General features: G+C 74.9%; 45 protein-coding genes, 2 tRNA genes, 1 other RNA gene and 4 pseudogenes (1 of these 52 cut by a window edge). 39 read left to right on the top strand and 13 right to left on the bottom strand.

Going from position 1 to position 57,268, the window contains the following annotated elements:
• The 3 genes in view from G446_RS0104815 to G446_RS16035 are tightly spaced (each overlapping or abutting the next) and all read left to right on the top strand, a layout consistent with a single transcriptional unit that may run on beyond the window.
• On the top strand, positions 1 to 840 hold the 3' portion of the coding sequence (locus tag G446_RS0104815; protein ID WP_026409290.1) for an AAA family ATPase. It extends 246 nt beyond the left edge of the window; only the last 840 of its 1,086 coding nucleotides appear in the window; its start codon lies beyond the left edge, outside the window; its stop codon occupies positions 838 to 840.
• On the top strand, positions 837 to 2,258 hold the full coding sequence (locus G446_RS16040; protein ID WP_051285661.1) for a vWA domain-containing protein: 1,422 nt from the start codon (positions 837 to 839) through the stop codon (positions 2,256 to 2,258). The genes G446_RS0104815 and G446_RS16040 overlap by 4 nt, the downstream gene beginning before the upstream one ends.
• On the top strand, positions 2,255 to 3,070 hold the full coding sequence (locus tag G446_RS16035; protein ID WP_051285660.1) for a hypothetical protein: 816 nt from the start codon (positions 2,255 to 2,257) through the stop codon (positions 3,068 to 3,070). Before G446_RS16040 ends, G446_RS16035 begins: the two co-directional genes overlap by 4 nt.
• On the opposite strand, the gene G446_RS16030 is transcribed toward G446_RS16035, so the two are convergent.
• Entirely contained in the window at positions 2,976 to 4,019 is a 1,044-nt protein-coding gene (locus G446_RS16030) for an alpha/beta fold hydrolase (RefSeq protein WP_051285659.1), read from the bottom strand. The genes G446_RS16035 and G446_RS16030 overlap by 95 nt on opposite strands.
• 55 nt (positions 4,020 to 4,074) lie before the next feature.
• Between G446_RS16030 and G446_RS18630 the strand changes: the two genes are divergently transcribed.
• Complete coding sequence (locus G446_RS18630; protein ID WP_051285658.1) at positions 4,075 to 4,548, top strand: MarR family winged helix-turn-helix transcriptional regulator; 474 nt, start codon at positions 4,075 to 4,077, stop codon at positions 4,546 to 4,548.
• Positions 4,549 to 4,725: 177 nt separating this feature from the next.
• Here the strand turns inward: G446_RS18630 and G446_RS0104790 are convergent.
• The 5 genes and pseudogenes from G446_RS0104790 to G446_RS21490 all read right to left on the bottom strand — a co-directional run.
• A tRNA-His gene (locus tag G446_RS0104790) sits at positions 4,726 to 4,801 on the bottom strand.
• A gap of 200 nt (positions 4,802 to 5,001) precedes the next feature.
• Positions 5,002 to 5,607 (bottom strand): annotated as a pseudogene (orn, locus tag G446_RS16020) (oligoribonuclease); the annotation flags it as partial.
• A 108-nt stretch (positions 5,608 to 5,715) separates the two neighbouring features.
• A pseudogene (locus tag G446_RS21500) lies at positions 5,716 to 6,543 on the bottom strand (ABC transporter permease); the annotation flags it as partial.
• A 474-nt stretch (positions 6,544 to 7,017) separates the two neighbouring features.
• Positions 7,018 to 7,437: pseudogene (locus tag G446_RS21495) on the bottom strand (ATP-binding cassette domain-containing protein); the annotation flags it as partial.
• A 153-nt stretch (positions 7,438 to 7,590) separates the two neighbouring features.
• Positions 7,591 to 8,355: pseudogene (locus tag G446_RS21490) on the bottom strand (FHA domain-containing protein); the annotation flags it as partial.
• 266 nt (positions 8,356 to 8,621) lie between these two features.
• On the opposite strand from G446_RS21490, the gene G446_RS0104775 reads away from it, so the two are divergent.
• From G446_RS0104775 to ssb, 4 genes are all read left to right on the top strand, one after another.
• A tRNA-Arg gene (locus G446_RS0104775) sits at positions 8,622 to 8,694 on the top strand.
• A gap of 77 nt (positions 8,695 to 8,771) precedes the next feature.
• Entirely contained in the window at positions 8,772 to 10,388 is a 1,617-nt protein-coding gene (locus tag G446_RS0104770) for a GTPase domain-containing protein (RefSeq protein ID WP_026409288.1), read from the top strand.
• On the top strand, positions 10,385 to 11,917 hold the full coding sequence (locus tag G446_RS0104765) for a GTPase (protein ID WP_084778999.1): 1,533 nt from the start codon (positions 10,385 to 10,387) through the stop codon (positions 11,915 to 11,917). Before G446_RS0104770 ends, G446_RS0104765 begins: the two co-directional genes overlap by 4 nt.
• Before the next feature lie 205 nt (positions 11,918 to 12,122).
• Complete coding sequence (gene ssb, locus G446_RS18625; RefSeq protein WP_051285657.1) at positions 12,123 to 12,737, top strand: single-stranded DNA-binding protein; 615 nt, start codon at positions 12,123 to 12,125, stop codon at positions 12,735 to 12,737.
• Positions 12,738 to 12,791: 54 nt separating this feature from the next.
• Here ssb and G446_RS0104755 read toward each other — a convergent pair whose 3' ends face one another.
• Positions 12,792 to 13,268, bottom strand: a complete 477-nt coding sequence (locus G446_RS0104755; protein ID WP_034469165.1) for a TY-Chap domain-containing protein — start codon at positions 13,266 to 13,268, stop codon at positions 12,792 to 12,794.
• A gap of 133 nt (positions 13,269 to 13,401) precedes the next feature.
• Here G446_RS0104755 and ftsE point away from each other — a divergent pair, with 133 nt between their 5' ends.
• From ftsE to smpB, 4 genes are all read left to right on the top strand, one after another.
• Positions 13,402 to 14,091 (top strand): cell division ATP-binding protein FtsE, encoded by a 690-nt coding sequence (ftsE, locus tag G446_RS0104750; protein WP_026409285.1) that lies wholly within the window; start codon positions 13,402 to 13,404, stop codon positions 14,089 to 14,091.
• Between the two features lie 12 nt (positions 14,092 to 14,103).
• Positions 14,104 to 15,024 carry a permease-like cell division protein FtsX gene (gene ftsX, locus G446_RS0104745; protein WP_026409284.1) on the top strand — a complete coding sequence of 307 codons (921 nt, stop codon included), beginning with the start codon at positions 14,104 to 14,106 and terminating at the stop codon, positions 15,022 to 15,024.
• Between the two features lie 5 nt (positions 15,025 to 15,029).
• On the top strand, positions 15,030 to 16,415 hold the full coding sequence (locus G446_RS0104740; RefSeq protein ID WP_084779000.1) for a M23 family metallopeptidase: 1,386 nt from the start codon (positions 15,030 to 15,032) through the stop codon (positions 16,413 to 16,415).
• A gap of 127 nt (positions 16,416 to 16,542) precedes the next feature.
• On the top strand, positions 16,543 to 17,073 hold the full coding sequence (smpB, locus tag G446_RS0104735; protein ID WP_026409282.1) for an SsrA-binding protein SmpB: 531 nt from the start codon (positions 16,543 to 16,545) through the stop codon (positions 17,071 to 17,073).
• 51 nt (positions 17,074 to 17,124) lie between these two features.
• On the opposite strand, the gene G446_RS0104730 is transcribed toward smpB, so the two are convergent.
• Entirely contained in the window at positions 17,125 to 18,099 is a 975-nt protein-coding gene (locus tag G446_RS0104730; protein WP_026409281.1) for an aldo/keto reductase, read from the bottom strand.
• A 208-nt stretch (positions 18,100 to 18,307) separates the two neighbouring features.
• Here G446_RS0104730 and ssrA point away from each other — a divergent pair.
• Positions 18,308 to 18,678, top strand: a transfer-messenger RNA (tmRNA) gene (ssrA, locus tag G446_RS19160).
• A gap of 731 nt (positions 18,679 to 19,409) precedes the next feature.
• On the opposite strand, the gene G446_RS0104725 is transcribed toward ssrA, so the two are convergent.
• Together G446_RS0104725 and G446_RS0104720 are read right to left on the bottom strand one after the other, a co-directional pair.
• Positions 19,410 to 21,392, bottom strand: a complete 1,983-nt coding sequence (locus G446_RS0104725) for a solute carrier family 23 protein (RefSeq protein ID WP_026409280.1) — start codon at positions 21,390 to 21,392, stop codon at positions 19,410 to 19,412.
• Between the two features lie 170 nt (positions 21,393 to 21,562).
• Complete coding sequence (locus G446_RS0104720; RefSeq protein WP_026409279.1) at positions 21,563 to 22,288, bottom strand: FadR/GntR family transcriptional regulator; 726 nt, start codon at positions 22,286 to 22,288, stop codon at positions 21,563 to 21,565.
• A gap of 188 nt (positions 22,289 to 22,476) precedes the next feature.
• Here G446_RS0104720 and G446_RS0104715 point away from each other — a divergent pair, with 188 nt between their 5' ends.
• The 13 genes from G446_RS0104715 (at position 22,477) to G446_RS0104655 (ending at position 37,488) form a co-directional block, all read left to right on the top strand.
• Positions 22,477 to 24,126: an ABC transporter substrate-binding protein gene (locus tag G446_RS0104715; protein ID WP_026409278.1), complete on the top strand. Its 1,650-nt coding sequence runs from the start codon at positions 22,477 to 22,479 to the stop codon at positions 24,124 to 24,126.
• 92 nt (positions 24,127 to 24,218) lie between these two features.
• Positions 24,219 to 25,184 carry an ABC transporter permease gene (locus G446_RS0104710; RefSeq protein ID WP_026409277.1) on the top strand — a complete coding sequence of 322 codons (966 nt, stop codon included), beginning with the start codon at positions 24,219 to 24,221 and terminating at the stop codon, positions 25,182 to 25,184.
• Positions 25,184 to 27,370 carry a dipeptide/oligopeptide/nickel ABC transporter permease/ATP-binding protein gene (locus G446_RS0104705; RefSeq protein ID WP_026409276.1) on the top strand — a complete coding sequence of 729 codons (2,187 nt, stop codon included), beginning with the start codon at positions 25,184 to 25,186 and terminating at the stop codon, positions 27,368 to 27,370. Before G446_RS0104710 ends, G446_RS0104705 begins: the two co-directional genes overlap by 1 nt.
• Positions 27,370 to 28,206, top strand: coding sequence for an ATP-binding cassette domain-containing protein (locus G446_RS0104700; RefSeq protein WP_026409275.1), 837 nt, complete (start codon positions 27,370 to 27,372; stop codon positions 28,204 to 28,206). Before G446_RS0104705 ends, G446_RS0104700 begins: the two co-directional genes overlap by 1 nt.
• A gap of 46 nt (positions 28,207 to 28,252) precedes the next feature.
• Positions 28,253 to 29,170, top strand: a complete 918-nt coding sequence (locus G446_RS0104695) for a dihydrodipicolinate synthase family protein (RefSeq protein WP_026409274.1) — start codon at positions 28,253 to 28,255, stop codon at positions 29,168 to 29,170.
• Positions 29,171 to 30,283, top strand: coding sequence for an ROK family protein (locus G446_RS16010; protein ID WP_084778998.1), 1,113 nt, complete (start codon positions 29,171 to 29,173; stop codon positions 30,281 to 30,283).
• Entirely contained in the window at positions 30,280 to 30,969 is a 690-nt protein-coding gene (locus tag G446_RS0104685) for an N-acetylmannosamine-6-phosphate 2-epimerase (RefSeq protein WP_026409273.1), read from the top strand. The genes G446_RS16010 and G446_RS0104685 overlap by 4 nt, the downstream gene beginning before the upstream one ends.
• 217 nt (positions 30,970 to 31,186) lie before the next feature.
• The gene (locus G446_RS0104680; RefSeq protein ID WP_026409272.1) at positions 31,187 to 31,468 is read left to right on the top strand and encodes an HU family DNA-binding protein; all 282 of its coding nucleotides are present in this window, start codon (positions 31,187 to 31,189) and stop codon (positions 31,466 to 31,468) included.
• Between the two features lie 191 nt (positions 31,469 to 31,659).
• Entirely contained in the window at positions 31,660 to 32,469 is an 810-nt protein-coding gene (locus G446_RS0104675; protein ID WP_026409271.1) for an ABC transporter ATP-binding protein, read from the top strand.
• On the top strand, positions 32,445 to 34,196 hold the full coding sequence (locus tag G446_RS0104670) for a hypothetical protein (protein ID WP_026409270.1): 1,752 nt from the start codon (positions 32,445 to 32,447) through the stop codon (positions 34,194 to 34,196). The genes G446_RS0104675 and G446_RS0104670 overlap by 25 nt, the downstream gene beginning before the upstream one ends.
• 73 nt (positions 34,197 to 34,269) lie before the next feature.
• Entirely contained in the window at positions 34,270 to 35,010 is a 741-nt protein-coding gene (gene nagB, locus G446_RS0104665) for a glucosamine-6-phosphate deaminase (RefSeq protein ID WP_026409269.1), read from the top strand.
• A 275-nt stretch (positions 35,011 to 35,285) separates the two neighbouring features.
• Entirely contained in the window at positions 35,286 to 35,666 is a 381-nt protein-coding gene (locus tag G446_RS0104660) for a DUF3039 domain-containing protein (protein WP_026409268.1), read from the top strand.
• A 4-nt stretch (positions 35,667 to 35,670) separates the two neighbouring features.
• Positions 35,671 to 37,488 carry a DEAD/DEAH box helicase gene (locus G446_RS0104655; protein ID WP_026409267.1) on the top strand — a complete coding sequence of 606 codons (1,818 nt, stop codon included), beginning with the start codon at positions 35,671 to 35,673 and terminating at the stop codon, positions 37,486 to 37,488.
• 225 nt (positions 37,489 to 37,713) lie between these two features.
• Here G446_RS0104655 and G446_RS0104650 read toward each other — a convergent pair whose 3' ends face one another.
• A complete protein-coding gene (locus G446_RS0104650) occupies positions 37,714 to 39,108 on the bottom strand; it encodes a nicotinate phosphoribosyltransferase (RefSeq protein ID WP_051285656.1) in 1,395 nt (464 codons plus the stop codon).
• Between the two features lie 72 nt (positions 39,109 to 39,180).
• On the opposite strand from G446_RS0104650, the gene clpS reads away from it, so the two are divergent.
• The 5 genes from clpS to G446_RS15995 all read left to right on the top strand — a co-directional run bounded on the left by clpS (position 39,181) and on the right by G446_RS15995 (position 42,781).
• Positions 39,181 to 39,519, top strand: coding sequence for an ATP-dependent Clp protease adapter ClpS (gene clpS, locus G446_RS0104645; protein WP_026409265.1), 339 nt, complete (start codon positions 39,181 to 39,183; stop codon positions 39,517 to 39,519).
• 237 nt (positions 39,520 to 39,756) lie between these two features.
• Positions 39,757 to 40,326: a DUF2017 family protein gene (locus G446_RS21605; protein ID WP_483756931.1), complete on the top strand. Its 570-nt coding sequence runs from the start codon at positions 39,757 to 39,759 to the stop codon at positions 40,324 to 40,326.
• A 31-nt stretch (positions 40,327 to 40,357) separates the two neighbouring features.
• A complete protein-coding gene (gene murI, locus G446_RS16000) occupies positions 40,358 to 41,296 on the top strand; it encodes a glutamate racemase (RefSeq protein WP_051285655.1) in 939 nt (312 codons plus the stop codon).
• Between the two features lie 36 nt (positions 41,297 to 41,332).
• Positions 41,333 to 42,148 (top strand): MBL fold metallo-hydrolase, encoded by an 816-nt coding sequence (locus G446_RS0104630; RefSeq protein ID WP_026409264.1) that lies wholly within the window; start codon positions 41,333 to 41,335, stop codon positions 42,146 to 42,148.
• Positions 42,149 to 42,157: 9 nt separating this feature from the next.
• Entirely contained in the window at positions 42,158 to 42,781 is a 624-nt protein-coding gene (locus tag G446_RS15995; RefSeq protein WP_051285654.1) for a hypothetical protein, read from the top strand.
• A 90-nt stretch (positions 42,782 to 42,871) separates the two neighbouring features.
• Here G446_RS15995 and G446_RS0104620 read toward each other — a convergent pair whose 3' ends face one another.
• Positions 42,872 to 43,327, bottom strand: a complete 456-nt coding sequence (locus G446_RS0104620) for a hypothetical protein (RefSeq protein WP_026409263.1) — start codon at positions 43,325 to 43,327, stop codon at positions 42,872 to 42,874.
• 194 nt (positions 43,328 to 43,521) lie between these two features.
• On the opposite strand from G446_RS0104620, the gene G446_RS15990 reads away from it, so the two are divergent.
• The 3 genes from G446_RS15990 to G446_RS0104605 all read left to right on the top strand — a co-directional run bounded on the left by G446_RS15990 (position 43,522) and on the right by G446_RS0104605 (position 49,160).
• Positions 43,522 to 45,402, top strand: a complete 1,881-nt coding sequence (locus tag G446_RS15990; RefSeq protein WP_051285653.1) for a proline--tRNA ligase — start codon at positions 43,522 to 43,524, stop codon at positions 45,400 to 45,402.
• A 473-nt stretch (positions 45,403 to 45,875) separates the two neighbouring features.
• The gene (locus G446_RS15985; RefSeq protein ID WP_211228244.1) at positions 45,876 to 46,142 is read left to right on the top strand and encodes a hypothetical protein; all 267 of its coding nucleotides are present in this window, start codon (positions 45,876 to 45,878) and stop codon (positions 46,140 to 46,142) included.
• Between the two features lie 18 nt (positions 46,143 to 46,160).
• On the top strand, positions 46,161 to 49,160 hold the full coding sequence (locus G446_RS0104605; protein WP_084778995.1) for a DEAD/DEAH box helicase: 3,000 nt from the start codon (positions 46,161 to 46,163) through the stop codon (positions 49,158 to 49,160).
• A gap of 97 nt (positions 49,161 to 49,257) precedes the next feature.
• Here G446_RS0104605 and G446_RS0104600 read toward each other — a convergent pair whose 3' ends face one another.
• Positions 49,258 to 50,205, bottom strand: a complete 948-nt coding sequence (locus G446_RS0104600) for a hypothetical protein (RefSeq protein ID WP_051285651.1) — start codon at positions 50,203 to 50,205, stop codon at positions 49,258 to 49,260.
• 98 nt (positions 50,206 to 50,303) lie between these two features.
• Between G446_RS0104600 and G446_RS0104595 the strand changes: the two genes are divergently transcribed.
• From G446_RS0104595 to G446_RS0104570, 5 genes are all read left to right on the top strand, one after another.
• Positions 50,304 to 50,756: a ribosome maturation factor RimP gene (locus tag G446_RS0104595; RefSeq protein ID WP_026409260.1), complete on the top strand. Its 453-nt coding sequence runs from the start codon at positions 50,304 to 50,306 to the stop codon at positions 50,754 to 50,756.
• A 69-nt stretch (positions 50,757 to 50,825) separates the two neighbouring features.
• Entirely contained in the window at positions 50,826 to 51,872 is a 1,047-nt protein-coding gene (gene nusA, locus G446_RS0104590; RefSeq protein WP_026409259.1) for a transcription termination factor NusA, read from the top strand.
• Positions 51,873 to 51,982: 110 nt separating this feature from the next.
• Positions 51,983 to 52,315, top strand: coding sequence for a YlxR family protein (locus G446_RS0104585; protein ID WP_026409258.1), 333 nt, complete (start codon positions 51,983 to 51,985; stop codon positions 52,313 to 52,315).
• Between the two features lie 92 nt (positions 52,316 to 52,407).
• Positions 52,408 to 55,473, top strand: coding sequence for a translation initiation factor IF-2 (infB, locus tag G446_RS15980; RefSeq protein ID WP_034469160.1), 3,066 nt, complete (start codon positions 52,408 to 52,410; stop codon positions 55,471 to 55,473).
• A 188-nt stretch (positions 55,474 to 55,661) separates the two neighbouring features.
• A complete protein-coding gene (locus G446_RS0104570; protein WP_026409255.1) occupies positions 55,662 to 57,251 on the top strand; it encodes an IS1634 family transposase in 1,590 nt (529 codons plus the stop codon).
• The last annotated feature ends 17 nt before the right edge of the window (positions 57,252 to 57,268 follow it).

Raw genomic sequence — 57,268 nt, 5'->3', positions numbered from 1 at the left:
GCGGCCGGGACGGGACTGCTCTTCCTGGACGAGCTGACCACGGCGCCGCCGGCGGTGCAGGCCGCCATGCTCCGGGTGGTGCTCGAGCGCGCCGTCGGCGACCTCGCCCTGCCCCGGGAGATCAGGATCGTCGCCGCCGCGAACCCGCCGGGCATCGCCGCCGACGGCTGGGAGCTGTCGGCGCCCCTGGCCAACCGGCTCGTGCACCTGGACTGGCGCATCGCCGCCGCCGACGTGGCCGAGGGCTTCACCCGCGGCTTCACCGCCGACGACGCCCCGGTGCGCGCCCCCGGGCCGGACCGCATCGCCGCGGCGACGGCCCGGATCGGGGCGTTCCTGCGCGTGCGCCCCGAGCTGGTGCTGGCCGTGCCCGACTCGCCCGAGCGGGCAGGCCGTGCCTGGCCCAGCCCGCGGACCTGGCAGATGGCGGCGCGCGCCCTCGCCGCCGCCGACGCCAACGACGCCGACGAGGCGGTCAGGGCCGCACTGATCATGGGCGCGGTCGGCGAGGCCGCGGGCCTGGAGGCCCTGTCCTGGCTGCGCACCCTCGACCTGCCCGACCCCCGCGAGCTGCTGGACGACCCCGCGGCGCCGCTGCCGCGCAGGCCCGACCACCTGCACGCGCTGCTGGGCGCGGTCGTCGCCCACGTCATCGCCGACGGGAGCGCCCCCGCGTGGGAGCGGGCCTGGACCCTCATCGCCCGGGTCGCCCGCACGACGCCGGACGTGGCCGCCGCCTCGGCGCGCGACCTCGCCGCCGCCAGGCCGCCGGGCGCGCGCCTGCCCGCGGCCATGACCGAGCTCGCCCCCGTCCTGCGCTCGGCGGGACTCATGCCATGACCGCCCCGACCCCCGCGGGCCCCGACCCCGACGCGGAGCGCGCCCCGGCGGCCGCCCCCGACCGCGCCGAGCAGGTGCTGGCCCGCTTCGGGTGGGCCCGGCTGTGGGCGGCCGCCCGGGCGCCCTACCTGGTCCGCGCGCTGTTCGCGCTCCAACCGGTCCTCGTCGAGGCGCACCTGGACGAGGACACCGGCGAACCCGTCGCAGACCCGGCCCTCCGGGCCTTCCCGACCGACACCCGGTGGCGCGTCCACCTCGACCCCGGCACGGCCCTGGCCACCCCGGTGGCCGAGATCGGCTGGTGGATGCTGCACCACATCGGCCACCTCGTCCGCCACCACGCGGAGCGCGCCCCGGCCCCGCCCGAAAGCCCGACGTCGCCCGCCGCAAGTCGGGCCGCCCGCCCGCGGGGAGCGGCGCCCGCCGCGGGCGGGCGGCAGGCGGCGCGCCCGTGGAACCGGGCCGCGGACGCCGAGGTCAACGACGACCTGGAGTCCATGGGGCTCACCACGCCCGCCGGAGTCGTCTCGCCCCGCGGCCTGGGGCTTCCCCCCGGACGGCTGGCCGAGGAGTACCTGTCCCTCATCGAGGTCCTCGACGCCGCGCACCGCAGGGGCGGGCGCCCGCTCGCCGACCCCATCGACTGCGGCGGCGCCGTCGACGGGATCGACGACGCGCCGCCCGGCGCGGGAGGGCCCGCCCCCGGACTCGACGACACCGAGCGCGACCTGCTCGAGCTCGCCGTCGCCCGCGAGATCGAGACCCGCTCGATCCGGCGCGCCACCGTCCCCGGCGGGTGGCGGCGCTGGGCGGACCGGCGGCTGCGCCCCGCCGTCGACTGGCGCGCCGAGCTCGGGGCCCTCCTGCGACGCGGGGTGCGGCGGGCGGCGGGCCGGGTGGACTTCACCTACGCCCGCCCCTCGCGCCGGACGGCCGGCGACGGGATCGTCATGCCCGCGATGGTCGGCCCGGACCCCGACGTCGCGCTCGTCGTCGACACCTCCGGCTCCATCACCCCGGCCATTCTCACCGGCTTCCTGACCGAGATCACGGAGATCCTCGCCCGCGCCGCCGGACCGCGGCGCCGCCTGCGCGTCATCTGCTGCGACCGGCGCGCCCACGGCATCCAGACCGTCCGCCGCGTCGAGGACATCGAACTGGTCGGCGGGGGCGGCACCGACCAGCGCGAGGGCATGAGCGCCGCGCTGGCCCTGCGCCCCCGCCCCGACCTCATCCTCGTCCTGACCGACGGGCAGACCCCCTGGCCCGATCGGCGCCCGCCCGTGCCCGTGGTCATCGGCCTGGTCGAACCCGGCCCGGGCCTGCGGGCCCAGGCCCCGCCGCCCGCGTGGGCGCGCACCATCCCCCTGCCGGCGGGCCCGCCGTCCGCCGGCGCCGTCACCAGGAGCAGGACATGACCGTCGTCCACGACGAGCCCGACCCGGGGCCCGAGCCCCTCCACGAGTGGACCGCCGCCGGATTCGACGTCGGGCGGGCGCGCCGCTGGATCGGCGCCGGCTTCCGGCTGGACGCGGCGCTGCGCTGGCGCGACGGAGGCGTCCACGCCCCCGCCGACGCCTCCGCCTGGCGCGCGGCGGGAGTGAGCCCGCACACCGTGCCGCCCATGCTGCGCGCCGGAATGACGCCCCGCGACGCCGTGCAGTGGCACGAGCTCGGCTACAGCCGCGCCGAGGCCGCCGACCGGCACCTCGCCGGGGAGCGGCCCCGCCCCCGCAGATGGTGGCGGACCCTGCTGGGCCGTCGGGCCCGCCGCCCCGACGCCCTGGCCGACGACGAGGCCGAGGCCATGCGCGAGCTGCTCGGCGCCGGCATCCGCGCCGCCACCGCCCGCGCCTACCTCGACGCGGGATGGCGCTGCGGCGAGGAGGCGGCCTCCTGGGCCGCGACCGGGATCGACCCCGCCGGCGCCGCCGCCTGGCGCGCCATCGGCCTGCGGCCCGCGGAGGCGGCCGCGCTCGCGGCGGGCGGGGTCGATGCCTTCGACGTCCTGCGGCGGTGGTGGGACGCGGGCGTCCCGCGCGATGATGTGGCCTCCTGGCTCGTCGCAGGCTTCGCCCCCGACGAGGCCCTGCGGGCCCGGGCGGACGGCGCGACGGCCGAGCGGGCGGCCGTGCTCAGGGCGCTCGGCGGGGGGATCGGGCCCGCGAGCGCGAGTCCCGGAACTCCCGGATCGCCCGGATGTAGCCGCGCGGGTCGTCGCGGTGGATGACGTGGTTGGCCTTGAAGCGCCGGACCCGGGTGCGCGGCGCCAGCTCCAGGACGTGGGCGACGTCGTCGTCGTCGAGGGCGCCGACCAGGCCGTAGGGCTCGATCCGCAGCCAATTCGCGTGCATGAGCAGGATCGGGGCCCGGGCGGCGCGCAGGGCCTCGGCGTGCGAGAAGTCGCCGTACATGCGTCCGTCGACGAAGGCGCGGGCGAAGTCGGGGTCGAACATGGACAGGGAGCGGAAGAACTCCCTGAAGGCCGTAGGGGCCCACCACGCCTGGAAGCCCGAGGGCTCTCCGGGGTGGCGGCGCTCCCAGCGCCGCACTCCGGGGTCGATGATGCGGTCGATGACCCAGTCGGGCAATCGCTTGGCGCGCCTGGGCGAGATGGGGAGCTCTTGGCCGCGGAAGTAGTCGGCCAGGCGGCGGTCGGGGGCCTGGAGCACCTCCACCGCGTGGACGAGGCCGTTGTAGACGAAGCGGTCGCGGTCCCGGAAGCGGGGCCACTCGACGGAGAAGACGGGGGCGTCCTCCAGGACGATGGCGCTGACGGCCTCCGGGTGGCGCGCCGCGAGCCACAGGGCGAAGATGCCGCCGGAGGAATTGCCCGCGACGAGGGCCGGGCCCTCCAGCGTCGCGGCCAGGAGGGCGGCGAGGTGGGCTCCGACGGCGTCCCAGGTGTAGCGCCCCGGCGTCCAGCTGGAGGCCCCGTGCCCGGTGACGTCCACGGCCAGGACCTCGAAGTCGCGGCTGAGTTCGGCGGCGATGCGGGCGTAGGTCAGCCACGTGCCCATCTGGGCGGGGATGAGGAGGAGGGGCTCGCCGTGGGCGGGCCCTCGGACGTAGCTGAGGGTCACGTCGTCGGCGACCCGGGCGAGGTGCTGTGCGAAGCCCCTTTTCGCGAGCGCCGGCGGGAGCGGGTCGTATCGTCCCTCGAAGGGGTTGTCCAACATGATGGGACTGTCCCACGAATTGTTCGCGCCCCGCAAGTCCCGATAGACTCCCTCCATGGGAGACGCCCGCGACGATCGAGGCCTTCCGCCCCCGCTGGCGGACAGCACCGCGTACCTGCTCACGCGCGCCCTCCGCGTCTCCGCGCGCCTGGCCCACGACGAGTTCGGCCGGGAGCCGCTGCGCTTCGCGCACTACGCGACCCTGTGCTGGGTGGAGCACCTCGGCCCCTGCTCCCAGATCGAGCTCGCCACCGCCATGGGGATCGACCCGAGCGACCTGGTGACGGTCCTCCAGGCGCTCGAGGCCGAGGGGGCGCTGCGCCGGAGCGTCGATGCGGCGGACCGCAGGCGCAGGATCCTGGACGTCACGGACGACGGCCGTCGGTGGCTGCGGCGCCGCCACGAGCGGGCGCGACGCTACGACGAGGCGCTCTGCGCCGGCACGCAGGACGGGGGAGCGGCCCTGCGCGCCCAGCTTGAGCTCATCGCCCGCCCGGCGGGTGCGCCGGCCGCGCCCGAGGGCCGGTGACGGCCGGGCCGGGCGCTGATGCCGACGGTCCAGGGGGAGAACCCGCCGATGCGCCGGTGCCGATCGAGTCGTCTGACCGACCGGGGCGCGGAGCAGGAGTCGGCGCCGTCGAGTGGACTCCGGGTGATAGCGCGGTTGGGAGGCCGGTTTGCCCGTCGGCATCCTGGCCATTGCGCGTGGGGTGGCTGACGGGGCTTGAACCCGCGACCTCTTGGACCACACCCAAGCGCTCTGCCTGCTGAGCTACAGCCACCAAGCCGGTACTTTATCGGCTTCGCGGCGGTCGGGCCAACCCGTGCGCCGTGCACTGCGTCACGCGCCGGACGGCCCCGCGCCGGCGCCGGGACCGGGACGCCCTCCGGCGCCGGCGCGCGGCGGAATCGGCCTGCGGCCTGCGTCCTCGTCGGGCCCCGCCTGCGGGTCCGAGCGCCCGGTTCCCGGGAGGAGGGCACCCGTGGGGTGGGCGGCGATCTCCTCCGCCGCGGCCCGGCACTCCTCCGACGTCGGCCCCTCCCCGGCGGGGAAGAGCACGGCCCGGTAGTAGCGCAGCTCGTCGATGGACTCCAGGATGTCGGCCAGGGCGCGGTGCCCGCCGCGCTTGTCCGGGGACTGGAAGTAGGCGCGCGGGTACCAGCGCTTGGCCAGCTCTTTGAGGGAGGACACGTCCACGATCCGGTAGTGCAGGTGGTCGATGAGCTCGGGCATGTCCCGGGCGAGGAAGGCCTTGTCGGTGCCCACCGAGTTGCCCGCCAGCTGGGCGACGCCGGGGTCGGGCACGAGGGATCGCACGTGGTCCAGGACGGCCTTCTGGGCCTGCGGCATGGACAGGCCGTCGGCGAGCTCGTCGAGCAGCCCCGAGGCGGTGTGCATCTCGCGCACGAAGTCGCTCATGCGCTCCAGCGCCGCCGCCGGCGGCCTGATGAGCACGTCGACGCCCTCGCCCAGCGGGCGCAGCTCGTAGTCGGTGACCACGACGGCGACCTCGATGAGCGCGTCGGCGCTCAGGTCCAGGCCGGTCATCTCGCAGTCGATCCACACCAGGGGGTCGGAGGTCGTCATCTGCTTGCTCACGGGCGGGAGTCTATCCCCGGGCGCCGCGGGCGCGGCGCGAGGGGGCGCCCGGCCGTTCCCGGCGGGGGCCGCGGGCGGCCCGGCGCGGGGGCGGTCTTAGCGCCGTCCGCGGCGGCTCAGGCCGATGAAGCACACCAGCAGGCACGTCGCGCCCAGGATCATGAGCAGGGCCAGGTCCCACAGCCACTGCCCGGTGGTGTGGGCCCACAGCGCGTCCTCGCGGTAGGGGACGATCTTGTTCATGTCGAGCGTCGAGGCGGCCAGCGCGTAGCCCCAGCGGGCCGGCATGAACCAGGACAGCTGCTCGAAGATCTTGCGCCCGGCCACCGGGATGACGCCGCCGGCCAGCACGAGCTGGCCCATGATCGTGACCACCAGCACCGGCATGACCTGCTCGGAGGAGGACACGTAGGCGGACACGGCCAGGCCCAGCAGACCGCAGGTGAAGGCCGTCGCCCAGCAGCAGAAGGTCAGCTCCAGGGCCGGATCGCCCAGCAGCACCGCGTCCGTCGGCCCGTCGTTGAGGGTCAGGGCCACCCCCACCATGAGGCTGGACTGCACGGTCACCAGCACCGCCAGCACAATGGTCTTGGCCATCAGGTAGGACCCGCTGCGCAGCCCCACCGCCTTCTCCCGCAGGAAGATGTCGCGCTCGTCGACCAGCTCGCGGATGGTCGCCGACATTCCGGCGAAGGCCGCGCCGGTGACGAGGATGATGAGCAGGGTGAGCGCCTGCGTGGAGTACGTCGGGTGGGGATTCTCCGGCGTGGGCTTCCAGTCGGGCATGGCGTAGTCGGGGAGGGAGAAGCCCCACTTGCCCTCGATGGCCTTGGTGAGCACGCCCATGATGAGGGGCAGCACGAGCATGAAGATCAGGTTGGGCGGATTGGCCAGGATGAGCCTGAAGTGCCGGCGCACGAGAGTCGACACCTGCCGCACCCCCGACTGCTGGGGCTTGCGGTTCTGGTCCAGGTCCGCCGTCGAGGAGCGCACCTTCTGCCCGCCCGAGCGGCGCGTGCTCGGCACGGTGTGCTCCAGGACCTGGCGCAGCTCGGCGGTGTGGTTGCGGATGAGGGCGTAGACGTCGGCGAAGCCGGTGATCTCGGTGGGGTCGGCGAATCCGCCCTGGGGCGCCCGGGTGATGAGGCGCCCGCCCTGGTAGATCTCCGCCAGGCGCTGCTCGAAGTAGGGGATGACGTCGCGCGGCGGCCCGAAGTACACGGGCTTGCCGCCGGCGGCGAGGATGAGGACCTTGTCGGCCCGGTCGATGTGGTTCTCATTGTGGGTGACCACCATGACCGTGCGTCCCGAGTCCGAGCCGCGCATGCCGTGGGCGAGCCTGGCCAGCAGTTCCATGACGTCGCGGTCGAGCTGGGGGTCCAGGCCGGAGGTGGGCTCGTCGAGGAACAGCAGGCCGGGCTTGGTCAGCAGCTCGATGGCGGTGGACACGCGCTTGCGCTGCCCGCCCGAGAGCTTCTTGACGTTCTTGTCCACGTGCTCGGTCAGGTCCAGGTCCGCCAGGACCTCGGCGATGCGCTCGGTCCGCTCCTTCTTGGACACGTCCTTGACGAAGCGCAGCTCGGCGGCGTACTGGAGGGTCTGGCGCACGGTGAGGTCGGCGTGGATGACGTCGTTCTGGGGGACGACGCCGATCCTGTTGCGCATGACGTCGTAGTGGTCGTACACGTCGATGCCGTTGAAGAGGACCTGGCCCTTCTGGGCCTTCTGCTCACCGGTCAGGGCCTTGAGCAGGGTGGACTTGCCGGCTCCGGAGGGGCCGACGACGGCCAGGAGCTCGTTGCCGGGCAGGGCGAAGGAGATGCCGTCCAGGAGGGTGAGCCGGCCGTCGTTGACGGAGAAGGTCAGGTCCCGGGCCACCAGCTCGCCGCCGCGCTCCTGGAGCTTGAGCAGCCCGTCGGGGCTGACCTCGACGAAGTGCCCGCCCATGCCGATGACGGTGGGCTTGGTCACCAGGACGTGGGGCACGCGCTGCCCGCCCACGTAGATGCCGTTGGTGGAATTGTTGTCGACGACGACCAGGCCCTGCGGGGTCATCTCGACGCGGGCGTGGTGGCCCGACACGGCGGGGTCGGCGATGACCAGGGCGTTGTCGGGGTAGCGGCCGATCGTCCCCGAGCGGGTCAGGCGCACCCCGGAGATCGTGCGGCGCTGGCCCACGGGCGCCGTCGGGTCGAGGAGATCCTCGGGCGACCCGGGGCCGGAGGCGGCCGAGGGCGCCGAGGTCTGACCGGCGCGCACCACCATCGTGCGCCCGGACAGCGGCTCGGCGGGCGAGGGCTGCGCCGGCGCCGGGCCCGTGGGCGGGGGCTGCATCGGCGCCGGGCCGGCGCCCGGACCCCACGGCGCAGTCCTCCCGGCGGCGGAGGGCGCGGACGGCGGGGCGGCCCCGGCCGGAGGCCGGACCGGGCCCGGTCCGGCCGGGGGCCGCCCCGCCGCGCCGGCCGCGCCGGCGGGGGCGCCCGGCGCAGTGGCGGCGGGGCCCGCCGGCTGCGGGATGAAGAGGAACGTCGGCCCGGAGGCGTTGGACAGCTGCACCCGCACCGGGCGCGCGACCAGCACGGGCCCGCGGTTCGGGGCGCCGTCGACCAGCATGCCGTTGGTGCGCGAGACGAGATGGATCTGCCAGCCCTGCGGCGTCGGCACGACCCGCAGGTGGGTGCCCGAGACTATCGAGGAGTTCGCCACCACGATCCCCGAGCTGGGGTGGCGGCCCACCGTGAACTCCTGGGTGAAGACGCGGGGGGGCTGGTCGGCGGGGGCGTTGCCGGATCGTACGGCGAGCGCGATGGGGGTCACGGCGGTCCTTCCTGTGACGGGCGGCGATCGGCCACGGGGATTCCGGCGGTCACGATACCGGGGTCGGGGCGTCGCGGTCAGCCGCCGGCCGATCGGACGATGGGGAGCGCGATCCGTGCGCCCGCGTCCGGCCCCCGCTCCGGTGTTGGTATCGTGCCCCCACGGCCGCCGCCCGGCGGCCGTGCGCCTCCGTAGCTCAATGGATAGAGCATCGGCCTTCTAATCCGCAGGTTGCCGGTTCGAGTCCGGCCGGGGGCACCGGTGGCCCCAATACCGCTGAATCGTAGCGACGTCAATACGTGATTCGGTCGCATTGCGCCCCTAAGGTTGGACCCATGGCCCCCTCTCCGTCCCCGCCGCCCGCGCCCGGCGATGACGTGCCCGTCTCCGCGCTCAGTCGCGGCCGTCTCATCGACGTCCTGACCGACACCGTCGGGGACCTGGAGCGCCTCGAGCTGCCCCTGACCGTCGAGGGCATCGATGAGGCCCGCCGCCTGCGCTCGAGCCTCATCGGGCAGGTCCGCGACCACGTGCTGCCCCGGCTCGCCGACGCCGACGTCCCGGCGATCGTCGTCGTCGGCGGCTCGACCGGCGCGGGCAAGTCCACCCTGGTCAACTCCGTGCTCGGGCGCGAGGTCTCCGACGCCGGGGTCCTGCGCCCCACGACCCGCACGCCCGTGCTCGTCGTCAACCCCGAGGACGCCGAGGTCCTCGCCGATCATCCGGTCTCCGAGGTGAGCCTGACCGTCGTGTCCGACGTCGTCCCCGCCGGACTGGCCCTGGTCGACGCCTCGGACCTCGACTCCGTCCACGAGGCCAACCGCACCCTCGCCGTGCGCCTGCTGGAGGCCACCGACCTGTGGCTGTTCGTGACCACCGCCGCCCGCTACGGCGACCAGACGCCGTGGTCGACCCTGGAGGAGGCCGCCCGGCGCAACACCCCGATCGCCGTCGTCCTCAACCGCGTCCCCGCCAGGATCCTGTCGGTGGTCCGCCGCGACCTGGTGACCCGCCTGGAGGGGCTGGGCCTGGCCGAGTCGCCCTTCTTCGTCGTCCCCGACGCCGGACCCCACGAGGGCCTGCTGCCGGCGTCCTCCGTCGTCGAGCTGCGCGACTGGCTCTCCCTGCTGGCCGGCCGCCACCGCGCCGCGGGCCTCATGCGCCGCACCGACCGGAGCCTGTGGCCGGGGCTGCGCTCGGACCTGAACCGTCTGGCCGACGCCGTCGACGCCCAGGACGACGCGGGCCGCCGCCTGGAGAGGGCCGGCCAGGCCCTCCTGACCGAGCCCCTGGCCGCCCTGCGCGACGACGTCGCCCGCGGCGTGGCCGGCGACGGCGCGCCCGCCACGCGCTGGGTCTCCCACGCCTCGACCGGGGGCGCACTGGCCTCCCTCGCCCAGGGCGGGCGCCTGCGCCGGGGCCTGTTCGGCCGCGCCGCCGCCGCGCGGGGCCGGGCGCTGGAGGAGGTGGTCGTCGAGCTGCGCGAGGCGCTGGTCCTCCGGCTGTCCGCCGCCCTGTCCTCGGTCGTGGCGCAGGCGCGCCTGGTGTGGGAGGAGGCGGGCGTGGCCGACAGGGTCGACGGGGTGCTCGGCGCCGGCCCCGGCGCCGAGGCGGTCGTCGACGAGTGGATCGGCCGCGTGCGCGCCGACCCCCCGTCCGCCCCCGGCGGGTCCAAGGGCATCAGGGGGCTGGAGCCCCGGGGTGCGGCCGACCTGGTCATAGCCGCCTCGTGCGGGGTCGAGGGGGCCGCCGACTCCGCGCGCCGCCTCGGCCTGACGGAGCCGGTGTCCGCCGCCCGCTCCGCGCTCATCACCGTCCTGACCGGCGCCCTGCACGCCGCCGTGCCCGCGGGCGCCGCCCTGCGCCTGGTCCCCGATCCAGCCCTCGCCGCCGCGCTCAGACTGCGCGCCGGCGAGCTCGTCCCACTCGTCCACCCCGGAGCCGCAGCATGACCGAGTCCGCACTCCGCCGTCGCAGCCGACGCGCGCCCAGCCCGACCGTCCCGACCGCCGGCCGGGGCGCCCCCGCGCCGGGACCCGCCCCGGTGCCGGTGGCCGGCCCCGCCGTCGTCCTCGACGAGCGCCTCAACGCCCTGCGCGCCGCCCTCGACTCCTGCCCCACGGAGGTGCCCGCGGCCCTGGGGATGCCCGCCCGCAAGAGCCTGGACGCGGTGGCCGAGCGCCTCGCCCTGGGCGTGGACCACACGGTCGTCGCCCTCTTCGGCGGCACCGGCAGCGGCAAGTCCTCGCTGTTCAACGCCCTGACCAAGCTGCAGTTCGCCGACGTCGGCGCCCGCCGCCCCACCACCTCCCGGGCCGCCGCCTGCTCCTGGGGCGACGACGCCAACGCCCTGCTGACCTTCCTGGGCGTCGACCCCTCGCGCCGCATTCGCCGCGAGTCCCTCCTCGACGCCGACGACCAGGACGAGCTGGCCGGGCTGGTCCTGCTCGACGTGCCCGACTACGACTCGGTCACCACCGCGCACGCCCTCCAGGTGGACCGCCTCGTGCCGCTGACCGACGTTCTCGTGTGGGTCCTGGATCCGCAGAAGTACGCCGACTCGGCGCTTCACGACGGCTACCTGCGCGGGCTGGGCGCGCGCCAGGAGGACATGCTCGTCCTGGTCAACCAGATCGACACCCTGCCCGTGGGGGGCCGGGACCGCCTGCTGGAGGACGTGGGCAACCTCCTCGTGGCCGACGGCCTGGCCGGGGTCACCGTCCTGCCGGTCTCGGCGGTGCGGGGGGACAACCTCGACGCCGTGCGGCGCATACTCGTCGACCGGGTCTCACGGGAGTCCAACGCGGCCCGCACCGCCTCGGCCGAGCTCGACGCGATCGCCCTGAGGCTGCGGCCCACGGCGGCGGTGGGCGAGATCGTGGTGGAGAGGGAGCCGCTGGGCGAGGTCGTCGAGTCCCTCATCCAGGCCTCGGGCGCGCGGGCCGTGGCCGACTCGGTGCGCACGGGCCTGGCCCGGGCCCTGCCGGGGGCGCTGGCCCGCCCCGAGCCGCCGGCGGGGGCGGCCGTGGCGGCCGCCCGGACCCGGTGGCTCACGCGCGTCACCCAGGGCCTGCCGCGCGCCTGGGCTCGCAGCATCGAGTCCGCCGTGGCCGGCGCCGACGCGCTGGCGGCGCAGACGGCGGAGGCCGTCGGCTCCGTCGCGCTCCCGGCCCCGCGCTCGACGGCCATCGACCTGGCCTGGTGGGGGGGCCTGCTCGCCGTCGTCCTCGGCCTGGGCCTGGGCGGCGCCGCCCTGGCCACCGGCGGGAGCCTCGTGGCGCCCCCGCTCCTGGTCCTGGTCGGCATCGCCCTGGCCGGGTGGGCGGCGTCGGCCCGCCGCCGGCGCGCCGCCGCCGAGGCCGAGACCTACGCCGGGGCGGTGCGCGCCCGCGTGGAGTCCATTATCGAGCGCGGACTGGCCGCGCCCGCCCGGCAGGTCCTGGAGCGCCACCGCGCCCTTCAGCGCGCGGTCGGCCTGTGAACCGCGGCGTGCGCGGTCGGCCCGCGGCCCGGCGCCGGCGGGAGCCCGACGGCGCCGGGCCGCGGTGCGCCGGGCTCCACAGGCGCGGGCCGCGGCGGGGTCGTCCCCAGACCTGACGGGCCCCGCTCGCGCGCGGCGGCGGCGCGGGGCACGGTGGGTGGTGCCGGCGCCGCGCCGGCGCCACCCGATGCGAAGGAGCACCGCCATGACCCGTCAGCTCGAGCTCGTCGTCCAGGGCGTCCTGGGCACGACCCCCGTCGTCTCGCGCGCCCCCTCGGGCCGCGCCTACTGCCGCTTCCGCCTCGCCACCACCCCGACCTTCCGCACCTCCGAGGGCTGGCGGGACGAGGAGACCATCTGGTTCACCGCCAAGGCCTGGGGCCCTCTGGCGGAGAACCTGGCCCGCAGCCTGCGCAAGGGGGACCCGGTCCTCCTCGTGGGCCGCTTCACCCAGGAGAGCTGGAGCTCGCGGCTGCGCGGCGAGATGATCACCAATGTCCTGACCGTCGCCGCCGGCGGTCACGACCTGAACCGCGGGGAGACCCGCTTCATGAAGATCGAGCGCGCCGACGCCGCCCGCACGGCGCCCTCCGCCCCCACGCCCCCCGGCCCGGCGGAGGGCGCGCCGCCCCCGGGCGCCGGGGCGGACGCGCCCGAGGGCGCCGGGACGCGGACCCCGCCGGAGGGCCCCGGGAGCGCGCCGCCCCCGGGCGCCGGAGCGGACGCGCCCGAGGACGCCGGGCCCGACGACGAGCCCTGGTTCTCGCCGCCCCGGGACCGGCTCGCCCCGGCCCCGGACTACGTCCTGGCCGACGCCTGAGTCCGCGGACTTCGGCTCGCGCCGCCGGTGCGCGGACCCCGGCCGGCGCCCGGCTCACCCACCCGGCGCCCGGTGGTCCAGATCGGCCGGGTGGGCCACGCGCAGCACCTCGATGAGGACGCGCACGGCGATCGCGGCGGCCGCCTCGCCGTCGGGCAGCAGCCGGGCGAGCGCGCCGGCGCGCATCCGCCAGCCCAGCGCCCGCAGCGAGTCGACCTGCTCCGGACCCAGCAGCGCCCCGCCCCGCGCGTCGAGGACGGGCAGGACGATCTCGACGCCGTCGGCCCTCCCGGTGAGCGCCATCCCGGGCGGATGCGGGGAGGCGGGCCCGGCGCGGCGCCGGCGCAGCCGGGCCAGCAGGCCCGCGGGGGCCGGGGCGGATCCCCCGCCCACGACCGGCGCCGGGGCCGTGAGCAGGAGGGTCGCCCCCGGGCGGGCCCCGTCCGGGCGGGCGGGGCCGTCGAGGAAGGCCGCCAGGGTCGGCTCGAAGCGGGCCCAGGAGCCCAGATCCACGTGCTCCTCCAGGTTCATGGGCACACGCTAGCGGGCAGCGCCACAGCCCGCCCGGGCGTGTCATGCCGCGGTACTCGACCCCGGCGTGGCTACGGTAGCCGGGAACCGGGAGCGGCGGCGCACCCGCATCGGCCAGGGGAGGGATCAGGCCATGATTCGATTCGATCACGTGTCCAAGGTGTACAAGCGGGGCGCACGGCCCGCGCTCGACGACGTCGACATAGAGATCGAGCGCGAGGAGTTCGTCTTCCTCGTGGGGGCCTCGGGCTCGGGCAAGTCGACCTTCCTGCGTCTAACCCTGCGCGAGGAGCGCCCCACCTCCGGACGGGTCCACGTCCTGGGCCGCGACCTGTCCCAGGTCTCGACGTGGAAGGTGCCCCAGCTGCGCCGCGAGATGGGCTTCGTCTTCCAGGACTTCCGCCTGCTGGAGAACAAGACGGTCCTGGAGAACGTGGCCCTGGCCTCCCAGGTCATAGGCAAGCCCCGTCATTACATCCTGTCCGCCGTGCCCGAGGCCCTCGACCTCGTCGGCCTGTCCGGCAAGGAGAAGCGCCAGCCCCACGAGCTGTCGGGCGGCGAGCAGCAGCGCGTGGCCATCGCCCGCGCCATGGTCAACCGCCCCAAGCTCCTGCTGGCCGACGAGCCCACCGGAAACCTCGACCCGTCCACGTCGGTGGGCATCATGCGCCTGCTGGACCGCATCAACCGTCAGGGCACCACCGTCGTCATGGCCACCCACGACGACGAGATCGTCGACCAGATGCGCAAACGCGTCATCGAGCTCAAGTCCGGCGCGGTCGTGCGCGACCAGGCCCGCGGCGTCTACGGCTCGGACCGCTGAAGGAGGACCCCTGTGCGATTCCGCTTCATCACCTCCGAGACCTTCAAGGGCCTGACCCGCAACCTGGCGATGACGATCTCGGTCGTCCTCGTCTCCTTCGTCTCGCTGCTCTTCGTCGGCGCCTCCTCCCTCCTGCAGTCGCAGATCGCCGCCATGAAGGGCGAGTGGTACGACAAGATCGAGGTCAGCGTCTACATGTGCCCGTCGGACTCCTCCTCGGCCGTGTGCATCGAGAACGGGGAGGCCACCCAGGAGCAGATCGCCGCCGTCGCGGCCCTCATCGACTCCGGCTCCCTGGCCCCCTTCGTCAAGAGCTACACGATCGAGTCCAAGGCGGAGGCCTTCGCCAGGTTCCAGAAGGCCTTCGGGGATCAGGCCCTGGGCCGCATCGCCACCGAGGACATGATGCCGATCTCCTTCCGCATCAAGCTCGTGGATCCCACGCAGTACCAGGCGGTGGCCGAGCAGTTCACCGGGCGCGCCGGCGTCGAGCGCGTCGTCGACCAGCGCGCCACCCTGGAGCCGCTCTTCCTGGTGATGAACCGGGCCTCGTGGGTCACCGGGGGCTTGGCCGCCATTATGGCCCTGGCCGCCGTCCTGCTCATCACCACCACCATCCGGCTGTCGGCGATGAACCGTTCCAAGGAGACCGGCATCATGCGGCTGGTCGGGGCCTCCAACCTCTTCATCCAGCTGCCCTTCATACTCGAGGGGGTGATCGCCGCCCTCCTGGGGGCGATCCTCGCCGTGGCCACGCTGTGGGCGGGGGTCCACTACCTCGTCCAGGGGTGGCTGGCGAGGTCGATCAGCTTCACCTCCGCCTTCATCAGAACCACGGACGTGCTGCGCCTGACCCCCTGGCTCCTGCTCGCCGCGATCGTCCTGGCGGCGGCGTCCTCCGCCTTCTCGCTGTCGAAGTACACGAAGGTGTGATCCCCATGGCCACCCCGCTCCCCGCCGCCCGGATCCTGCCCCGCCCGGGCGGGTCCCGGCCGTCCGCCGCGCCCGGCGGGCCGTCCCGGCGACGTCGGCGGTGGCGCGCCGTCGCCGTCGTGCTGGCGGCCGCGGCGCTGGGCACGGCGCCCCTGGCGGCGTCCACCTGGCCCGCGGCGGCCGATGACCGCTCCGACGCCGTCGACGCGCAGGAGCAGGCCCAGCAGCACCAGGCCGAGCTCACGGCCTCCCTGGAGGGGGTCTCGGCCGAGCTCGGGCAGGCCTACCTCGATCTGCAGGACGCGCGGACCGCGCTGGGCACCGCCGAGGCGGAGCTGACGGCCGCCGAGGACACCCTCGCGCAGAAGCAGCGCGAGCAGCAGACGGCGGCCGACCGCCTGTCGGTCGCCCAGGCCGACCTGGACGACCTGACCGACGAGGCCGATCAATCCGCCCAGAACGCCCAGGAGCACAGCGACTCGGTCGCCTCCATGGTCGTCTCCGCCTACCAGGGCGACACCACGTTCACCTCCTGGACCTACGTGCTGGCCTCCGACTCCGTGGAGGACCTGAGCGATCGGGCCTCGACCATGGCGATCGCCTCCGGCATGCAGGAGTCGGCCCTGGCCTCCGCCGAGGCGCAGCGGGCGCGCGACGCCAACCGCAGGGCCCGCCAGAACGCGGTGACGCAGCGGGTCTCCACCCTCAAGGATGAGGCCGACGCCGCCGAGCAGGAGGCCCAGGAGGCCGCGGACGCGGCGCAGACCAAGCGGGACGAGGTCGCCGACCTCGAAACGAAGGCCGCCGCGGCCGCCTCCGACCTGGAGGCCCGCAAGGGCGACCTGGAGGAGCAGCTGCGCCAGAGCGCGGCGGACGCCGAGGCCGCCGCGGCGCGCATCGCCGAGATCGACGCCGCCAACCGCGCCGCCTACGACGCCGGACAGACCGGCGTCTCCTCGGCGACCGTCGCCGCCGACTCCCTCGGCTCGGGCTACATCGGCCACCCCATCACCGGCGGGCTCGTCGTCACCTCCCCCTTCGGGTGGCGCGTCCACCCCGTCACCGGCGTGAGCACCGGGCACCAGGGCGTCGACTTCGCGGCCGCGGAGGGCACGCCCCAGTACGCCTCGGCCGCCGGGACCGTCACCTACTGGGACTCCGCCTCCTGCGGCATCGGCCTGGACCTCAACGTCGGCTACGTCGACGGCCACTCCTACGTCGTCACCCTGTGCCACCTGTCGGGGCGCAATGTGGCCAACGGCCAGTACGTCAACCGGGGCGACGTCATCGGCTTCACCGGCTCGACCGGCTACGCCACCGGCCCCCACGTCCACTTCCAGGTGGCCCAGGACGGCGTCTACATCGACCCCATGACCCTGCCGGGGTTCTAGGCCCGGGGCCGCCGGGTGGCCGGGTCCTGGCCGGGCCGGGTTCGGCGCCGCGGCGCGCCGCCGCGTAGGCTGGGGCCCGCGCCGCGCGCCGCGCCGGGACCGGGACAGACCAGGAGAGGAGACGCCCATGGCCGCCAGGCCCAGAGGAGAGAGGAAGCCCACCGCGGGGGAGCGGGCCAAGGCCGCCTCCGACGCCCGCAGGACCGTCGCCCGCAACCGCAGGGCCGCCCACGACTACTTCATCGAGGACCGCTACGAGGCGGGCCTGTCGCTGACGGGGACCGAGGTCAAGGCCCTGCGGATGGGGCGGGCCTCGCTGACCGAGGCGTGGATCGAGGTCGACCGCCGCGGCGAGGCCTGGCTCCAGGGCGCGCACATCCCCGAGTACCTCCAGGGCACCTGGAACAACCACGCCCCGCGCCGCAAGCGCAAGCTGCTGCTCCACCGCGCCGAGCTCGAGCGCCTGGCGGTCAAGGTGCGGGCCAAGGGGTACACGATCGTCCCGCTCGAGCTGTACTTCATCGGCGGGCGGGCCAAGCTGGAGATCGCCCTGGCCCGGGGCAAGCAGGACTGGGACAAGCGCCAGGCCCTGCGCGAGGCCCAGGACAGGCGCGAGGCGGCCCGGGCCGTGGCCGCCGCCAACCGCCGTCGGGGCTGAGCCGGACCGCCGACCGCCGTCGGGGCTGCGGCCGCCGCCCCCGGCCGGCGGTCACCAGCGGTCGTGGACGTAGGGGCGGATGATCCGGTCGTAGAGCTCGGCCAGCGCGGCGTGCATCTCGGCGCCCAGAGGCGCAATCCCGGCCGCCTCGATATTGAAGCGCACCTGGTGCGCGCTGCGCGCATCGGGCAGGATGCACGTGATCCCCTCCTGCTCGATCAGCCACCGCAGCGCCACCTGGACCGGCTGCACGTGCTCGGGCCCGAGCTCGCGGCACAGGCGGGCGAGCTCGCGCGCGGCCCGGGCGCCTGCATCCCCGGGCACGACGGTGAAGATCCGCCCGAGGTCGGGCGCGTCCTCGGGGCGCGGCAGGGACTGGGCATTGCGACGGCGGTTGTGGGTCAGCAGGCCCTCGGGGAGGGGCGTCCGGGCGATCACGGCGGTGCCCGCGGCGCGCGCGGCCGGCAGGACGGCCTCGAGCGGCCGCTGCCTGAAGACGTTGACGATCAGCTCCACGCTCGCGCAGCCCGGGTGGCCGATGGCCTCGAGCGCCTGCTCGCAGGTCTGCACGCTCACGCCGTAGGCGCGGATGCGGTCGGCCTCGACCATCTCGTCGAGCCACTGCCAGGTGCGGGGCGCCTCGATGACCGGGCCGGGCGGGCAGTGCAGTTGGACGAGGTCGATGCTCTCGACCCCGAGGTTGGCGCGGGAGCGGTCGTTCCACGCCAGGAAGCCCTCCCGGGTGTAGCTCTCGGGGGTCTGCGCCGCCCGTCGCCCCATCTTGGTGGCGATGGTGAGGCCGGCGTCGGGATGGGCGGCGAGGAACCGGCCGACGAAGCGCTCCGAGCGCCCCTCGCCGTAGACGTCGGCGGTGTCGATGAGGGTGACGCCGGCGTCGACGGCGGCCTCCAGCGCGGCGGCGGCCGTCTCGGGGGCGACCTCGCCCTGGTCGAGTCCCAGCTGCCAGGTGCCGGTGCCGATCACCGCGATCCGCCGGTCCAGCGCGGTCAGTGCCCGGGTCTCCATGAGTCCTCCTCGTGTCGCGGTCCCGTCGGTGCGATCCGCCCCGCGCCCATCTTCGCAGGCCGACGGCGTTCAGGTCGGTTCTGCGCATCACGCCCGGCGGCCGCCGGGGCGGGGGTGACGGCGGGGCGGGGCTCTGGTACACTCCCTCTCGCCCCTCGACGGGGCGCGTTTCCGGTCCCGCCGCGACGGCGGGGCGGACAACTCCACAGGGGATGATCGGTTTCGACGACGGTCGTGGGTTCAGGAGAAGCGGGTCGAGGATGCGCAGTCATCTCGTCAACGCCCTGCGCGAACCAATAGGTGCCGATAACACTCGCACCGACTTCGCCCTCGCCGCCTGAGCGAGCTCCGAAGTCCGTCAGCCCGGGGACTGCTTCCGCCCCGGTTCCTGGCGTCATCCAGGGAGCCACTGCTGAGATCCCTCGTCATCGGGGATCCCGGAACATCTAGGTGACTGAGCCCGTCGGCGTTCTTGTTCGCGTGAGACGCCGGGGCTGAGAAAATCATAAGCGAACTGCACCCGGAGAAGTCCTGTTGCACCACCGTCGGACGGGGGTTCGATTCCCCCCATCTCCACCACTCGTGCGCGCTGCTCCACGAGGCGTCCCGCCCCGGCGCGGGCTCGCGGAACGGCGTTGAGTTCGCGCCCGCGCGGCCGGTTCACCCGGCTCCGCGGGCGCTTCGCCGTGCCGCCATGACATCGACTCGGGGTTCGACGGCGTCGACTCCGCAGCGGGGCGGTCCGGCGGTCGTGCGGCCGCGCTCGTCGGGGCTCTTGTCCAGTGGCCCTGGAGGCCGTCGCCGTGCCGGCCCCCGGGAACGGCCCTTTCCGCCGCCTCTAAAGGCCAGGCTCGGGAAGCATCACGCGCCTGCAGGCGCATGGGGACAGATTCACAGTATTCCCGGAAGGTTATTCAGCGGGCGTCTGCGCGCGTTTCCGGGGGAGCGATATGGTGATGGGTCCGCTCCCATGGGGCGCAGTGAGCCCTTCTCACCGGGTCACCGGGGTGCTCCGGGGCGGGGTCGGCGCCGTGGTCCTGGCCGTCCGCGGGGGCGAGACCGGTTCGCGAGCACGTCACTTAACCCGCGAGATCGTCACTTAACCCGCGAGCACGTACCTCTAGCAGACGTGCTCGCGGGTTAAGTGACGATCTCGTGAATCGGCCGGGGGCGTCGGGACGCCGGGGCGGGGGGCGGGCGCCGCTGGCCGGGGCCGGATCGCGGCACGCGCGACTTCCGCCGGTTTCGTGTGCGGTTTCGCCGGTCTCGCGCGTCTTTTCCGCCGGTTTCGGTGAAAGAGGCGGCGGGGCTCAGTCCAGCTGCTCGAATTTGCGCGCCCAGGCGGTGCGGATCGGGTTGGCGTCGGCGATCATGGCGTCGAAGCGCTCGTCGGCGATGTCGATGACCTCGCCCAGGGCCGCCCGGGCCTCCCGGGCGGGGGAGCTGTGCACCCGCGCCCAGCCGCGGGCGATGAGCCGGCGGCGGTCGGCGATGCGGGCCACGCACATGACCAGCGGCCGGTCGAACTTCTCGCGGTAGGCCCCGTCCAGGGCCCGCAGTTCGGCCGCCTCGGCGTCGTCGAACTCCCCCAGGGCGAGGGACGCGGTCTCCAGCCGGGCCCGCTCGTCACCGGCGTCGGACAGCAGCAGGTCGACGACGTCGGTGTAGCCGCGCACGAGCGCCTCCTGCTCCTCCGGCGCGGCGGCCAGGACCTCGTCCTCGAAGGCCTGGCGCAGCGCCGTCGTGGAGGCGAAGGGGCGCGAGTCCCACACGCGCTCGGCGGGCCAGGCGGCGCCCTCGTACAGGCGCGAGAAGGTCGTCACGAACTGCTCGCGCCCCATGGCGCCGACCTCCTCCAGGCTCACGGCGCGCCCGGCGACGACGGCGACGTCGGCGCCCCCCTGGCGGCCCACGTGGAAGAAGAGCAGGTTGAGGATCACGGCGCTCAGCGCCCCGATGGTCACGCCCGAGCCGAAGATGATCCGCAGCCAGCCGGGCATGGCGGCGGCGATGTCCGGCTTGAAGGTCACCAGCAGCGCCAGCCCGAGCGAGGTCGAGACGATGACGGCGTTGCGGTTGTCCCTCATATCGACCTTGCCGAGGGTCTGGATGCCCACGACGGCGACCGAGGCGAACATGGCCAGGCTCGCCCCGCCGATGACGGGGGAGGGGATGGCGGCGACGACGGCGCCCGCCTTGGGCACCAGCCCCAGGACGATCATCATGGCCCCGGCCGCGGTGACCACCCAGCGCGAGCGCACGCGCGTGAGCCGCACGAGCCCGACGTTCTGGGCGAAGCAGGTGTAGGGGAAGGAGTTGAGGATCCCGCCCAGCAGGGTCGACAGCCCGTCGGCCCGCAGGGCGGCGGCGATGTGCCCGGGGGTGATGCGCCTGCCGACCACCTCGCCGGTGGCGAAGACGTCGCCGGTGGTCTCCACGGCGGTGACCGCCATGACGATGACCATGGACGCGATCCCCGCGGCGGACAGGCGCGGGACGCCGAAGTAGAAGGGCGTGGTCACCCCCAGCGGGGCGGCGGCGGCCACGCCGGAGAAGTCCACGTCGCCCAGGGCGGCGGCTGCGCCGGTGGCCGCGACCAGGCCGATGAGCACAGAGATGGTGGCGATGAATCCCTTGAAGATGCGCTGGACGGCGACGATGAGGGCGATGGTCAGCAGCGCGTAGCCCAGGCCCTTGAGCGTCAGGGAGCCCGCGAGCGCCTCGGAGGCCCCCTCGGGCGCGTTCGCCCCCGGGGAGACGATGTCCCCGGCGGACACGCTCATGAGTGTGGTGCCCATGACGGTCAGCAGCGTGCCGGTGACGACCGGCGGGAAGAAGCGCAGGAGCCGCGCGAAGTAGGGGGCGGCGAGGAAGGTGAGGATCCCGGCGGCGATGATGGAGCCGTACATGGCGGGCAGGCCCCCGGTTCCCCCGGCGCCGCCGGAGGCGGCCAAGCCGATGGCGATGAGCGGGGACACGGCGGTGAAGGTCACGCCCTGGATGAGGGGCAGGCGCACGCCGATCCTGGGGCCCAGGCCGGCGGACTGGATGATGGTGGCGATGCCGCAGGTCAGCAGGTCGGCGTTGATGAGGTGGACGGTGGTGGCGGCGTCGAGGTTCAGGCCCTGGGAGATGACCAGGGGCACAATGACGGCCCCGGCGTAGAAGGCGAGCACGTGCTGGATTCCCAGCACGGCCAGGGCCCCCGCCGGGGGGACGGCGTCGACCGGGTCGGGCGCGGTGCGGGCCGGGGTGTTCGGGGCTGCGGGCCGGGGTCGGGCGTCCTGGGTCATGAACTGGGGTCTCCTCGGGGCCCTGCCTGGTGCGGGGCGGTGGAAGGTCGGAACGGCGGAGGCGGACGGGCACATTGTGCCGCGGGGCACATCCGCCCGGGCCGGTGGGACGTGCCGTGGCGCCCCGTGGTCCGTCTCACATGGGCGCCTCCCGCGGGGCGGGCCGCCCCTCAGCCGGCCTCCAGGACCCGCAGCAGCGGCGCGTAATGATCGGAGATCGCGGCGCGGTAGGCGTCGACGTCGCCTTTGCGGGCGGCGGAGAGCATGGCGCGGTGGGCGTTGGCGGTGAGCCTGATGTCCTCGGGGCGGGGGGCGCCGAGCATGGGCACCGTGAGGGTGTGGACGGACCAGAAGGCGTCGATGAGGTGGCGGAAGAGCTGGTTGGGCAGGGGCTTGAGGAGCATGGCGTGGAAGAGGCGGTCCTGCTCGGTGAAGGTCGAGCCGGCGTCGGCCAGGCGCTCCATCTCGATGACGACCTCGTCGATGCGCCTGTCCTGGCGCCCGTGCCAGGCGGCGATGACCTCGTCCGCCAGCGCGGAGTCGAGCAGGGTGCGCACCTCGACGACGTCGCGCAGGCTGCGGTAGTCGTCGCCGGGCTTGAGCAGGCCCCGGAAGACGAGCGACTCGATCATGGGGCGCATGGAGACCTGCCCGACGAACATGCCGTGCCCGTGGCGCACCTGGACGATGTCCAGGGCGACGAGGGTGCGCACGGCCTCGCGCACCGAGGAGCGCGAGACGCCCAGGTCGGCGCACAGCTGGGCCTCGGTCGGCAGCGGGTCGCCGGGTTTGAGGTGGGTCTGGAGGATGTAGTCCTTGATCGCGTTGATGGTCGCGGCGGCCTGCGTCGTCGGCGCCTCGTTGAGGGAGGCGTAGGTTCCGCGCTTCGATCCCATGGCAGTCATCGTGACCATCACTCCATTGCTCGGTTCTGTCCCGCGGCCCCTCGGGGCCGGCGCCCGGGGGCCCGGGGGCCGTCGTTGCCACAACGTTACTTTCTGAGGGTGGCGGGGGGCCGGTGAGCCCGTGCTAGAGTCATCCTATCAACGTCAGACAACAGACGTCCGACTTCAGGAGATCATCAATGACGATCATCGCACCCCGCGCCTCCCGACGCGACTTCATCCGGCTCACCTCCACCATGGGCCTGGCCGCGGGCCTGGCCGCGGCCCTGGCGGCCTGCGGCGGCGGGAGCGGCTCGACGACGAGCGCGGGGGCCTCCGGTGCGGCCGGCGCCCGGCCGAGCGTCGATCCCAGCGCCAACGCCGCCGCCTCCAATCCCGACGGCGTCATCACGGCCGGCATCTCCTACGAGCTGGGCACCACCGGCTACGACCCGATGACGACGACGGCGGCGCTGACCGTCGCCGCCAACTGGCACACCATGGAGGGCCTGACCGAGCTGCACCCCGTCACGCGCGAGTGCTACGCCGCCCTGGGGGCCGACCTGCCCGTCAAGGTCGACGACACCACCTACGAGGTCGCCCTGCGCGAGGGCGCCGTCTTCTCCGACGGCACCGCCGTGACCGCCCAGGACGTCGTCTTCTCCTTCGAGCGGGTCCTCGACCCCGCCAACAAGTCCCTCTACGCCCAGTTCATCGCCTTCATCGCGGGCGTGGAGGCCAAGGACGAGCGCACCGTCACCATTAGGACGTCCCACCCCTACTCGCTGGTCGCCGAGCGCCTGAGCGTGGTCAAGATCGTCCCCAGGGCCGCCGCCCTGGCCGACCCCGCCGCCTTCGACAAGAACCCGGTCGGCACCGGCGCCTACGTCATGAAGGACAACGGCGCCGCCAGCCAGACCATCGTCTTCGAGCGCAACGACAAGTACACCGGCTCCCACCCGGCCCTGGCCAAGACGATGACCTGGCAGATCCTGCCCGACGACACCACGCGCACCAACGCGATCACCTCCGGCGCCGTCCAGGCGATCGACGCGGTCCCCGTGGCCAACCTCGCCTCCATGTCCGATCCCGTCAAGGTCGCCGCCCAGCAGGGCTTCTCCCTCCTGTTCGCCATGTTCAACAACCGGACCCTCTCCGACGCCAGGGCCCGCCAGGCGATCCTGTACGCCCTGAACTACGAGGAGATCTGCTCCACCGGCATGGGCACCCTGGCCACCCCGGCCACCTGCTTCGTCCAGGAGGGCCACCCCGCCTACCGGCGGGCGAAGACCGTCTACGGCTACGACGTCGAGAAGGCCAAGTCGCTGCTCAAGGAGGCCGGCATCACCACGATCAACATCCTGTGCAGCGACCACGGCTGGTTCTCGGCGGTGCGCCCCATCATCCGCGAGAACCTCGAGGCGCTGGGCGTGAGCGTCAACTACGACGAGAAGAAGTCCTCCGACGTCTACTCCTTCGTCGACGGCGACCAGGGCGCCTGGGACGTCGTCATCGCGCCGGGCGACCCCTCCGTGTTCGGCAACGACGCCGACCTGCTCCTGCGCTGGTGGTACGCCGGCGACACCTGGACCGACCAGCGCATGCACTGGAAGGGCTCCGAGGCCTACACCGCGGTCCAGACCAAGCTCGACGAGGCCGTCAAGCTCGAGGGCGAGGCGCAGATCTCCACGTGGCAGGAGCTGTTCGACCTGCTGTCCGAGCAGGTGCCGCTCTACCCGATCTTCCACCGCAAGACGCCCACCGCCTACAACTCCCAGACGCTGGTCGGCTTCCAGCCGATCGCGCTGACGGGGCTGTCTTTCGTGGACATCGGCTCGACCGCGGCCTGAGGGCCTCCGGCGCCGGGCGGGCGCGGCGCGACCGAGCCCGCCCGGCGCCGGGTCCCGCGCAATCAACCCCGCGCAATTCAAGGAGCACACCCGTGTCCACCCTCCTCCGCCTGATCGGCCGGCGCCTCGTGGCCCTGCCCGTCATGGTGCTGGGCGTGACGCTGCTCGTCTTCGTCGTCATGTCGTTCTCACCGTCCGACCCGGCGCGCCTGGCGCTGGGGGAGGCCGCGTCGGCGCAGGCGCTCGAGCAGTACCGCATCGCCCACCACCTCAACGACCCCCTCCTGGTCCGCTACTGGAACTACCTGGTGGGCCTGGCCCACGGGAGCCTGGGCGAGGCCTCCCACGGCGACAGGATCTCCGACATGGTCGCCGCGGCCTTCCCCATCACCCTGCAGCTGACCTTCATCGGGATCGCGCTGGCCGTCGTCGCCGCCACCGTCCTGGGCGTCGTCGCGGCGCTCCACCGCGACCGGTGGCCCGACCAGGTCATCCGGGTCGTGTCCATCCTGTGCCTGGCCACGCCCTCCTTCTGGCTGGCCCTGCTGCTCATCCAGTGGTTCGGCGACATCCCCGGCGCCACCGGGACCTTCCCCTCCGTCGTCACCACCTGGGTGCCCTTCAGCCAGGACCCGGCCGCCTACGTCCGCCAGATCTGCCTGCCGGCCCTGGCCATCGCCGTGCCCAACACCGGCACGCTCACCCGCGTCGTGCGCACCGCCATGGTCGAGGAGCTCGACCGCGACTACGTGCGCACCGCCATCGGCGCCGGCATCCCCCGGCGGGTGGTCATCGCCCGCAACGTCCTGCGCAACGCCCTCATCACCCCGCTGACCGTCCTGGGCCTGCGCCTGGGCTACGCCATGGGCGGCGCCGTCGTCATCGAGATCATCTTCAACATCCAGGGGATGGGCCAGCTCATCTTCAAGGGGATCAAGGACTCCGACGTCAACATCGTCCAGGGCGTGTCCATCACCGTGGCGCTGGCCTTCATCATCATCAACATCGTCGTTGACATGCTCTACGTGCTGGTCAACCCGAGGATCAGGAGCGTCTGATGCCCCACCGCCGCACACTCGAAGGGCTCTCCCGGCCCGGGCTGCGCCTCCAGGGCTGGAGGAGGCTGCCCGCGGGGTCCAAGATCGCCGTCGTCATCCTGGCCCTCATCGCCGCCATGGCGATCCTCGCCCCCGTCGTGGCCCCCTACGACCCCGGCGACACCGGCCTGGCCAAGATCGAGCGCACCGTCCACGTCGAGGGGATCGGGGACACCGTCATCTCCGACACCGCCGTCCCGCCCTCGGCCCAGCACCCGTTCGGCACCGACAAGCCCAGCCGCGACATCTTCTCGCGCGCCGTCTACGGCGCCCGCGTCTCGCTCGTGGTGGGGCTGAGCGCCACCGGGATCGCCCTGGCGCTGGCCGCCGTCCTGGGGGCCGTGGCCGCCACCGGCCGCAAGTGGGTCGGCGAGCTCGTCATGCGCGTGCTGGACGTGCTCATGTCCTTCCCGGGCATCGCGCTGGCCGCCGTCCTGGTCCTGGCCATGGTCAAGCGCCTGCCGGTGGTCCCCGTCATCATCATCGCCACCGCCGTCGTCTACACCCCCCAGCTGACCCGCGTGGTGAGGGCCAATATCCTCGCCCAGTTCGGCGAGGACTACGTGGCCGCCTCCAGGGTCATGGGGGCCCGGGTCCCGTGGATCCTGTTCAAGCACGTGGTGCGCAACTGCATCGCGCCGATCATGGTCTACGCCACCGTCCTGGTGGCCGACGCCATCGTCTTCGAGGCCTCCCTGTCCTTCCTCAACGCCGGCATCAAGTCGGTCAACACCCCCACCTGGGGCAATATGCTCTCCGAGGGCAAGGAACTCCTCCTGTCCGGCCACTGGTGGCCGACCTTCTTCCCCGGCCTGATGATCCTCATCACCACCCTGTGCCTCAACGTCCTGTCCGAGGGACTGACCGACGCCATGGCCTCCCCGTCCATCCGCACCCGGGTCGACGCCGCCGACGTCGAGGCCGACGAGGAGGCCATGCGCGCCCGGGAGGCCGTCGGGGCCGACGCCGGCGCCGCCAAGCCCGACGACGCCGGGGAGGGGGCCGACGACGCCGGGGACGGTGCCGGGGCCGCGAAGGCCGTCGGGACCGACGCCGGGACCGGCCCGGCATCCGCTGCGGCGGGCGGCGCCGCCGGGACGGTGCCGCTCGCCGAGCGCCTGGCCGCCCTGCGCGCCGCCGAGCTGGCCCGCACGGACCGCCTGGTCCCGCCCGCCCCGCAGGCGGAGCCGGTCCTGGAGGTGAAGGGCCTGTCCATCGCCTTCCCCGCCCAGCACGGGGACGTCGACATCGTCGACAACGTCTCCTTCTCGGTGCGCCCCGGCGAGACCATGGGCCTGGTGGGCGAGTCCGGGTGCGGCAAGTCGATCACCTCCATGGCCGTCATGGGGCTGCTGCCGCCCACCGCCCGCATCACCGGCGAGATCGCCTTCAAGGGCCGCGACATCCTGGCCATGACCCCCGCCGAGCACAACGCCCTGCGCGGGCACGAGATGAGCATGATCTACCAGGACGCCCTGTCCTCGCTCAACCCCTCCATGCTCATCCGCTCCCAGATGAAGCAGCTGACCCGTCGCGGGGGCACCCGCAGCGCCGAGGAGCTCCTGGAGCTGGTCGGCCTGGACCCGGCGCGCACCCTCAGGAGCTACCCGCACGAGCTGTCCGGCGGCCAGCGCCAGCGCGTCCTCATCGCCATGGCCCTGACCCGCGACCCCGCCCTGGTCATCGCCGACGAGCCCACCACCGCCCTGGACGTCACCGTCCAGAAGCAGGTCATCGACCTGCTGGGCGAACTGCGCGAGCGGCTCGGCTTCGCCATGGTCTTCGTCAGCCACGACCTGGCCCTGGTCGCCAAGGTCGCCCACCGCATCACCGTCATGTACGCCGGGCAGGTGGTCGAGCAGGCCGCCACCTCCGAACTGCTGACCAACCCCGTCCACGAGTACACCCGCGGCCTGCTGGGGGCGGTCCTGTCCATCGAGTCCGGCTCCCAGCGCCTGCACCAGGTGCGCGGCACGGTCCCCAGCCCCGGGGAGTTCGTCAGGGGCGACCGCTTCGCCCCGCGCTCGTCCCACCCGGGGGTCGGTCTGAACACCCGGCCCGTCCTCAAGCCCGTGGCCGGGGCGAACGAGCACTACTACGCCATCACGCCCGAGCTCGAGGCGGTCCTGGCGGGGGAGGCCCACTGATGAGCACGCGCACGAGCACGCCCGCCGCCGACGCCTGGGACCCGCGCACCGACCCGGTCATCGAGCTGCGCGGCGTCCACGTCATCCACCGCTCCCGCACCGGCGGACTGCTGCGCCCCGACACGGTCCACGCCGTCGACGACGTGTCGCTGGCCGTCCGGCGCGGCCAGACCCTCGGCCTGGTGGGCGAGTCCGGGTGCGGCAAGTCCACGACCGCCCGCGTCATGGTGGGCCTCCAGGCCCCCACCCGCGGCGAGGTCCGCTTCAAGGGGCGCCGGCTCGGCCGCTCCGCCGCCGAGCGGCGCGAGCTGGGCAGATCCGTCTCCGTGGTCTTCCAGGACCCGGCCACGGCGCTCAACCCGCGCATGATCGTCCACGACGCGCTCATCGACCCGCTCAACGTCCACGGCATCGGCTCGGCCGCCCAGCGCGAGGCCCGGGTCCGCGAGCTGCTGCACCTGGTGGGCCTGCCGCCCAGCGCCCTGGGCGTGCTGCCCCGCCAGATCTCCGGCGGCCAGCGCCAGCGCGTGGCCATCGCCCGGGCCCTGGCCCTGGACCCCGACATCATCGTCGCCGACGAGCCCACCAGCGCCCTGGACGTGTCCGTGCGCGCCCAGGTCCTCAACCTCCTCCAGGACCTCAAGGCGGCGCTCGGACTGGGCCTGGTCTTCATCAGCCACGACATCAACACGGTCCGCTACGTCTCGGACCGCATCGCGGTCATGTACCTGGGCCGGATCCTCGAGACGGGCCCGACCGAGGAGATCTTCGCCCGCCCGCAGCAGGACTACACGCGCACCCTCCTGGGCGCCGCGCCCAGCCTGCTGGGGGCCTGACCGGCGCCCGCGCCGACCAACCGACCACCCCGTAGAAAGAACACACATGGACACCCGCTTCACAGGCGTCATCCCCCCGGTCATCACCCCCCTCCTGGACGGGCGCGTCGACTTCGACAGCCTCGACCGCCTCGTCGACATGCTCATCGGCGCCGGCGTCGACGCCCTGTTCCTCCTGGGCTCCTCCGGCGAGGCCGCCTACCTCACCGACTCCCGGCGCGAGGCCGTCGTGGCCCGCGCCGTGGCCCGCGCCGACGGGCGGGTGCCCGTCCTGGCGGGGGCCATCGACACCACCGCGCCCCGCGTCATCGAGCAGGCCCGGCGCGCCGCGGCCGCCGGCGCCGACGCCGTCGTGGCCACCTGCCCCTTCTACGCCCTCAACGACGCGGCCGAGATCGAGGACCACTTCCGGGCGATCGGGGCGGGCGTGGACGTGCCGCTGTTCGCCTACGACGTGCCCGTGCGCCTGGGCGGCGCCAGGCCGACGGCGGACGTGCTCGTGCGCCTGGGGGCCGACGGCGTGCTGACCGGCGTCAAGGACTCCTCGGGCGACGACGTGGGCCTGCGCCGCCTGGTGGCCGCCAACGAGGCCGCCGGCCACCCCCTGGCCCTGCTGACCGGCCACGAGTGCGTCGTCGACGGCATGCTCCTGATGGGCGCCGACGGCGTCGTGCCCGGCTACGGCAATGTCGAGCCCCGCCCCTACGTCGAGATGTGGGCGGCCGCCCGGCGCGGGGACTGGGAGGGGGCCCGCCGCCTCCAGGAGGGGATCTGCGCCGGTTTCGAGATCGTCCACGCGCCCCGGGGGCGCTCGGCCGACGCCACCGGCATCGGCGCCTTCAAGACCGTCATGCGGGCCCAGGGCACCATCGCCTCCAACGAGATGGCCTTCCCGGTGCGCGCCCTGGAGGGCGAGGTCGAGGAGCGGATCCTGGCCATCGCCCGCTCGCGGGGCCTGATCTGAATGAGGCCGCCGTCCGCCGCCGGAGTGCGGCCATCGCGCGCGCCCCGGCCCGGGGGCCTCGTGGGCGTCGACCTGGGCGGCACCAAGATCGCCGCCGCCCTCGTCGGGTCCGACGGCGCCCTGCGGTCGGCGACCCTCCGGGCGCCCACGCCCGCTGGCCGGGGCCCCGGCGCCGTGCTCGACGCCGTCGCGGACCTGGTCGAGCGGGTCGTGGCGGGCGCCGCGGCCCCCGGCCGGCCGGGCGCCGTCGCGGCGGTGGGCATCGGCTCGGCGGGCGTCATCGACGCCGAGCGGGGCGTCGTGGTCTCGGCCACCGACGCGATCGCCGGGTGGACGGGGACGGACGTGGCCGGCGGCGTGTCCGAGCGCCTGGCGGCCGCCGGCGTCCGGGCCCCCGACGGCGCGGCCCCCCTCGTGCACGTCGACAACGACGTCAACGCCCACGCCGCCGGCGAGGCCCGGTTCGGGGCGGGGCGGGGGCGCTCCAGCGCCCTGGTCGTGGCCGTGGGCACGGGCGTGGGCGCGGCCCTCGTCCTGGACGGGCGCATCCACCACGGCGCCCACTTCCTGGCCGGGGAGATGGGGCACATGCCCTGCGGGGAGGCGCAGGGGGAGACCTGCACCTGCGGGCGGCCCGGCCACCTGGAGGCCGTGGCCGCCGGGCCGCAGATCGCCCGCCGCTACCGGCGGGCCACCGGGGACGAGACGGTGACCGGCGCCGTGCAGGTCGAGCGCCTCGCCGAGGCCGGCGACGCCGTCGCCCGACGGGTCTACCGGCAGGCCGCCCTCGCCCTGGGCCGGGCCCTGGCCGGCGCCGTCACCGTCCTGGACCCCGAGGCCGTCATCGTCTCCGGCGGCCTGGCCCGCTCCGGCGGGCTGTGGTGGGGGCCCCTGCGCCGGACCCTGCGCGGCGAGCTCGTCGACCTGGTCGCCGAGCGGATCGAGATCCTGCCCGCCGCCCTGGGCGGCGCCGCCCCCATCATCGGCGCGGCCCACGAGGCCCGCCTGCGCCTGGCCCGGGCCCCCGGGCCCGCCCGCCCCGGCACCGGCCCCGATACCGGCCCCGGTCCCGGCATCGACCCCGACACCCGACCCCGACAGGAGGCGCCATGAGCCGACTCCACCCCGTTCTCCACCGCCTGCGCGGCGGCCTCATCGCCTCCGCCCAGGCCTACCCCGGCGAGCCCATGCGCGACCCGCGCACCATGGACCAGGTCGCCCGGGCCTGCGCGGCCGGCGGCGCCGCCGGCATACGCGCCCAGGGCCTGGCGGACCTGGCCCTGATCACCCAGCACGTGGACGTGCCCGTCATCGGGCTGTGGAAGGACGGCCACGACGGCGTCTTCATCACCCCCACCCTCACGCACGCCATCGCCGTGGCCGCCACCGGCTGCCAGATCGTGGCCCTCGACGCCACCGGGCGCCCGCGCCCCGACGGCCTCACCTTCGCCCAGACCGTCGCGGGCCTCAAGGAGGCCCGCCCGGACGTGCTCGTCATGGCCGACTGCGGCTGCCTGGACGACGCCCGGGCGGCCCAGGACGCGGGCGCGGACGTGCTGGGCACCACGCTGGCCGGCTACACGGGCGAGCGGCCCGTGACCGAGGGCCCCGACATCGAGCTCGTCGACCAGGTGGCGGCCATCGCCGAGGTCCCCCTCGTCGTCGAGGGGCGCGTGCACACCCCGGCCCAGGCGGCGCTGGCCATGGAGCACGGCGCCTTCGCCGTCGTCGTCGGCACCGCCATCACCCACCCCACGACCATCACCTCCTGGTTCGTCCAGGCCCTGCGATCGCGATGAGCGGGCGGCGCGCCGATCCGCGCGGGTCCGCGGCGCCGCCCGCCGATCGGTGACGCGAGTGACTGGTGGTGCCCCAGATGTGATCAAGAGATCTCAATTCGACGGCACGCCGTGAGAGAACGCCGTCATATCTGACAAAACGGGCGGTTTGTGCATAGCGTTACCGCCAGCGGCGCTCACCGGGCGCCCATCCACGATCGAATCGAGAGGCAGATACATGTCCGTCAACCGCACCGAGCTCATCGCAGCCATCGCCGAGAAGGCCGGCCTGACCAAGACCGACGCCGACGCCTTCCTCGGCGCGTTCCAGGACGTCCTGGTGGAGAACGTCGCCAAGGGCGAGACCGTCAAGATCACCGGGCTGATGGGCGTCGAGCGGGTCGAGCGCGCCGCTCGCACCGGCCGCAACCCCCGCACCGGCGAGGAGATCCAGATCCCCGCCGGCTACGGCGTCAAGCTGACCGTCGGCTCCGCCCTGAAGAAGGCCGTCGCCAAGTGAGCGCATGACCGGACCCGCCCGACGGCGCCGCCGCGCGCGGCCGGGACCGGGAGCGGGGGCGCGCCACCACCCGGTGGCGCGCCCCCGGCGTTCGCGCGCGGCCCGGATGGGACCGGGGGAGGAGGTGCGGGGCGGGGCCCGTCGTCCCGGCGGATGAGGCCCCGGTCCCGCCGACCGCCTAGCCTGAGGCCATGAACAGCACCGGGGACGCCCCCCGCCCCGCGCCCGACGGCGCGCCGTCGGCCCCCGCCCTGATCTGCCAGGGCCTGGCCAAGGCCTTCGGCCAGAAGATCGCCGTCAACATGCTCGACCTCACCGTGCCGACCGGCTCCATCTACGGCGTCGTCGGCCCCAACGGCGCAGGCAAGACGACGACCCTGTCCATGGCCACCGGGCTCCTCGTGCCCGACGCCGGGCGCGCCCTGGTCCACGGCGTGGACGTGTGGGCCGACCCCCTGCGCGCCAAGGCGCTCCTGGGCGTGCTGCCCGACGGGCTGCGCACCTTCGACCGGCTCAACGGCCTGGAGCTGGTCACCTACTCCGGCCTCCTGCGCGGCCTGGGGCGCGACGTCGTCGTCCCCCGCGCCACCCAGCTCCTCCACGTCCTGGGCCTGTGGGAGGCCGGCACCACCCTCGTGGCCGACTACTCCGCAGGCATGCGCAAGAAGGTCCACCTGGCCTGCGCCCTGGTGCACTCGCCCTCCGTGCTCGTCCTCGACGAGCCCTTCGAGGCCGTCGACCCCATCTCGGCCCGCACCATCCAGAGCATCCTGGCCGACTTCGCCGCCGCGGGCGGCACCGTCATCATCTCCAGCCACGTCATGGCCACCGTGCAGCGCCTGTGCACCCACGTGGCCATCATCGCCCGCGGGCGGGTCCTCACCGCCGGAACGACGGCGCAGGTGGCCGCCGGAGAGGACCTGGAGGACCGCTTCACCCAGCTCGTCGGCGGCCCGGCCGCCAGGGAGGAGCTGTCGTGGTTGCGACCCTCGTCCGACTGAGATGGCGCCTGACCCTCAACTCGCTCAGGGCCAACGTCTGGGCCCTCATCGGCACCATCGTGGGGGCCCTGTACGGGCTCGGGCTGCTCCTGGCGCTCGTGGCCGGGGCGATCGGCCTGGGCGGCCTCGGCGCCGACGCGGCGGCGCCGGTCCTGGCCGCCGCCGGCGCCCTCACCGTCCTGGGCTGGGCCCTCGTCCCGCTCATGCTCACCGGCGTCGACTCCACCCTCGACCCCAGGGCCATGGCCGCCTGGACGGCGCCCTCGCGCCCCCTGGCCATCGGGCTCGCGGTCGCCGCGGCCACCGGCGTGCCCGGCGTGATCACGGGGGCGGGGCTGCTCCTGCCCGTCCTCGTGTGGGCCGTCGCCGGGCAGTGGGGGGCCGCGCTCCTCGCCCTCGCCCTGGCCCCCGCCGCCCTGGCCACCTGCGTCCTGCTCAGCCGCGTCGTCGTCATCGGCGCCGGCGTCTCGACGTCGCGGCGCGGGCGCGACCGGGCCGGAGTGATCGCCGTCCTGGCGATCCTCCTCGTCTCCCTGGCGCCCTCCCTGCTCAACCTCGGCGCCCGGCTCGACAGCATCGACATGGAGGGCCTGCGCACGGCCGCCCGGGTGGCGGGGCTGACGCCCTTCGGGTGGGCGCTGGCCGCCCCCGGCCACCTGGCCCGGGGCGAGACGGCCGCCGCCATCGGACTGAGCGCGGCGGCCCTCGCGCTGCCGGCGGCGCTGGCGCCCGTGTGGGAGCGGGTCGTGGGGCGCGTCATGACCGGCCCGGTGCGCTCCGACGCGCACTCGCGGGCCTACGACGGCGCCGCGGAGGGCGGCGCGCAGGCGGGCGCGGGCGCGGCGGGCGCCTCGGGCGGGACCGGCGGCGCGGGCGCGGCGGGCACGGCCCGCGTCCTGCCCTGGCACCGGCGGCTGGAGAGGGTCATGCCCTCCCCGGCGGCCGCCGTCGCCGCGCGGTGCCTGCGCTACTGGCGCGCCGACCCGCGCTACCTCGTCCAGGCCATCTCCCTGGTGGTCATGCCCGTTCTGCTCGCCGTCATGATCGCCATGGGGCGGACCTCGATCGTCGACGCCGGCGAGACGGCCTCCCTGGCCCCGGGGCGGGCCCCGGCGGTGCTCCTGGCCGCACCGGTCCTGGCGGCCCTCCTGTCCGGCTGGGGCCTGCACAACGACCTCGCCTTCGACTCCACCGCGCTGTGGACGCAGGTGTCCGCCTCCGTGCGCGGACGCGACGACCGGCTCGGGCGCATTGCGGCGGCGGCCCTGTGGCAGGCGCCCGTCATCGCGGTGCTCGCGCTGGGCGGCGGGGCGTGGACCGGCCTGTGGCGCGCCCTGCCGGCGGTGGGCGGGCTGAGCGCGGCGCTGTACGGATGCGCCCTGGCCTGGTCCAGCCTGACCGGCGTCCTGCTGCCCTACGAGGTCAATGCGCCCGGGGACAGCCCCATGAAGTCGCGGACCTCGGGCACGGCCCTCATCGCCGCGCTCGTGCAGATGGTCGGCATGGGGGTCATCGGCCTGGCCGCCGCGCCCGTCATCGCGGGCTTCGCCGTCATGGCGCTGGCCGGGGCCTGGGGCTGGGGCTGGCCGTTCCTGGCCGCCGGGGCCCTGTGGGGCGCGGGGGCGGCCTGGGCGGGCATCGCCGTCGGCGGTCGCCTGCTGGACTCGCGCGGGGTCCGGATCCTGACCACCATCCGCTCCTGGCCGGGCCACGAGGAGGCCCGCTAATCTGGGGGCCGAATGGACCTGCGCGGGCCCGGCGTCACCGCCCCGGGGCCGCCGACCGACCAGAGGGAGAACCATGGAACTCATCGTCCTGGACACCGCGTCCCAGATCGCCGACCGGGCCGCCGACGCCATCGAGGACCTGCTCGCGCGCAAGCCCGACGCGGTGCTGGGAACCGCCACCGGATCGAGTCCGCTGCCCCTGTACGACGAGCTCGCCCGGCGCTGCCGGGCCGGGCGGATCTCCTTCGCGAAGGTCACCGGATTCATGCTCGACGAGTACGTGGGCCTGCCCGAGGACCACCCGGAGCGCTACGCCACCTTCATGGAGCGCAACCTGCGCTCGCGCGTCGACATGCGGCCCGGCGCGCTGCACGGCCCCGACGCCCTCAACCCCGACCTGCAGGCCGCCTGCGAGGACTACGAGGCGGCCATGGCCGCGGCCGGCTACTGCGACCTGCAGATCCTGGGCATCGGCTCCGACGGGCACATCGGCTTCAACGAGCCCGGCGGCCCGCTCGACTCGCGCACCCACGTGGGCGTCCTGACGGAGCAGACGCGCCGCGACAACGCCCGCTTCTTCGACGGCGACATCGACGCGGTCCCCACGCACTGCCTCACCCAGGGCCTGGGCACCATCATGGAGGCCCGCAAGCTCGTGCTCATCGCCACGGGCTCGAACAAGGCCGAGGCGATCGCTCACCTCGTCGAGGGCGAGGTGAGCGAGGACTGGCCCGCCTCCGTCATGCAGCGCCACCCCGACGCCCTGGTCCTGGTCGACCGGGACGCCGCCGCCCGTCTGAGCCGGGCGGACTGAGGCCCGCCGGCCCGGGCCGGCGGGCCGCCCCGCCGGCGGCCCGGTCTCTGCCCCGGTTCCGCGAGCGCGCAGGTTTCCAGTCGAACGCGCACCTCCCAGCCGCGCGTTCGACTGGAAACCTGCGCGCTCGCGGATATGACGGGGCCCGGCTCCGGCCCGAGGCGCCGTTCCCGCTGGTCTCGCGGGACTTCTCCGCCGGTTCCGGCGAAGGGGGGAGACGGGTCCCACAGAATCGCCGAAGTTCGGACCCGCGGGCCGGGCCTAGACTGACCGCTATGAGCGAGCCTCTCGAGCCGATCGCCGTCGGCACCGATACCGCTGATCCCTCCGGCCCCGCCGAACCCGGTCGACCGCTCTCCGAACCCTCCCAGTCCGCGGGCACCGCCGTCCTGGAGCGCGAGGAGCTCCAGTCCACCGACGACGGCGACGCCGACCGCTTCGCCCACTACGTGCGCAAGGACAAGATCGCCGCGGCGGCCGCCACCGGGCGCCCCGTCGTCGCCCTGTGCGGCAAGGTCTGGACGCCGGGGCGCGACCCGTCGAAGTACCCGGTGTGCCCCACGTGCAAGCAGATCTACGAGGAGATGCGCCCCGGCGGCTCGGGCGGCAGGGGCCCCCGCTTCCCGCGCCCGCCCTTCGGCCGGGGCGGTCAGTGAGCCCGTGAGCCCCGTCCGCGGGTCCCGGGCGCACGGCTCGCCCTCTCAGCCCTCCATCTTCGCCGCGGAGAGCCTGCCCCCGGCCTATCCGCGGCGCGCCGCCCGGGGCACGGCCGGGTCCCTGCGGGCCTGGCAGGCCGCGGCGCTGGCGAAGTACCTGTCCGCCATGCCGCAGGACTTCCTCGCCGTGGCCACCCCCGGGGCGGGCAAGACCGCCTTCGCCCTGCGCGCGGCCACCGAGCTGCTCGCCGCCGGCGACGTCCACCAGGTCACCATCGTGTGCCCCACCGAGCACCTGAAGTACCAATGGGCGGAGGCGGCCGCCCGCGTGGGCATCCGCATCGACCCCAGCTACACCAACTCCCAGGACGCGCTCGGCTCGCGCTTCAACGGCGTCGCCCTGACCTACGCGCAGGTCGCCGCCAACCCCAACCTCCACCGCGCCCGCACCGACGCCCGACGGACCCTGGTCGTCCTCGACGAGATCCACCACGGCGGGGACGCCCTGAGCTGGGGCGAGGCCATCCGCGAGGCCTTCACCCCGGCCCGCCGCCGCCTGGCCCTGACCGGCACCCCCTTCCGCTCCGACGCCGCCCCCATCCCCTTCGTGCGCTACGTCGACGAGGGCGGAGGGATCAAGCGCTCCCGGGCCGACTACTCCTACGACTACGCCGACGCCCTGCGCGACGGCGTCGTGCGCCCCGTCATGTTCCTGAGCTACTCCGGGCAGATGCGCTGGCGCACCCGCACCGGCGAGGAGGTCGCCGCCCGCCTGGGCGAGCCGCTGACCAAGGACATGCAGGCCCAGGCCTGGCGCACCGCCCTGGACCCGGAGGGGGAGTGGATCCCCGCGGTGCTGGCCGCCGCCGACCAGCGCCTGACCGAGGTCCGCCGCCAGATGCCCGACGCCGGGGGCCTCGTCATCGCCTCCGACCAGGCCCGGGCCCGCGCCTACGCGGCCCGGCTGCGGACCATCACCGGCGAGGAGCCCACGGTCGTCCTGTCCGACGACACCGGCGCCTCCAGCCGCATCGAGGCCTTCGCCGCCTCCACGGGCCGCTGGATGGTGGCCGTGCGCATGGTCTCCGAGGGCGTCGACGTGCCCCGCCTCGCCGTCGGCGTCTACGCCACCTCGACCTCCACGCCGCTGTTCTTCGCCCAGGCGGTCGGCCGTTTCGTGCGCTCGCGCGCCAAGGGCGAGACCGCCAGCGTCTTCCTGCCCTCGGTGACCCCGCTGCTGGAGCTGGCGGGCGAGCTGGAGGTCGCCCGCGACCACGTCCTGGGCCGGCCCCCCTGCGAGGAGGACCGCCTGTTCTCCGCCCCCGAGGACCGGCTCATCGCCGAGGCCAATAGGCGGGAGAGGGCCTCCGAGGACCTCCTGGGCGCCTTCGAGGCGATGGGCTCCACCGCCGAGTTCGACCGCGTCCTGTTCGACGGCGGCGAATTCGGCACGGGCGCCGTGGTCGGCAGCGCCGAGGAGCAGGAGTACCTGGGGCTGCCGGGGCTGCTCGAGCCCGAGCAGGTCACCGCCCTGCTGCGCCAGCGCCAGAACAAGCAGATCGAGGCGCGCAGGCGCGAGTCGGCGGCCGCGGCGAAGCGGCGCGCCGGCTCCGGGGCCGACGACGCCCGGCGCCGGGCCGCCGCCCGCAAGGAGCTCTCCCAGCTCGTGGCCGCCTGGGCCCGGCGCTCCGGGAAGCCCCACGGCGTCGTCCACAACGACCTGCGGCGCACGTGCGGCGGCCCGGAGGTGGCGGCCGCCTCCACCGAGGAGATCGTCGAGCGGGTGGAGACGCTGCGCCGCTGGTTCGTCGGCAGGCGCTGACCCGCGGAGCCGGCGAGAACGGCACCTCGGAGCGGCCCGGCCCCGTCATATTCGCGAGCGCGCAGGTTTCCAGTCGAACGCGCGGCTGGGAGGTGCGCGTTCGACTGGAAACCTGCGCGCTCGCGGAATCGGGACAGAGGCCGAGGCGCCGGCGGAACCGGGCCGCCCGGCCCGGACCGGGGCGGCGGGCCCGGACCGGGCCGGGCGGGCCTCAGCCCACCCGGCTCAGCCGTGCAGCGCCGTGCGCCCGTCCAGCTCCAGGCGGCGGGTCGGCACGGCCGGCTCTCCCTCGCTCAGGCGCCAGGCGTCGTAGGGCAGCTCGGCGCGGGCGGCCCGGTGCCGCTCGGCGGCCGCCCGCAGCGCCCCGGGCCCGCGGTGGGCCTCGACGATCTCGCCGTCGCGCACGAGCTCGACCTGGAGGGGGCGCGCCCCCGCCCGCTCCAGGGCCTCCAGCGCCTCAGCGCGCTCGCGGGCGGAGACGACCAGCTCCTCGACGGCGGTCCCCGCGGCGTCCAGGACCCGTCCGGCCCACTTGCGTCCGCCGACGGTGGCCTTGCCCCCCTCGGAGAACTTGGCGACCTCCTGCATGACGCCGTCTGCGCCGGCCCGCTCGACGAGCTTGTAGACCAGCGCCGCCGTCGGGCGCCCCGAACCGGTGACGAGCTTGGTCCCCACCCCGTAGGAGTCCACCGGGGCGGCCCCCAGGCCGGCGATCGCGTACTCGTCCAGGTCGTTGGTCACCGTGATCTTCGTGCTCGTGGCCCCCAGGGCGTCGAGCTGGGCGCGGGCCTTGAAGGCCTCGGCCACCAGGTCGCCCGAGTCCAGGCGCACCGCCCCCAGCTCCCCGCCGCCGGCGCGGGCCGCGGCCACGGCCCGCTCGATGCCCCGGGTGATGTCGTAGGTGTCGACCAGGATCGTCGTGCCCGGCCCCAGCGAGGCGACCTGCGCCGCGAAGGCCTCCTCCTCGGTGTCGTGCAGGAGCGTGAAGGAGTGGGCGGAGGTGCCCACCGTGGGGATGCCGTAGCGCATGCCCGCCTCCAGGTCGCTCGTGCCGGCGAAGCCGCCCACGACGGCGGCGCGGGCGGCGGACACGGCGGCGTGCTCGTGGGCGCGGCGCGCCCCGAACTCCACGCAGGGCCGCCCGTGCGCGGCGATGGTCATGCGGGAGGCCGCCGCGGCGACGGCGCAGTCGTAGTTGTAGATGGACAGCGCCAGGGTCTCCAGGATGCAGGCCTCGGCGAAGGTCCCCTCGACCGTGAGCAGGGGGGAGCCGGAGAAGTAGCACTCGCCCTCGGCGTAACCGCGGATCGTGCCGGAGAAGCGGTAGTCGCGCAGGTAGTCCAGGGTGGCGTCGTCGACCACCTCCGTGGCGCGCAGGAAGTCGATCTGGGCGGGCGTGAAGGTGAAGGCCGCGACGGCGTCGAGAAGGCGCCCCGTCCCGGCCACGACGCCGTAGCGGCGCGAGGCGGGCAGTTTGCGCCCGAACAGCTCGAAGACGCAGCGGCGCTGCGCGGTGCCCGCGCGCAGGGCGCCCTGCAGCATCGTCAGCTCGTACTTGTCGGTGAGCAGGGCCGTTGACGGGGAGCCCTGGTCGGGGACCGGGATCTGCGTAGGTGTCATGACTGATAACCTAGCGCCGTCGGGGCGCGCGCGCTCGCACCGGCCATCCACCGATACCCTTACCCTTGACCCATGTCAGCCAGCGCCCCCGTGTCCTCGCCCGAGACCCGGACCGAGGACCGCGCGGTCCCGCTGCGCCGCTGGTGCACGGTGGTCCACGACGACCCGGTCAACACCATGGACTACGTCGTGTGGGTCTTCCGCAGCTACTTCGGCTTCTCCCGCCACCTGGCCGAGCGCCGCATGATGCAGGTGCACACCACGGGCCGCGCCGTCGTCTCCCGGGGGGCGCGCGAGCGCATGGAGGTCGACGTCACCGCCATGCACTCCTACGGGCTGCGGGCCACGATCGAGCCGGAGGCCGGCGACGGCGACGACGCCCCCGGTCCGGGCGCGGGCGGTGCGTCGTAATGCGCGGCTTCAAGGCGGTCGACGGCGGCTGGGAGAGCCCGCTGGAGGACTGGGAGCTCGAATTCCTCGCCGACCTGCTCGCCCAGGTCCTGGTGATCCTGGACAGCGCCGCCCCGTCCGGCCCCCGGGGCGGGCGACCGGCGGGCGCCGCCCCGCCCGGCCCCGGCGGGCCGCGCGCCGCCGAGTCCGCCCGGCCCCGGCGGGCCGCGCGCCGCCGAGTCCGCCCGCGACGCCGAGATCCTCGCGGCCCTGGACTTCGACATCGAGGAGCCCGCCGGCAAGGGGATCGGCGGCGCGGGGGAGCCCGGCCCCGGCGCGCCCGGCCCCGGCGAGCGCCCCGGCCGCCGCGACCCGGCCGCGCCCGCCGGCCCGCCCGCGGCGTCGGCCGCCCTCGCGCCCTTCGTCGAGGCGCTCCTGCCCGACGCCTCCGAGGACCCCGACATCGCCGTCGAGGTGGCCGCCATGACCCGCGGCCGCCTGCGCGCCCTCAAGAGCGAACGCGCCCGACGGGTCATGGCCGAGCTGATCGAGCCCACGGGGGCGCGCGGCGCGGTGCGCGTGAGCGCCGGGACCGAGCAGGACTGGCTCGGCGCGCTCAACGACCTGCGCCTCGTCCTGGCCCAGCGGCTGGGCATCGACTCCGCCGAGGCCGCCGAGGACGTCCACGCCATCGCCCGGGAGGCGCCGCCCCCGCACGAGAGTGACGAATTCCGCTGGCGGCGGGGCGCCGCCCTGTCCTACGACATGCTCACCTGGTGGCAGGAATCACTGCTCCGCGTGCTGCTGCGCGGTCAGGGCCCCGCCTAGTCTCGACGACGTGAATGACGCGCCCATCGGGATGTTCGACTCCGGCGTCGGCGGCCTGACGGTGGCGCGGGCGGTCCTCAACCAGCTCCCCGGCGAGCAGATCCTCTACATCGGCGACACCGCCCACAGCCCCTACGGGCCCCGCCCCATCGAGGAGGTGCGCCGGCTCGCCCTGGGCGTCATGGACGAGCTCGTCGACTCCGGGGTCAAGATGCTCGTCATCGCGTGCAACACCGCCTCCGCAGCCGTCCTGCACGACGCCCGCAGCCGCTACACGCAGGGCAAGGGGGTGCCCGTCGTCGAGGTCATCCACCCCGCCGCCCGGGCCGCCGCCCGCGTCACCCACAACGGCAGGATCGGGCTGATCGCCACCCAGGGGACCGTCGACTCGCGCGCCTACGCCGACGCGCTCGGGGCCGTGCCGGGCGTCGAGCTCCTGTCCGTGGCCTGCCCCCGCTTCGTCGAGCTCGCCGAGCGGGGCGTGACCACCGGCCCCGAGGTCATGGCCACCGCCGAGGAGTACCTCGTGCCCATGCGCGAGGCCGGCGTCGACACCCTCATCCTCGGCTGCACCCACTACCCGCTGCTCATCGGGCCGATCTCCTACGTCATGGGGCAGGACGTGACCCTCGTGACCTCCAGCGAGGAGACCGCCAAGGACGTCTACCGCGAGCTGGCCGGGCGGGGCCTCCTGCGCGAGGGGCCCTCCCCGGCGCCGGTGCACGAGTTCCGCTCCACCGGGGACCCCGCGTCCTTCGCCGTCCTGGCGCACCGCTTCCTCGGCCCCGAGGTCGGGCGCGTCAGGCGCACGGGCCTGGTGCCCGGCAGCTCCCACATGGTCTTCTCCTCGGATGTGCCCGCCCCCGCCCCCATCGTCGTGTCCGACGACGGCGGCCCCGCGAAGCCCCTCGACGTCGCTGGCGCCCCTGACGGCCCCGACCGCCCCGGCGCCCCCGACCGCCCGTCCTGACCCGCCGATGCCGACCCCGCCCCCAAGGATCCCCGTATGAAGCTCACCATCATCGGCTGCACCGGCTCCATGTCCGGCCCCGACGCCCCCGCCTCCTGCTACCTCGTCCAGGCCAGGGGCGCGGGACCCGACGGCGGGGAGCGGGTCTTCTCCCTCGTCCTGGACATGGGACCCGGCTCAATGGGCCAACTGCTCAACCACGTCGACCCGGCCGAGCTGGACGCGATCGCCATCTCCCACTGCCACGCCGACCACATGGTCGACCTGGTCGGCATGCACGTCTACCGCCGCTGGAACCCCGCCGGGGCGCTCGAACCCGTGCTCACGCTGGGGCCGGCCGAGCTGCCCGCGCGCCTCAACGGGGTCGACGGCTCGCCCAGCACGGAGGCCTACGCCACCGAATTCCTCTTCCGCACCGCCGTGCCCGGCCAGAGCGTGAACGTCGGCCCCCTGACGATCACCCCCTTCGCCGCCCTGCACCCGGTCGAGGCCTACGGCTACCGGGTCGAGGGCCCCGCCGAGGACGGCTCGGGCACCGCGGCCGTGGCCTTCACCGGCGACACGGACCTGTGCGAGACCATGGCGGAGATGGCCGACGGCGTCGACCTGCTGCTCGCCGAGGCCGCCTTCGTCGAGGGGCGCGACCCGCTGCGCGGAATGCACCTGACGGGGCGGCGCGCCGGCGAGCTGGCGGCCGGGATCAGCGGGCGGACCCCCCGCGCGGCGGTGGGCCACCTCGTGCTCACCCACATCCAGCCGTGGACCGACCCGGGCATCCCGCTGCGCAACGCCGCACTGGTGTACGCCGGACCGCTGGAGGCGGCCACGGCCGGCGCGAGCTGGGAGCTCTGAACCCGCTCCATGGCCGACGGCGGACCGGGGCGCATCGGCTTCACCCCGCGCGTCCTGGACGGCCCCGACCGGCCCTGGACGCGCGGGCGGCGCACGCGCTGGTGGCTGGTGGTGCCCGCCGACCTGGCCGTGGTCGGCGCGACCTCCCTGTTCGCCTCGGCCGCGGTGCACGACGCCTCGCGGGCCCCGGGCCTGGCGGCGGGCGGCGCCGCGGCGATCGCGGCGGGATGGCTCGCCGCCCGGACCGTCCGCCGCCGCGACGACCACCTGGAGGCGGCCTGGCCCGACGGCGCGCTCGCCCTGGCGGTGTGCTGGGCCGTGTGGACGGCCTCGCAGTGGGCGATCGCCCAGTGGGCGGCCCGGGCCGCGCCGGGCGCCGCAGGAGTTGCGCCGGGCGCCGCGGGAACCGCACCGGGCGCCACGGGCACCGCGGGGGGCGGCCCGCCGTCCGTCGCGCTCGTGCTCGCCTGCTTCCTCGCGGTCCTGGGAGGGGGGTGGCGCCGCCTCTACGGCTTCGCCAAGGCCCACGACTCCCTGGTCCCCAAGGGCGTCCAGCGCCGGCTCGACGCCCAGGCGGATGCGGGTCTTCCGGCGGACGCGGGACCGTCGGGGGGCGACGGCGCCGGGGACTGACGCCGTCGTCCGGGCCGCTCGGGCGCCGGCGTCGTCGGCAATGGCGCGACGACGCGCAGGATCCGCGGCGTCTCGGGGAGGGCGACGGCGTCAGGTGCGGCGGGCCTCCCGGTGCAGGAGGGCCAGGACGGCGGCGGCGGAGGCCAGGGCGTAGACGACGGCGGCGACCGGCTCCGCCCGCCCCGCGAGCGCGCCGCGCACGAGGATCGGGATCGAGCACCACAGGCACAGGGGCAGGACCCAGCGCCACACGCGCCGCGCGCTCGCGGGCGCCGCCAGGGGATCGCGCCGCGCGCCCGGGGGCGCGAGGTCGCGGCGTCGGACGAGCGCCCACGCGCACGCCGCGACGAGCAGGCCCGCACTCGCCCACGCGGCGGCGGACGAGCGGATCATGAGGCAGCCCAGCGACGCCCCGAACAGGACCGAGAGAACCCCGAGCGTCCAGGGACGGGGGCGCCATCGCCCGTCCCGCTCAACCGCCCCGGCCCCGTCCGGCGGGAGTCGGACGGAATCGGGGGATGCGTCGCGGATGCGGTCGTCGGCCATGGTCCTCACCCCGCTTTGCGCTGCGGCGAGTATACGACGCCCGCCGTCGTCCGGTCCCGTTCGCTCCGCCGCCGTCCGGCCGGGGGGCGGCCGGGGGGCGGCCGGCGCCGCCATCGGGTCTGCGCGGCCGAGCCGGATTCCCCCCGTCCGGCCCCGCAGGCCCCGCCGCCGCTCTGAGCACGTAGGATCGCCCCGTGCTTCAGACTCTGTCCACCGCCTTCATCCGCACCCTGCGCGAGGACCCGGCCGACGCCGAGGTCGCCGGCCACAAGCTCCTCGTGCGCGCCTGCTACATCCGGCGCACGGCCCCGGGCGTCTACACCTGGCTTCCGCTGGGCCTGCGCGTGCTGCGCAAGATCGAGGCCGTCGTGCGCGAGGAGATGAACCGCATGGGCGGCCAGGAGGTCCACTTCCCGGCCCTGCTGCCCGCCGACCCCTACAAGGCCACCGGCCGCTGGCAGGAGTACGGGCCCACCCTGTTCACGCTGGCGGACCGCAGGGGCAACGACTACCTCCTGGCCCCCACGCACGAGGAGATGTTCACCCTGCTGGTCAAGGACATGTGCTCCTCCTACAAGGACCTGCCGCTGACCATCTACCAGATCCAGACCAAGTACCGCGACGAGGCGCGCCCCCGCGCCGGCCTCATCCGCGGGCGCGAGTTCATCATGAAGGACTCCTACTCCTTCGACATGGACGAGACGGCCCTGGACGCCTCCTACCGGGCGCACCGCCGCGCCTACGAGCGGGTCTTCACCCGCCTGGGCCTGGAGTACGTCATCGTCAACGCCATGGCCGGGGCCATGGGCGGGTCCCACTCCGAGGAGTTCCTCCACCCCTCGCCCATCGGCGAGGACACCTTCGTGCGCTCGCCCGGCGGCTACGCCGCCAACGCCGAGGCCGTGACCACCCCGGCGCCCGAGAGCGTCGACGCGAGCGCCGAGCCCGCCGCCCGCGTGGTCGACACCCCCGACTGCCCGACCATCGACGCCCTCGTCGAGCTGTGCAACACCGCCCACCCCCGGGCCGACGGCCGGGCGTGGACGGCCGCCGACACCCTCAAGAACGTCGTCGTCGCCCTCACCCGCCCCGACGGCGAGCGCGAGCTGCTCGTCATCGGCGTGCCGGGCGACCGCGAGGTGGACATGAGGCGCCTGGGGGCCGCCGTCGCCCCCGCCGAGGTCGAGATGGCCACCGACGAGGACTTCGCGGCCCACCCCGAGCTCGTGCGCGGCTACATCGGCCCCGCCGCCGTCGGCCCCAACTCGCCAGCGCGGCGCGTGGAGGTCGGCGAGGACGGGCGCGAGGTCCTCACCGGCTCCGTGCGCTACCTGCTCGACCCGCGCGTGGTGGACGGCACCAGCTGGGTCACCGGCGCCGATGCGGACAAGCGCCACGTCCTGCACCTGGTCAAGGGGCGCGACTTCACCGCCGACGGCACCATCGAGGCCGCCGAGGTCCGCGACGGCGACCCCGCCCCGGACGGCTCGGGCGCCCTGAGCCTGGCCCGCGGCGTCGAGATCGGCCACATCTTCGCCCTGGGGCGCAAGTACGCCCGGTCCCTGGGGCTGACGGTCCTGGATGAGAACGGCCGGGCCCGCGTGGTGACCATGGGCTCCTACGGCATCGGCGTCTCGCGCGTCATGGCGGCGCTGGCCGAGGCCAACCACGACGAGCACGGCCTGATCTGGCCCATCCAGGTCGCCCCCTACCACGTGCATGTCCTGGCCACGGGCAAGGACGACGCCGTGTTCTCCACCGCCGCCGCCCTGGCGGGGGACCTGGACGCCGCCGGCTTCGAGGTCCTCTACGACGACCGCCGCAGGGTCTCGGCCGGGGTCAAGTTCGCCGACTCCGAGCTGCTGGGCGTGCCCTTCACGGTCGTCGTCGGCCGCGACCTGGTCAGGGAGGGCACGGTCGAGATCCGCGACCGGCGCAGCGGCGGGAGGCGGTCGGTGCCGGCGGGCGACGCCGCCGCCGAGGTGGGCGCCGAGCTGCGCGCCGCGCTGGCGCGGGTGCCCGACGGCGCCGGCGCCGGCCAGCCGGACCCGGGGCCCGCGTCCGGACTGGATTGAGCCGAGGCGGGCCCCGACCGGCTGCCGGGCGCCGCGGCCCGGGCGCGCCACCGGGTCCGCGCGAGATGATCTCGCGCGCCGTCGCCGGGCTCCAGCAGCACCACACCATCGGGTCCTCTCGGGGATGATCCCCTCTGCGACGCCCCCGACGTCGCCGTCCGGGGCGTCGGCGGCGTGGAAAAAGGTGGCCGGCGCATACTTTTCGGGTGCGCGGCGGCTCCTGCGTTCATGAGAAATGGCGTCATTGCAACATTTCGAGACGGGAGGGGTGCGGGACGGAGGGTGAAAGATATGCGCCGGCCACCTTTTTGAGCCGCCGGGTCGTCCGCCGCTGACGCGCGCACCCGCGGCGGCGGCAGCCGATAACCAGATGCATCGATTCGCATGCCGTTTCCGCCGGTCTCGCGCGTCTTTTCCGCCGGTTCCGATGGAGGCAGGGCGGGGCGCGCCGCTCGGGACCTATGATCGGCCGCATGCACCCGGCAGCAGTCGTCCTCATCATCGCCCTGGCGGTTCTGGCCCTGGACCGCCTCGGGCTGTGGGCCGAGTCCCGCGGTTGGATCTACTGGCGCAGGCGCAGGCCCGAGGCGTCGGGCGCCGTGCTGAACCCGCTCGTGGACGTCTTCCAGCCCGGTCACGTCCACGTCGTCGAGGCGCAACAGGACCGGGATGTGCTCGTGCGCACCGACGCCGCCGGCGCCGGCCGCCCGGACCCGGAGTCCGCGCCCGGGCGGGACTGAGGGGCCGGGCGGAGCCCGATGGCGGGCGGGTCGCACGACCGCGCGGGGCCGGACCCGCCGCGCCCGCTGGCGGCCTGGCGGCCGACGGTCCCCCTGCGCGCCTACCAGGAGGACCTCCTGGCCGCCGTCGACCCCGCCGACGGCGCCACCCTCCACATCGTCGCCCCGCCGGGGGCCGGCAAGACCCTCCTGGGCCTGGCCCTGGCCGTCGCCAACGGGCGCCGCGCCCTGGTCCTGGCCCCGACGACGATCGTGCGCGCCCAGTGGGCCGAGCAGGCCCGGCGCTTCTTCCGCGTCCCCGCCGGAGCTCCGCCCGACGCCACCGACGGCGTCCTATCCGACGCCTCATTCGGCGCCCCCGACGAAATCCCGCCCGTCGCCGACGCCCCGCCGGCCCCGGGGCGGCGGGGCGCCCACCTCACGGCCCTGACCTACCAGTCGCTCGCCGTCGTCGACGACTCGGGCCCCTGGCAGGAGGCGGCCCGGCGGCGCTGGATCGACGAGCTCGCCCGCGACGGGCGCAGCCCCGCCCGGGCGAGCGCCTGGCTCGACGAGCTCGCCGCCTCCAACCGCAGCGCCTACACCCGCGGCATCCGCTCACGGGCCGCCGCCGTGCGCCGCGTCGACGAGCTCGACGACGACGCCGTCGCCGCCCTCCTGTCGCCGTCGGCCAGGGAGCGCCTGGACGCCCTCATCGACGACGGCGTCGCCACCATCGTCGTCGACGAGTGCCACCACCTGCGCGCCCACTGGGCCGTCGTCGTGCAGTATCTGCGCCGGCGCCTGACCGCGGCGGGCCGGGCGCCCACCCTCATCGGCCTGACCGCCACCGCCCCGAGCCGCGAGGACCCCTCCTACGCGCGCTACCACGCTCTCCTGGGCGAGGTCGACGCCGAAGTGCCCGTACCCGCCGTCATCCGCGCCGGATGCCTCGCACCGGCCCGGGAGCTGGCCTGGTTCACGCTCCCCACCCCGGAGGAGACGGGCTTCCTGGCCACGGCCGGCGCCGAGCTGCGCCACCGCATCGCCCAGTTCCTGCTCGCCCCCGACGGCGTGGACTACCTCCTGGGCGTCGTCGCCCCCGGAATGCCCGCCGACGCCCTCGGGGCGGACGAGCCGCGGCTGGTGCGCGCCCTCGTCGCCGGCTTCGACGCCGATCCGGTCCTGGCCGCGGCGGCCGGCGCCGTCCTGCGCCGCACGGGCGACTACACGCCCACGCCGCTGAGCGTCCTGGCCGTCCCGCTCCTGCCCGAGCTCGACACCCTCGACGCGGCCGAGGAGCTCCAGCTCCTGGCCCGCTACGCCCTCGACCGCCTCCTGCCCGATCAGGACCGGCGGGGGGAGTGGAACGCGGTGCGCGAGACCCTGCGCGGCTTCGGAATGCACCTGACCGACGCCGGCATCCGCGCCGGGCGCTCCCCGGTGGACGTCATCACCGCGGGATCGCGGGCCAAGGACGTGGCCGTCGTCGACATCCTGCGCCGCGAGCTCGCCGCCCTGGGGCCGCGGCTGCGGGCCGTCGTCGTCACCGACGCCGCCGAGCGCTCCGCCGTCCACCGCGCCCTGGACGTCCTGGCCGCCCCCGGCCGGCCCGGCGCCGCTGGCGGCGCGCGCCGCTGCTACGACGTGCTCCTGTCCGACGCCGACCTGCGCGCCCTGAGCCCCGTCCTGCTCACCGGCCGCGAGGTGCGCGTGCCCCACGGGCGGGACGAGCTCCTGGAGCGGCTGCGCGAGCGCACCGGGGCGGACCTGCCCGCCCGGGACGACGGCTGGTCGCTGCGCGCGAGCGCGGGGGAGGCCCGGGCTGAGCTCGTCCTGGCCGTCAGCCGGCTGGTCGCCGAGGGGCGGGTGCGCCTGGTCGTCGGCACCCGGGGGCTGCTCGGCGAGGGCTGGGACTGCCCGGCCGTCAACACGCTCGTCGACCTGACCACCGTCACCACCTCCACGGCCGTCGCCCAGCTGCGCGGACGCGGCATGAGGCTGGACGCCTCCTGGCCCGGCAAGGTCGCCCACACCTGGTCGGTCACCTGCCTCCTGCCCGCCGGCGCGGGGCTGGTCTCGAGCACCGAGTTGGACCGGTTGCGCCGCAAGGCGGACAGCACCTGGTCCGCGGCCCCGCACGCGGGGGACGACGACCGGCCCGGGGACCCGGTAATCGAGACGGGGCTCGCCGCGGTCCTGGGACCCGCGCGGCTGCGGACGCTCGACCGCCTCGCCGCCGGTGCGGCGCCCGCCGACGTCGAGGCGCTCAACGCCGCCACCGCCGCCGGGCTCGACGACCGGGCGGGGGAGCGGCGCCGGTGGATGGCCGGAGCGTTCACCGGCCCGGCCCGGCGCGGCCGGAGCGGCGCGGTCCTGGACGCGGTCGCGGTCGCGGGCGCGTCCGGGCTGCTGCGCCGGGGCTCGCCCGCCGCCCTGTGGTCCGCGGCGGCCCGCGCCGTCCTGGACGCCATGACCGCCACCGGCCGCCTCGACGCCCCCGAGGGCCGGCCGGGGCCCGAGCTGCTCGTCCTGGGCGGCGGCGCCGGGGAGGAGGGGCCCAAAGGCGCGGGAACGCGCTCGCCGACAGGGGGCGCGGACGGCGGGTCGGAGACGGTCATCGCCCTGACCGGCGCCGACGCGGCGTGCCGCTCCCGCTACGCCGAGGTGCTCTGCTCGCTGCTGTCCGAGCCCGGGCACCGCCGCCCGCGCTTCGTCCTGGAGGTCATGCCCGTGGCCCTGACCCGGACCGGCTCGCGCCCGCCGGGCCCGCTGCGCCGGTGGCTGGCCGGCCTGCTCGGCTGCCGCGACTGGGGCCCGGGCGGGCGCAGCCTGTACCTGGCCGTGCCCAGCGCCCTGGCCTCCTCCCGCTCCGACGCCGAAACCTTCATGGCCGCCTGGCGGCGGAGGGTCGGGCCGTGCCGGCTCCACCTGGTCTCCGACGCCGGGGCCGCCGACGCCCTCCTGGCCGGCCGCGGCGGCGGGGGCGCGAGGAGGCGGGTGAGCGCGAGGCGCACGCGCCGCTGGGTCGAGCACTGAGGGCCGCGGGCGGGACCCGGGCGGCGCCGAGGGGCAGGGGCGGGGCGCGGGATCCGCGGCGCCGAGGGGCGGGCGAGCCCGCCCGCTCAGACCGCGGTCACAGGCCGGGCAGGGCGGCGTCGACGGGCGCGCCCCAGGCGCGGGCGTGCACGGCGGCGCCCAGGGCCGCGTCGACGGCGGCGGTCGAGGCCGCCCCGCCCGCGCTGCCGACGCCGGCGATCTCCGCGTCCATGACCGCCGTCCACACCCGGCGCGCCCAGGTCGTGTCGCGACTCGCGTCGGCGTCGGCCTCCGACGGCGGGGCGTAGGCGGCCAGGCGGGTGTCCGTCCCGCCCAGCGCCACCGAGGCGTTCACGATCGCCTTGGCGGTGGCCGCGTCGGCGGTCGCCGAGGCTCGGTCGGCGTCGGCGGCGCGGGCGGCGATCACCTCCATCGCGTAGCGGACGGCGTCGTAGGCGAGCAGCGTCTGGCCGGGCAGGGGCGCGGTCATGGCGGCGGCGTCCCGATCGGCCGCGGACACGGCGCCCGAGTCGAGCAGGAGGGCCTCCAGGGACCAGGCGACGGCGAGCGAGGCGTAGAGCCTCGCCGCGGCCTCCCCGGTCTCCTCGCCGCAGGCCGCGCGCGCCTGGTCCGCGCCGTCGGCCAGCGCCACCACCAGGTCGGCGGCGGTCGCGTCGGCGGCGGCGCCGGCCACGGGGGAGGCGGTCGGGTAGTTCGTGGGCACCGCCGTCGCCCAGGGCTGCCACACGCCGCCGAGCGCGTCGAGCTGGGTCTGGGCGGCGGCGCCCGCCGCCGTCGCCGACGGGTCGGCTGCGGCCACCACCTGCGCGGTGGAGCCGATGAGCGCGGCCCGGCGGGCTAGGGCGTCGCGCCGGACCTCGGCCGGGGAGGGTGTCGGCAGCGACTGGGATGCTGAGGTCGAGTGAGCCAGGCCGCAGGCGCCGGCTCCCGCCACGGCGAGGACCGCGGCGGCGGCACGGGCGCCCGTCGCCAGCAGTCGGCGACGCGGCAGTTCGGCGGGGCGGGGGTCGGGTGAGTGCGTCACGCGGTGATCCTCCCACGGACGGGTAGCATGAGGGCGACTGACCACGCCCGATGGCGATCTGAAACGTCACCAACGGATGCACGGACTCGGGAGGGCCCATGACCGACACGCTTGCGAACACGCTCGTCGAGCTCCTCACCCCCGTGGTGGCCGGCGCCGGGCTCCTCCTGGAGACGGTGGAGGTCGCGCGGGCCGGGCACCGCTCCACTGTCCGCGTCGTCGTGGACCTGCCCGACGGCCAAGGGGACGTGGGCGTGGACGACATCGCCGGGGCGGCCCGGGCCATCTCGGAGGCGCTGGACCGGGCCGACCCGGTCAAGGGCCGCTACACCCTGGAGGTGTCCAGCCCCGGGGCCGAGCGCGAGCTGTCCGCGCCGCGGCACTTCCGCCGCGCCGTCGGCCGCGACGTCCGCCTGACGACCGGGGCCGGCGAGGTCACCGGCACGGTGCTGCGCGCGGACGGGGAGTCCGTCACGGTCGACGTCGGCGGGCAGGAGCGCGTCATCGCCTACGCGGACCTGGTCGGAGCCCGCATGCTCGTCCGCCTGTAGGACGCCATCCACGACACCAGGGCCCCGCCCGCAGGGGTCGTTCCCGAGCAGAGAGGACACCGAGGAACCATGGACATCAACATGCCGGAGCTGCGAGGCGCCGCCGAGGAGCTGGGCATCGACCTGGACGACCTCCTGCCCGCCATCGAGGCCGCCATCCTCGGGGCCTACGCCAAGGTGCCCGGGGCCATCCGCGGCGCCCACGTGGAGATCGACCGCCGCACCGGCCACATGACGGTCCTGGCGCCGGAGGTCGACGAGGAGGACCAGCCCACCGGCGAGTACTTCGATGACACCCCCGACGACTTCGGGCGCATCGCCCAGTCCACCGCCCGCTCCGTCATCGTCCAGCGCATCCAGGACCGGCGCGACTTCGAGGTCCTGGGCGCCTTCAAGGACAAGTCCGGCGAGCTCATCTACGGGACCGTGGAGCAGGGGCACGATCCGCGCATCGTCCACGTGCGGCTCGACGAGGAGCACGAGGGCGTCATGCTCCCGCACGAGCAGGTCCCCGGCGAGCGCTACCGCCACGGCGACCGCATCCGCGTCTACGTCACCGAGGTCTCCCGCGGGGCCAAGGGCGCCCAGATCAACCTCTCGCGCACCCACCCCGGCCTGGTGCGCAAGCTCTTCGAGCGCGAGGTCCCCGAGATCTCCACCGGCGACGTCGAGATCGTCGCCATCGCCCGCGAAGCGGGGCACCGCACGAAGATGGCGGTGCGCTCGCGCCAGCGCGGCGTCAACGCCAAGGGCGCCTGCATCGGCCCCATGGGGCAGCGCGTGCGGGCGGTCATGGCCGAGCTGGGCGGGGAGAAGATCGACATCGTCGACTACTCCGAGGAGCCGGCGCGCTTCGTCGCCAACGCCCTGTCCCCGGCGCGGGTGTCCTCCGTGCACATCGTCAGCGCCGAGGAGCAGACCGCCCGCGCCGTCGTGCCCGACTTCCAGCTGTCCCTGGCGATCGGCAAGGAGGGGCAGAACGCCCGCCTGGCCGCGCGCCTGACCGGGTGGAAGATCGATATCCACACCGACGCCGAGTCCGGCGAGGTCGCCCCCGGCCGGGTGTCGCGGGCCGACGACGTGACAGGTCCCTCAGCTCCGGGCGACGAGGCCTGAGCGCCGGACCGTTAGACTTCTCGCGGGTTCCCTGCGGGCGCCCGTCCGCCTGCGCGGCCGACGGGTCTGCCCGGTGGGCGGTCGAGCGAGCGGAAGGACGTGTCGAGACGGTGGCGACCACCTCGCACGTTCCTGTGCGCACCTGCGTCGGCTGCCGCGCCAGGGCCCCGCGGGCGCAGTTGCTGCGCCTGGTGAACGACGATGGCCGGCTCGCCGTCGACGCCCGTGCGGTCGCGCCCGGGCGCGGTGCGTGGATCCACCCGGATCCGACGTGCCTGGAGCTGGCCGAGCGCAGGCGCGTCTTCGGACGGGCGCTGCGCGTGAGCGGGCCGCTGGATGCGGCCCCCGTGCGCCAGTGGCTCGACTCCTTCCGGGGTCGGTCCCCGGCGCGCGCAGACCGGTCCCGCGCCGGGGCCGGGAAGACCGATTGCGAAGGCGGGTAGGAAGCCGATGGGCACCCGATGAGTACCCAGCGATGAGCTGCCTCAACTGACGCCCACCCCTGTTCCGGGGTGGGCAACCGGACAGGAGAAAAGTGGCAAAACCACGCGTTCACGAGCTCGCGAAGGAGCTCGACCCCACTGGCAAGAAGATCACCTCGAAGATGATCTTGGCCTGGCTCAAGGACCAGGGGGAGTTCGTCAAGGCGGCGTCCTCCGCCGTCGAGCCCCCCGTCGCTCGCCGGGTCCGCGAGCACTTCGCCGCCAAGCCCGGCGGCACCGCGGGGGGCAGGGGCAAGGACGGCGCCAAGCCCGGCCCGCGCAGGCCCTCCGCCCCCGGCCCCAAGGCCCCGGCCGCCGCGGGCGCGCCGACCCACCCGGCGCCCAAGCCCAAGGCCCCCGCGCCCAAGGGCGGGCCCAAGCCCAAGGCGCCCGCGCCCAGGGACGGATCCGGACCCAGGACGCCCAAGGGCGGGCCGGCGCCCAAGGCCCCGACTCCGAGGGCGCCCGCGCCCAGGACGGGCCCGACGCCGGGGGGCGGCCCCGCGCCCAAGGCCCCCGCCCGCAGGACGCCCTCCTCCCAGACCCCGGTCCCCTCGGATCCGCGCACCTCCAAGGCGGGCCGCAGGCCGACGCCCGGCCCGCGGCCGAGCGCGCCCCGGCCCAAGCCCTCGGGGGCGACCCCGGGTCCGCGGCCGAGCGCGCCCACGCCCGGCCCGCGGCCGGGCGCGCCGCGTCCGGGCAACAACCCCTTCGCCTCCGCCCAGGGCATGCCCCGTCCCGGCGGCTCGGGAGGCCCGCGCCCCGGCGGAGGTCGGGGCGGGGGCCCGCGGCCGGGCGCGCCGCGTCCGGGCAACAACCCCTTCGCCTCCGCCCAGGGCATGCCCCGTCCCGGCGGCTCGGGAGGCCCGCGCCCCGGCGGAGGTCGGGGCGGGGGCCCGCGGCCCGGTCCGCGTCCCGGCGGCGCCCGTGCGCAGGGCGCCGGTTCGGGCGGGGCGCGCCCCGGCGGCCCGCGGCCCGGTCCGCGCCCCGGCGGTCAGCGCCCCAACCCCGGCATGATGCCCGGGCAGTCCTCCATCGGCCGTCCCGGCGCCCCGGCCCGCGGCGGCCAGGGCGGCCGCGGCGGTCGTCCGGGGGGCGGCCGCGGCGGCCAGGGCGGTCCCGGCGCCGGTCCCCGCAGCGGCGGGGGAGGCTTCGGCGGTCCGCGCGGCGGCCGCGGCGGCCGCGGCTCGACCCAGGGCGCCTTCGGCCGCGGCGGCGGCGCGCCCCGGGGGCGCAAGTCCAAGCGCACCAAGCGCCAGGAGTTCGAGCAGCAGAGCGCGCCGTCGATCGGCGGCGTCATCGTCCCGCGCGGCGACGGCACGACGCCGGTGCGCGTGCGCCAGGGCGCCACGCTCACGGACCTGGCGGAGAAGATCGACGCCAACCCCGCCGCCCTGGTCACCGTCCTGTTCCACCTGGGCGAGATGGCCACGGCCACCCAGTCCCTGGACGAGGACACCTTCGCCCTCCTGGGCGCCGAGCTGGGCTACAACGTCCAGATCGTCTCGCCCGAGGACGAGGACCGCGAGCTGCTGGAGTCCTTCGACATCGACCTGGAGGCCGAGGAGGCGGGGGAGGACGACGCCGATCTGCTGCCGCGCCCGCCCGTGGTCACGGTCATGGGCCACGTCGACCACGGCAAGACCAAGCTGCTGGACGCCATCCGCTCCACCGACGTGGTGGCGGCCGAGGCCGGCGGCATCACGCAGTCCATCGGCGCCTACCAGGTGCGCGTGCACCTGAACGACGAGGAGCGTCCGATCACCTTCATCGACACCCCCGGGCACGAGGCCTTCACGGCCATGCGGGCCCGCGGTGCGGAGGTCACCGACATCGCGATCCTCGTGGTCGCCGCGGACGACGGCGTCATGCCGCAGACCGTGGAGGCCCTCAACCACGCGCAGGCCGCGAAGGTGCCCATCGTGGTGGCGGTCAACAAGATCGACAAGGAGGGCGCCAACCCGGAGAAGATCCGCGGCCAGCTCACCGAGTACGGCCTGGTCCCCGAGGAGTACGGCGGCGACACCATGTTCGTCGACATCTCCGCCAAGCAGCGCCTGCACATCGACGACCTGCTCGAGGCCGTCCTGCTCACCGCCGACGCGGCCCTGGACCTGCGCGCCAACCCGGACTCCGACGCGCGCGGCGTGACCATCGAGGCGAAGCTGGACAAGGGCCGCGGCGCGGTCTCGACCGTCCTGGTCGAGCGCGGCACGCTGCACGTGGGCGACCCGATCGTGGCCGGCAGCGCCTACGGGCGCGTGCGCGCCATGTTCGACGAGCACGGGGGCTCCCTGGACGCCGTCGGGCCCGCCCGTCCCGCCCAGGTGCTGGGCCTGACCAGTGTGCCCAGCGCCGGGGACTCCTTCATCGTCGCCCCCGACGACCGCACCGCCCGGCAGATCGCCGACAAGCGCGAGGCCGCCGAGCGCGCCGCCCTGCTGGCCAAGCGCCGCAAGCGCGTGAGCCTGGAGAACCTCACCGACGTGCTCAAGGAGGGCAAGGTCGACACCCTCAACCTCATCCTCAAGGGCGACAGCTCGGGTGCGGTCGAGGCGCTGGAGGACTCCCTGCTCAAGATCGACGTGGGCGAGGAGGTCGCGCTGCGCGTCATCCACCGCGGGGTGGGCGCCATCACGCAGAACGACGTCAACCTGGCCACGGTCGACAACGCCGTCATCATCGGCTTCAACGTGCGCCCCGCCGAGCGGGTGGCCGAGCTGGCCGACCGCGAGGGCGTGGACATGAAGTTCTACTCGGTCATCTACAACGCGATCGAGGACGTCGAGGCCGCCATGAAGGGCATGCTCAAGCCCGTCTACGAGGAGGTCGGGCTGGGCACCGCCGAGATCCGCCAGGTCTTCCACTCCTCGAAGTTCGGCTCCATCGCGGGCTCCATCGTCCGCTCGGGCACCATCAAGCGCGGCGCCAAGGCGCGCCTGGTGCGCGGCGGCGTGGTGCTGGCGGGCGACCTGAGCGTGGAGACGCTGCGCCGCGAGAAGGACGACGTCACCGAGGTCCGCGAGGGCTACGAGTGCGGCATCAACCTGGGCTTCAAGGACCTCGCCGAGGGCGACGTCATCGAGACCTGGGAGATGCGCGAGAAGCCGCGCGACTGAGTCCGGCCCCGGCCGGGATCGGGATCGGCCCCGGCCGTCCTGGTCCCGGCCGGGGCCGCCGTCGGCCGGACGCTCCGACCTGACTCATGACACTTTGGTGGGGTCTGGGTTTTGATGCGGGTTTTTCGTTGATATCGTGTGGTGGTCGGGGTGTGCCGGCACACTAAGGGGCCGGTAGGGTCGGGGTGGTGAGCCCGTTTCTGCGCAAGGTCAAGACCGCCTCGGGGGCGACGGCGGTGCAGATCGCGGTCAAGCAGGGACGCCGGGACAAGGTGATCGAGCACCTGGGTTCAGCCCACACCAAGGCCGAGCTGGCTGCCCTGATGGAGATCGGCCGGCACCGCATCGCCCCGGACCAGTTGACTCTGGACCTGCCCTCCGCATCATCAGCACCACCGGCGGCTTCGACAGACACTGCCGGCGTGGTGGCGGTGGTGGAGTCGGCGCGCTCGGCCCTGTTGTGGGAGGTCCTGCACGGGGCCTACACCCGCCTGGGGCTGGGTGGGGCGGTCGGGGGTGATCGGGCCTTTGAGCAGATGGTTCTGGCTCGTGTGATCGAGCCGTCCTCCAAGGCCCAGGTGCCCCGCGTGCTGGGTGACCTGGGCCTGGAGCCGGTCACCGTGCGGACCTTGTTCCGCTCCCTGGCCCGGGCCCAGGAACGGGGATACCGGGAGGCGATCTCCCAGGCCCTGTTCGAACACGTCACCAGCACCGGGGGCCTGACCCTGTGCCTGTACGACGTCACCACCCTGTACTTCGAGACCGAGAGGGAGGACGACCTGCGCAAGGTCGGTTACTCCAAGGAGAGGCGGGTCGACCCCCAGGTCATCGTCGGCCTGCTGGTCGACCGCGGCGGTTTCCCCCTCCAGGTCGGGTGCTGGGAGGGCAACCGGGCCGAGACCACCACGATCATCCCCATGGTGGAGGCCTTCCAGGCCGCCCACGGTATTGAGGAGCTCGTCATCGTGGCTGATGCCGGCATGCTCTCGGCGGCCAACCTCAAGTCCCTGGACGAGGCGCACCTGCGGTTCATCGTCGGGGCCCGCACCACCCGGGCCCCGGGGGACCTTGAGGCGCACTTCCACTGGAAGGGTGACGCGTTCACTGATGGGCAGCTGATTGACACCATCACCCCCAGGAGAGGCTCCAGGAGCGAGCGGGACAAGAGCCTCAGGGCTGAGCCGGTGTGGGACCCGGTCACCCATCCGGGGTCGTGGCGGGCGGTGTGGGCCCACTCCAAGAAGCGCGCGGCCCGGGACAACCGGACCCTGGACGCCCAGGCCAACCGGGCCCGGGCCGTCGTCGCCGGCCAGCGACGTCCTAAGGGCACGCGCTTCGTCACCACCCACAAAGGAGACCAGGTCCTCGATGAGGCGTCCCTGGCCAGAGCCCGCTCCCTGGTGGGACTCAAGGGCTACGTCACCAATATTCCGTCTCGCTTGATGGACGCCGCCGAGGTCGTCTCCTCGTATCACGAGCTGTGGCACGTCGAGGCGTCCTTCCGCATGAGCAAGCACGACCTGTCAGCCCGACCCGTCTTCCACCACACCCGCGACGCCATCGAAGCCCACCTGACCGTCGTCATGGCCGCCCTAGCCGTAGCCCGCCACCTCCAGGACGCCACCGGCATGACCATCAAACGCATCATCCGCACCCTCAAACCCCTCCAGGAGATCACCATCAACCTCAACGGCCACCACCTCACCGCCGCCCCACGTCTGACCGACGCCGCCAACGACATCCTCACCGCCCTGAACACACCACACCCGGCACACTAAGCGTCATGAGTCAGGTC

Source organism: Actinomyces dentalis DSM 19115 (assembly GCF_000429225.1).
GTDB lineage: Bacteria > Actinomycetota > Actinomycetes > Actinomycetales > Actinomycetaceae > Actinomyces > Actinomyces dentalis.
The sequence above is the reverse complement of the archived record's forward strand: the minus strand, read 5'-3'. Positions and strand labels throughout refer to the sequence as shown.

Excerpts from the sequence above, each read along its gene's own strand:
- G446_RS0104720 (WP_026409279.1), bottom strand. The coding sequence starts at position 22,288 with ATGGGATCGAAGCGCGGAACCTACGCCTCCCTCAACGAGGCGCCGACG.
- G446_RS0104660 (WP_026409268.1), top strand. The coding sequence starts at position 35,286 with ATGAGCGAGCCTCTCGAGCCGATCGCCGTCGGCACCGATACCGCTGAT.
- G446_RS0104620 (WP_026409263.1), bottom strand. The coding sequence starts at position 43,327 with ATGGCCGACGACCGCATCCGCGACGCATCCCCCGATTCCGTCCGACTC.
- G446_RS0104755 (WP_034469165.1), bottom strand. The coding sequence starts at position 13,268 with ATGAACCTGGAGGAGCACGTGGATCTGGGCTCCTGGGCCCGCTTCGAG.
- nusA (WP_026409259.1), top strand. The coding sequence starts at position 50,826 with ATGGACATCAACATGCCGGAGCTGCGAGGCGCCGCCGAGGAGCTGGGC.
- G446_RS0104730 (WP_026409281.1), bottom strand. The coding sequence starts at position 18,099 with ATGGAGACCCGGGCACTGACCGCGCTGGACCGGCGGATCGCGGTGATC.
- G446_RS0104770 (WP_026409288.1), top strand. The coding sequence starts at position 8,772 with ATGGCCCCCTCTCCGTCCCCGCCGCCCGCGCCCGGCGATGACGTGCCC.
- G446_RS0104740 (WP_084779000.1), top strand. The coding sequence starts at position 15,030 with ATGGCCACCCCGCTCCCCGCCGCCCGGATCCTGCCCCGCCCGGGCGGG.
- murI (WP_051285655.1), top strand. The coding sequence starts at position 40,358 with ATGTTCGACTCCGGCGTCGGCGGCCTGACGGTGGCGCGGGCGGTCCTC.
- G446_RS0104675 (WP_026409271.1), top strand. The coding sequence starts at position 31,660 with ATGAACAGCACCGGGGACGCCCCCCGCCCCGCGCCCGACGGCGCGCCG.
- G446_RS18630 (WP_051285658.1), top strand. The coding sequence starts at position 4,075 with ATGGGAGACGCCCGCGACGATCGAGGCCTTCCGCCCCCGCTGGCGGAC.
- G446_RS0104725 (WP_026409280.1), bottom strand. The coding sequence starts at position 21,392 with ATGACCCAGGACGCCCGACCCCGGCCCGCAGCCCCGAACACCCCGGCC.
- G446_RS0104700 (WP_026409275.1), top strand. The coding sequence starts at position 27,370 with ATGAGCACGCGCACGAGCACGCCCGCCGCCGACGCCTGGGACCCGCGC.
- G446_RS15995 (WP_051285654.1), top strand. The coding sequence starts at position 42,158 with ATGGCCGACGGCGGACCGGGGCGCATCGGCTTCACCCCGCGCGTCCTG.
- G446_RS0104765 (WP_084778999.1), top strand. The coding sequence starts at position 10,385 with ATGACCGAGTCCGCACTCCGCCGTCGCAGCCGACGCGCGCCCAGCCCG.
- G446_RS16010 (WP_084778998.1), top strand. The coding sequence starts at position 29,171 with ATGAGGCCGCCGTCCGCCGCCGGAGTGCGGCCATCGCGCGCGCCCCGG.
- nagB (WP_026409269.1), top strand. The coding sequence starts at position 34,270 with ATGGAACTCATCGTCCTGGACACCGCGTCCCAGATCGCCGACCGGGCC.
- G446_RS0104680 (WP_026409272.1), top strand. The coding sequence starts at position 31,187 with ATGTCCGTCAACCGCACCGAGCTCATCGCAGCCATCGCCGAGAAGGCC.
- G446_RS15985 (WP_211228244.1), top strand. The coding sequence starts at position 45,876 with ATGCACCCGGCAGCAGTCGTCCTCATCATCGCCCTGGCGGTTCTGGCC.
- clpS (WP_026409265.1), top strand. The coding sequence starts at position 39,181 with ATGTCAGCCAGCGCCCCCGTGTCCTCGCCCGAGACCCGGACCGAGGAC.
- G446_RS16030 (WP_051285659.1), bottom strand. The coding sequence starts at position 4,019 with ATGTTGGACAACCCCTTCGAGGGACGATACGACCCGCTCCCGCCGGCG.
- G446_RS0104650 (WP_051285656.1), bottom strand. The coding sequence starts at position 39,108 with ATGACACCTACGCAGATCCCGGTCCCCGACCAGGGCTCCCCGTCAACG.
- G446_RS0104630 (WP_026409264.1), top strand. The coding sequence starts at position 41,333 with ATGAAGCTCACCATCATCGGCTGCACCGGCTCCATGTCCGGCCCCGAC.
- G446_RS16040 (WP_051285661.1), top strand. The coding sequence starts at position 837 with ATGACCGCCCCGACCCCCGCGGGCCCCGACCCCGACGCGGAGCGCGCC.
- G446_RS0104715 (WP_026409278.1), top strand. The coding sequence starts at position 22,477 with ATGACGATCATCGCACCCCGCGCCTCCCGACGCGACTTCATCCGGCTC.
- G446_RS16035 (WP_051285660.1), top strand. The coding sequence starts at position 2,255 with ATGACCGTCGTCCACGACGAGCCCGACCCGGGGCCCGAGCCCCTCCAC.
- G446_RS0104595 (WP_026409260.1), top strand. The coding sequence starts at position 50,304 with ATGACCGACACGCTTGCGAACACGCTCGTCGAGCTCCTCACCCCCGTG.
- ssb (WP_051285657.1), top strand. The coding sequence starts at position 12,123 with ATGACCCGTCAGCTCGAGCTCGTCGTCCAGGGCGTCCTGGGCACGACC.
- ftsE (WP_026409285.1), top strand. The coding sequence starts at position 13,402 with ATGATTCGATTCGATCACGTGTCCAAGGTGTACAAGCGGGGCGCACGG.
- G446_RS0104705 (WP_026409276.1), top strand. The coding sequence starts at position 25,184 with ATGCCCCACCGCCGCACACTCGAAGGGCTCTCCCGGCCCGGGCTGCGC.
- G446_RS0104695 (WP_026409274.1), top strand. The coding sequence starts at position 28,253 with ATGGACACCCGCTTCACAGGCGTCATCCCCCCGGTCATCACCCCCCTC.
- smpB (WP_026409282.1), top strand. The coding sequence starts at position 16,543 with ATGGCCGCCAGGCCCAGAGGAGAGAGGAAGCCCACCGCGGGGGAGCGG.
- G446_RS0104605 (WP_084778995.1), top strand. The coding sequence starts at position 46,161 with ATGGCGGGCGGGTCGCACGACCGCGCGGGGCCGGACCCGCCGCGCCCG.
- G446_RS0104685 (WP_026409273.1), top strand. The coding sequence starts at position 30,280 with ATGAGCCGACTCCACCCCGTTCTCCACCGCCTGCGCGGCGGCCTCATC.